Source organism: Pseudacidovorax sp. 1753 (assembly GCF_040544975.1).
Classification (GTDB): domain Bacteria; phylum Pseudomonadota; class Gammaproteobacteria; order Burkholderiales; family Burkholderiaceae_C; genus Xenophilus.
On sequence record NZ_JBEPKY010000032.1, the window covers coordinates 1 to 54,334 of the forward strand.

The following is a 54,334-nucleotide window of genomic DNA, read 5'->3' on the forward strand; positions in this document are numbered from 1 at the left end:
TCGCCCTCGTGCAGTTGCGCTTCACTTCGTTCGTCGTGATCAACTTACGGCGGGACTTGCACCCGCAAGAGTGCGCCCATGCTGGGCGCACAAAGAGAAACGGGCACCTAAGTGCCCGTGTTCTATACGTATTCGATGGGGTGGCTGATGGGACTCGAACCCACGACGACCAGAATCACAATCTAAAGGCACAACCCAATATCCACGCGGGTTCCAGCCAGAATTGCGGGAATATTTGCTTATAAGTTGAGCACGTCTCCATGACCCTTTGCGGCGCTTCGTTCCCGAAATAATTCACCGCTGCGCCGCTTCTTCAGAAGGGCGGTGCGGACCGCTGAGGACCGTCGCCGGAGGGGCGGGGCCGGCCGCAGTCAGGCTTAGACTCAACGCTCGACAAAGTCAAGGCTGACGACTTCGCCGGGTCGCACGCCGAGCACTTGATTCGCCGCCACCTGGGCGAGGGAATGCACATCCATCAAGCGCCGAGCGCCTTCGCTGGGGCGAAAGGCGTCATCACAGCCGCACTCCATCCACCGCACTTCCTCGGCCCACGCCAGCCAAGCGTCGTAGGGATCGACGCCAGCCGCCCCGTAGACCGCCAAGGCCGCCGCGCGCGCCGCATCCGACTGTGCAGGCGTGGCCACGGGATAGAAAACGTCAAGCTCAATGCGCATAGTGGTTCCTTGGTTGAACGGGCGCCGGCGCCAGGTTGCAGTCTACCGATTCACTGTATATTTGCACAGTGTTCTGTGAAGTCAGCACCCTCCGCTCCAAAGGCATGCGCCTGCGCCGGTCCGAGTACCCGCCGCCGGTGCGCGGGCGCGTGGAGGTGGCTGCCTGGCCGCACAACAACCTCCAACGGTTCATCCGACGCATCGAGGTTCGCGTCAGCGTCGGCATCCGCACATACCGCACGCCACTGGTAATGGCTGACCCGGTCTTGCTGCCATGCCCGGCCGACCTCGGCTTGCTGATCGCCGGCACAGAGATCGAGGCGATAGAGAACCGGGTGCATGAGTTCTCACAGCTATGGCTGCTGCGCCCCTGCCACGGAACCGAAGACCTAGATCCAGTGCATTGGACGCAACTCGCTCAGTTCATACCCACCCCATAGACCATGACTCTTGGCCATCCCACCCTGCTTCGCGTGCCGGCTTGGTACAGCGACCGCGTCAAGGACGAAATCGTGCTGCCGCTCGCGCCCGAGGAATACGACGTGGAGCCCGGCCAGGGCATCAACGGCCGATGGATCGTCACCAGCTCCAGCGGTGCAGTCGTCTATGACGGCATCGGCCCCGTCGACGTGGTCCGCTCGCCCGCCCCCTTCTGATCGGAGGTCTTATGCCCATCATTGCCCACCTCATCGACGCACCATCCGGCACACCGGCGGACATCTTGCGCCCCGCGGAGGCCCGTTTCCTGCGCAAGCTGGAGCGACTGCTGGGCGCTGACCTTGCACCAGCCTTGCGCGCGTTCGAGGCCGCCCAGGACAGCAGTGCGGAGGATCTCAGCAAGGACGAGATCCGCCTCGCCAGCCGCTGGGTAAGCGCCTACGACAAGGCTCGACAGGCGGGCATGCGCGACCTCGGTGAAACCGGCGAAGCCTATTTCGCCGTCCGACTCGACAGCTGACGACGGCACGCCCCGGCTGCGGTCGAACGCGCAAGCATCCGCGCAATCTGGTGCCGGTTCGCCTGCCACGGGCTCGCGAACCAAAGGGCACCGTGCTGCGGCGTTCAGTTTGCCCTCAATTCCTGTTTAGCCCCAACTAACGCGCATAGACTTTATGCGTTCATCATGCGCGACGACGAGTTCGGCTCTATAGCCGTCGAGCGGGAGCAATTCCGAATCCGCCAGGGAAATCCGGCGATCAACTGAAATGTCGATGCGAAAGGCTTCAACCAGCCATGAGAGCCGCTCCCGCACCCGCTCGCGACATTCAACGTGAACACGGACTCGCTCATGTCGAAGGGAGCAAGAGGCCCGTGTGCCTTTAAACTCCCTACCAATAATTCGTCAAACTTACAAAATTCGGCCTCGCCAGCGCGACATGCCTATTTTCACGCCACTGCTCCTTACGAAGTTCTGTACTTCATCGTACGTCAGCACCTTGCCGTCATAGCAATGTCCTGCAACCACCACCTCCAAGGGATGCAGTCGTTTTAGACTGCGCCTATGTAGAAACTGCTTGTGCAATTCGGATGCCTCGACATCTCCTCCATACTCTCGGAGCATCCAAAAAATCCATCGAAACCAAGTAAAGCTTTCGCCATTCTTAGGCCATGTTGTAGCATCTACAATCTTCAGTCCAAATTTCGCCGTAGCAGCGAGAATGAAGGTTGCGCAAGTCAGTCCGGTGCCGTTGTTTTGATTGATATAAAGTCCATCGTCATCAAAACTTTCGTCACCGCTGTAATGAGCACTATATGGAATTGGAGATGTTTTAGTCAAATCCGCCGAGTGAATGATTTCCAACCAGTCGACTAAATTTTCTTGCGTCTCCACGCTAACGTTCTTAAGATATGCCCAATGATAATCTTTATTTAACCAACTATCTTTTAAAAGTTTATTATGAAATGCAAGGTGCAGCAGAAACTCCGCGCCTTCTGATTCACTTAAATACAAGAAACCACAATGAGGCCTTCGGAGGGTCATCGATTCGTCAATAGTGCTTATGGCAAGCACTAGAGAGCAATCGTCTCCACTGAAACTCTTGCTAGGAGGATTGATCATCTGGGGTAGGAAGACCGATAAAGTATCGCTTAGGGTCGTCTCCCGATGAAATTACAGCGAGCCACGCAGCCTTATAGGCCCTATGCCAAGCCGGCAATCTGTCTCGCATGCGGTAGGAGGCGCGCAAAATTCCGCTTGCTGAGCGTCCGCTAAGCTTTGAAGCATCTAGTTCAAACAGCATCAAATTCGTATACGACAACTCCTTCGCTCTGGCAAATTTTTCTACTTGATACATTAAACTTCGTGAGGCTGCTCGGGATTCCTTGAGATGCTCCAAACGGTATGCAGTGCTCAGTAGCTCGCTTACGATTTTTTTCTGATGCTCTGACGTGGTTTGCGCTCTGCTACTGGCGGCAGCCCTCAAGTTAAAAAGAATTTCGTCGTACGCGCCCGCAGTGGAGGCAACATTGGCGATACAAACCCAATGAATTTCGGTGACTAGACTTGCGCTGGGCGCCAAAGATGGCTGGGTCAATGCCTTAGTCATATGCCAATTAGGGCCCCAGTCGATCTTTGCAGGCCGCTCGAATGAAGTTGCCACAGTTGCACTGATACTTGGACTTGTGACAGGGCCTGTCATTGCTAGATTCCCCTCAACAGCCAATCAACGCCACTCACACACTCTCTGAGAACCATGTCTAACTCATTTTGACTATAGACTTCAGCCCTCGCGCCGTCTGAGTTAACATCGAATCCAAGTATCGACGCAATATGATGGAACGATGTTGACGCAGAGGCTTGAGCCGCGCCACCAATGGCCACGGTTAGAAGCCCGTATATTCCGACCGTCCAAGTTCCCATCCTGTTAATTCGGATTCCAGCATTCTCCTGAGCTGCACAAGGAAAATTCATTTTTAATTCAAAATCTGCATGCTGCGCAGGATCCAGCGTCAAAAAACTTATATGTTCGTTGAGCCAGCGATACGCTTCATTAAGATCGGCTGCAGGCCAAAAAGCGTTTGCTCCCAATGCAACCCTAATAATCCCATTTTCCGTACGAAAAGCCTCACTTCTGCTCACCGCCGTTATCAACCTAGCAAGAGCTGACGCCCCATCATCAATCATGGGGGGTCTTTCACCGGTGGGATCCATCGGCGGCAACGCAAAAAAATCTAATCTCTGCCCCTGCTTTGCTAAGCGAACCGTGCCGCTAGAACTACGCGCCTCCAGAACTGTCTCTTGCAGTGCAACCCGTGAAGAGGTCGAGTCAGGAGATAATTCCCAGACGGCCTCGAACAGGCGCGTGAGGTCGAGGCTCCACGGCTGACTGGAGAACAACGACACCCGTGCATGGTCAGCGCGCCAACCGGTAACCTCGAACATTCTCAGCACTCCTCACTCACAGGCAGCTCCGCGACACCGCGTCTTGGTAGGCCGACCAGACTTTCCACAGTATCGCCTCCTCGCACGAGCGAATCCGCCTCCGGCAAAAGGTAGTCTAGGGCGGTAGCTGCGGTGGAGTTCGGATGTTTGTATGAGCCCCACTACCGTCTTGGCATCAGCGGCGCAGTGCAAGTTGCCAGCGCGGCCACCAACTCAGCTTCGTAGCCGTCGCGCAAGAGTAGTTCAGCCTGAGCAGCGCTGATCCAGCGATCCACATCAACGCCCAGGCGCAGCGATTCCGTGGGCATGACAGGCCGCTCCGGCTCTTTCGCGCGGCACTCGACCGGCACGGGCACATTGACCCGCACCGGTGGACCGGCAACACATCCCGCCAGCAGGGCCGCAGACAGGCCCAGGAACGCCGTTCGTCTCATGGCGCAACCCTCCCCCGCATCCAGCTGTCGACGCGCGCCTGTGCGCTTGCGCAGACGTCGCCCGGCACGGCGGCCGGCGTCGACAGGATGAGCTGCGCCATGGCCTCCTGCTGCCGGCGCCGCTCCGCCGCAGTGGCCTGCGCCGCCTTGACGCGCCGGCCGCGCTCGTCGGCCAGGCCGCGAAGGTCGGCGACCCCGTCGCTGCAGGCTGACGCATCAGCCCGCGCAGAGTCGCGTTCCCCCGTCGTGCGCGTGGCAGCGTCCCGCGCGTGCAGCCAGGCGGCGCCGAGGGCGCCATTCGCCGCCACGCTCACCGCCAGGGCCAAGCCGAGCGCCTGCAGCCCCGTCATCATGGAAAGGCCCTCTCACCGGCCGCAATCGCGTCCTGCAAGCCCCAGCCGAGGAACACCAGGCGCGTCGCATGCCGACGCCGCTGCAGGCCCTTGAGCACCTGGCCGCCTGCTCTCACCCACTTCGGCAGTTCGTCGGCCGCACCCGCATAGTCGCCGGCATTGAGCTTGCGGAGGAACGTGCTGGGCCGGCCGTCTGCCAGCCACAGGATGCCATCGCGCCCTCGGCCGCCCGGCCCGGTGTTGTAGACGGTCGAGACGATGGCATCCCACTGGGACTGGGAGAGCCGCACCGTCACGGCATCGCGCACCGGGGGCTCGAAGTCACGCACCAGGCGGCGCGCATAGCGGCCGTCCGCCTCGGCCTGGCTGATCACCAGCCCCGGCCGCACGTCGAGGGTGTCGCCCCAGCCAATCGTCCAAGGCGCACCACTCAGCCGCACGAACGGCGTCGGCACCGCCGGCATGTTGTATGGGTCGAAGCGGGCCCGGCGCAGCGCCGCAAAGAGCGGTGAGGCGGGATCGGGATACGCGAGCAGCCGGCAAGCCTCATAGTGATGATTCAGGGCGTGACATGCGTCGCCCGAGCGCATTTCAGACAGCACCATCTCACCCCTCCTTCACGCGCGTTCGCACGATGAGCACGGCAAAGCCGCCGATGACAAAGACGTCCTGCAGGTCGGGCGCGCGCAGCGGCAGGAGCAGGGTTGCGACTGCTCCGGCGCCGCCGATGGTGAGCAAGCCCCAAGCGAGCATCTTGAGCAGCTCGACGGCGCGGGCCCGTGCGCTGCGCGGCCACTGCAGCCACCCTCGGCAGCGCTCCAGCTTGTTGAGGCCCTCGGCAACAACGATGAGGCCGCATACGGCATAGACCCAGAGCATGAGCTTCATGGTTGCGCCTCCACACGATCAGCAACCCGCTTGATGGCCCGCTTGAGCACCTCGCGCGCGCCGCCACCAATGGCAAAGGCGATGCCAAGCATGACGGGCTCGGGGGCGTTGGTGGCCCACAGCACCGCGGGTGCCATGTAACCCGCCGCAAGGCTGCTGGCAAAGGCAACACCCATCCGCCGCAGGGACGTGCGCACCAGGTGCACGATGGTGTCGCCCGTGGTGGGCACCGTGTCCAGGATTGCAATCGCGACCACGGCTCCGGCGAAGCCGGCCACCAGGAAGTCCGGCCGCAGTCCGAGCGGGACCCCGAAAGCGGTGAGTACCGGCACCGTCGCCGTCGCAGCAGCGAACGTCATCGCTGCCGTAGTTGTAGGTTCTGCCATCAGAGGTCTCAGTGCGCAGCAGCTACGCTGATTAGGTGGGAGCCGGCACCCAGGCGAGCGATGCCGGGTCGGTGTAGGTATCGCCGTTGAACTTCCCGCCACTACCGAAGGCGGCCTGCCACAGCGCGTAGTCGATGGCATCGACGTCGGCATACGCCCGGCCGCTGGCGGTGAGGTCCTCCACATAGGCGCGATACAAGATGCGACTGGGCGCCTTGTCGAAGTTCAAGCCACCCCACGGACCTCCTGTCCCGACAAATGCGAGCGGGTTCACATCCGTGGCGGTCGCCAGTCCTGTGCCCACCTGGCCGTTGACGCCCACATTGGCGATCCGGTTCGAGCCCACCGGCGCAACCGTTTCTGTCGTCGCCGGCGCGGCCCGCGATCCAAGGTGCGAGGCAGCGCCGGCCGAGGGCCGGGGAATGCCAGATTCGGTATGGAAAAGATAGTTGCTAGTGGCACCTGTCTGGCCGGTCGCCCAAGCCACCGCCTGGCTACTTCCCTGCAAGCCCGGCCGCGTCGTCTTCCACCACACGCTGAAGAAGAACTTTCGCGTCGCCCGATTGGCGAAGATGTGGTTCCGAATGGCGGCGGGCAACAGGATCTGCCAGTTCAGATTGCCCGAGGCCGCTTGCGTGCCAGACTGCGTGATGATGCCGTGTACGCCCCCCCTCCCCGTCCTTTCGACCACGAACTTGTTCGCGAGGGCCACGGAGGACACGAAGCCGTGCGTGTCGATTTCGGGCACGGCCAGCAAAGCCGCGGCCTTGTTCGACAGGGCATTGGGGATCGTCGCGCCATTGCCTAGCGCTGTGAACGCGCCTTGGGCGAGGGTCGGATCGAACAGGAAAAGCGACCCATCGGACTCGATCTTGTCGCGCTCGATGATCTTGGGCGCGGTTGTGTCGGTGAGAGTCAGGCCGTCGAGACGGATGATCTTGCTCATTGCATGTACCCCAGTTCGAGGATTCGTTGGAAAACTTGTTGGGCAACCACGGCGTAGCCCGCGGCGTTCAGATGCACGCCGTCGACGCGCAGCGAGCTGGGCACGGCGCCCGCCGCCATATCGGCGGTGTCCTGGCTCGTGGGCGCAAGGCCGGCGTCGGCCAAGCCGTAGGCGACGAGGTAAGGCCGGATGGCGATGTGACGGCGGCCGAAGGTGGCCGCCCATTCAGCGTCATCGGGATCGGCCGCGGACGTGCCGCCGGGCTTGCTGATCCAGATCGTGCGGATCTTGAGCGCGCTCAGGTGGCGCTCGATGGCGAGCGCGTCCTGAATTGCGCGGGCGTTGCTGGGCCCGTTCTGGCCGATCCAGCCGCACACGATGTCGCCGCGCCTGGCCTCGGAGAAGTCGGTCCGATAAGGGGCCGGCCGATTGCAGGTCACCACGGCACCTGCGGTGCTGCGCGTAAAGACGTAGTAGTTCGCCGGGTCCCAGATGATGTTTGGACCATTCGGCTGCACCAGCTGCATCAGTCCGGGCACTCCGGCGAGCGACCCCACGAAGCTGCTACCTGGCGTGCCGGTCCCCTGCAACAGAGGCACCGGGGTTTGACCGTTGATCTTCTGGAGATCGACCCGCACCGGCTCGGCCGCTGCAGGAATGGCGCCGCCCTGAGGCAGCAGCAGGAAGGGATTGGCGCCGGTGCGCGCCGCGATGGTCACCGAGGACTCCCCTCCGACCCCACCGTTGCGCACCGCGACGTTGAAGCCCGCGGTCGTCAGTAGCGCTTGAAGAACGCCCGGGTAATTGGTCCCGCCTCCACCAGCGCCCGCTGTCAGCGAGTCCCCCCAACAGATGATGTTGGGCCCACTCACAATGGGGCGCTCGACATTGGACCAAGTGGGCCGATAGGCCCTGGCCGGCGCGTTGAGTTCGACGCCTCCAATGCCCACAGCGATGAGCTGCAGCGCACGCGCCGTGGGCCTGCCCGCCATGTCGCATTCGAGCCAGGTCCGGCGGTTCGCACCGTCGACCAGTGCAATGCCGATGTCGTTGAGCGCTTCGTCGGCGCCGAGGGCCGACAGCTTGTCGGCGAGATCCAGCGCCGTCATTCGGGCGCGAGTAAGTCCCGCGCCAATGAGATCCAGGGCGCGGGCTGTGGGCCCGCCCCGCATGTCCGCCTCCAGCCAGAGTCGCCGCTTGGCGCTGTCGACCATTGCAAAGCCGATGTCGTTGAGCGCCGGGTCGATCTCTTCGGGCTTCGTGAAGCCTTCCAGGCCAAGGCCAGGGACCCGGCTCGGCGTCAGGCCCGCACCGATGAGGTCGAGGACACGACCGGTCGGCTTGCCGTCCATGCCGGCCTCGATCCACAGGCGGCGGCCATCCGCATCCGTCACCGCGAAGGCCAGGCCTGTCAGCGCCGGATCGTTGTCGCGCAGCGTCTTCGACAGATCGGTGACGTTGACTTTGCCGGCAAGACCGGTGCCGTCGATCCGCTTCCACCCGCCGACCGTGGTGGCGAAGGCGGTATATCGGCCCGCGTTCGGGACGACGGCCGACGTGGACGGATCGATGTGCGTGCCGAGGTCACTGTCGAGCACTTCGGCCCCCTGGCCGACCGCCGTGGGCGTCAAGGCGGCGAGACCTTCCTCGCCGGCCCAGGTCGCCCGGGTACGAGACGACGATTGGGCACTTGCCGCAGCGGTCGTGGCAAGCTGGGCCTTGGCTGCCGCGACCTCAACAAGGCTCTGCGTCTGGCCCTTGAGCTCCTCGGCCGCTGCCGCCGACAGCGCGGCCTGCTCCTGTGCATCAAGGGCGGCCTGCTTGAGCGCGATCAGCTCGGGCGTAGTGATCATTTCACCGGCATAGGCCCACGCCATGCCGTTCCAGACATAGAGCTGGGAGCCAGCCACGACGTAGCCGTCGCCAGCCGTGTTGCCCTCTGCCGGCAGATCCTCGACGGCATCCTCGGCGCCCTTGAGCACCAGCCCCCGCCCCTGCAGGTCCCCCGCCTGCCAAGCCTGCCAGATGTCGCCGAACTCGCCGAGGATCTGCTGCATAGCCTGCAGGGCCTCGGGCACGTAACCCTGCGTCGGCACGAGCGCATAGCTCAGGCCCGCGCCGCCGGCGCCGGTGTAGGCTGTCGCGAGCTGCAGCTCGCCGTCACTGACGATGCGCTTGACCTCCAGCACCGCGCCGGGCACGGACAGGATGTCGCCCGGCAGCGCATTGCGCACCCACGCCGTGCCGGCGCCCAGGACCACGTCCGAGCCCGCGACGAGCGTGATGGTGCCCGTGCGATACCAGCCCATCAGGCCACCTCACGCACCGGCGTGGCGCCGGTCAGGATGTTGGCGTCCGAGGCCGAGGCGATGACCTGCTCATAGACCCATTGGTCGACGGCGCCGCTGGGCACACCCGGGAGCTTGACCTGAATGAGCGTGACGTGCTTTTTGCCGGCGTCCTTCGAGGCGCGGGACTGGTACGAGTAGAGGGTCGCGGCCGTGGATTGGAGCGGATACACGATCTGGCAGATCGCCAGCACGTGGAAGCTCGGTTGCGCGTCCGTGCGCGGGTCGACGACCTCCTTTTCGAGGCCGATGATGGGTGCGGTGTTGTCGTCCATGGTCATCACGTGGTGGGAGATTCGGGGGGCCACACGACAGCGAGCACTGCCGCGGGCGTGGTGGCTGCGTAGATGGCGTCGCGTAGGGCTTGGCGCGTGCCGACGAGGTACTGACTGGCGCCACGGAAGGCCAAGACCGCTTGCAGCGTCCTGGCGCGCATGTCCTCGGGCGCAATGCCGCGCGCGGTGGCGATGCCATCGAGGTAGGGCGTGGGCGTGGACGCGTCGGCCTGCCAGGCGAGCGCCTCGCGCTCCTGCGTGGGCCACGTCTGCCGCTCGAAGTCGGGATAGCCCGTGGTGAGCGCAGAGGCCTGCCGGCGCGCTTCGGCATTGATGGCGGCCACCTGCGCCGAACGGATGTCGTCCAGCGTGCGCGGATCAACCCAACTGTGCGAAGGCCAGTCGAAGACGCACGCGGGCGAAGGCGCCTCGCCCATGTCGACCCACACGTCGGCGCCGACGTCGCGCCAGTGGCGATCACTGGGCGGCAGGCCCTCGACGACATGGCAGCCGTCCAGCGGCACCGGCACTTCGAGCCCTTCGCCATGCATCAGCACGCGGCCCAGGCCATCAACGATGGAGAACGGCACCAGGGCCATCAGGCGCCCCGCTTTCCGATGAAGACGGCGAGGCGGGTCGTCTCGCCGCCCACCGCCCAGATCGTGTGGGAGCCAGCAGCGCACGTCACAACGCTGGTCATGACGCTGCCGGGGAAGCGGTACTGCGTCGCCCCGGACATGCCCATGTCCACCCATTGCGAGTCCGAGTAGACCGTCGTGGGCGAGACGCCCGTCAGGGTGCGCGTCTCGGCGCCGGGCCCGGACGAGCTCCACGTCGACTGCTGCCCAAACTCGGCCACGCAGAACGCTTCCCACACCTGCCCACCCGGCACCGTGAAGCTGACGGCGGCAGAGCCCGCGCCCGTCGAGAAGACCGGCACCACGATGGCATTGCCGGCGACCTTGAGCGTGTCGATGTCCGCATTGCGGATCATCGCCATGTCGATGAACGTCCGGCCATCCTGCACCTTGAATGGCGTCTCTGCGGAGCCCGAGCCGAGATCGTTGATGACCCGGAACAGGTTCGCCAGGATGACCACCTCCGACTGCACGTCGATGCCACCGTTGGTGCTGGAGACGCTGCTCTTGAGTCCGGCGATCACGCGCCGGCCAAGCGGCGTGGAGATCTCCGTCTTGAGCATCAGCTGCGCCGCGACGTTGCCGTCCAGGCTGGCAAGCGCGAGCTGCTGCTCGCTCACCGTGGCCGAGAGGCCACCCAGGGGACCCGTGGACGCGTTGAGATAGGAGTCGTACGACGCGAACGCCGAATTGAGCGTGGCCTCCAACTCCACATCCGACACGTAGGTCGACTCAATGTCATCGACGCGGGCACGCATGGTGAGGATGTCGCTGGCGAGGGCAGCGTCGGCCGTGGCCCGCACGGTCGACTCTTCGAGGATGTCGGCCTGCGCATCAGCCAGGCCAGCCGACAGCAGGGAGATCTCCTGCGCCATGGCCTCATCGGCCGTGACGAGGACCTCGATCTGGTGCGCATACAGCGCATAGTTGTAGTCGACCTTCGCCTCAAGGATCGTCGTGAGACGGCGCAGCGACCGGCCCATTTCACTCACGCTGACTTCGGCGCGAAGGATGCCCTTCATGTCGGCTGCGGCGGACTGGTCGCGGAACTGCTGCAGGCGCGCGTCTACGCGCCCGAGGTATTCGGCGATGTCGGGCACGTCATCGAAGTCCGGCAGCGTCATCGCCTCCGTCGTGCCCCAGCCGCCGGCATTGCCCGCCAGGTCGACAGCGCGCACCCAGTAGCGGTGCAGCCCGGCCTCTTCCTCGACGCGGGTGAACACACGCGACGTCGTCCGGCCGATCTCGACGGCGTCGAGCAGGGTGTCGCCCTTGCGGATCTGGTATTCGCGCAGCGGCTGCGTGGTGCGGCAATCGCTCCAGCTGATCGACACCGACCGGCCCTGCGTCGAATCGCTCACGTCGGGGGTCAGCGGCAGGAGCACATTGATCGATGCGCTGGACGGCTGCGAGCCCTGGCCGCTGCGGCTGTAGTGCACCGCCCACACCGTCTGCAGGCCCGAGGGGAACCATCCGATGTTCGCGCCGGTGGCATGGCCATCGAAGCGCACATCGCCCCCGGCGGCCTCGGCCGTGTCGCCGCGGCCGATGCGGGTGCGGTCCCACTCGATCAAGTCCACGCCCGCGGGCGGGCTCCAGCGCGCATAGATCCCGTCGCCCTCGACCGACAGCGTGAGGTCGCCCACCTCTGCCGGCGGCTCGGCACCGTTCAACAGGTGGCCGGCGTAGGCCCAGGCCGAGGCGTTGAACGCCGTCTGAAAGCGCAGACGCACCGTGTACTCGTCGCCGACGTCCAGGCCCAGGAGGAACGTCTCCACCGCGTCGCCTGGAAGGTCGACGGTCTTCCAGGGCGCCACGTCCGGCGGATCAGGCTCGTTCGGGTCCGTGGCCCCCTCGCGCCACTGCGCGCGGGTCACGCCGCCGTTCAGGACGAAGCTGCTCGTGGATCGGTTCCAGCTGACCCGCGCCCGCGCGATGACACTGCCGCCCTGCACTGCGAGCTGATCCGGGCCGCTCTCGACTTGCAGGTTCTGCGGAGCCGGCGGCACCTCATACGGATTGGGGAGGTTGCTGTTTGGCGCCGCGTCGGCCAGGACCTCGTCCGCCGTGTCGTAGTAGGCCGGGACATCCTCCAGCAGCTCCAGCGTGAGCGGCGCTCCCCGCGTGTAGCTCCAGTCCGTGACGATGAACGGCTTGTTCTCGATGCCGTAGAAGGCGCTCGAATACAGCACGCGGTCGCCGGGCTGCAGGTGCCAAGCGAGCATCTTGGGGCGGATCTTGAGCACCAGGCCGCCGCGGCTACGCTCGACCAGCACGCGGGCCAGCTGATGGCAGCGCACGTGCGAGCCAGTGAAGGCCAGCGCCAGATCCGTTGCCTTCTCGTGCGGGTCCAGGCCCAGGAACACCGCGTTCTGGTACGCGGTGAAGTCCTCGCTCACGCCGTTGCGCTCGGCGTTGATGTAGGTCCCGCGGGCGGTGTTGTAGACGCGCTCCCCGGGGTTGCACGTCTGCACGACGCTGGTGGGCGCGAGCATGTCGGTGTCGCCCAGCACCAGCACTGGCGTGCTCCAGGCGCCGGCCTGCATGCGCCAGACGCCCGCCGCCTGCAGCGTGAAGCCGGCCATGCTGTCTTCCAGCTGCTGCCGGGTGGAATCCCGGTCCTGATCGCTGCGGAACATCCCATCGCACACATAGCGGGCGCGGGACCATCCGTAGTTCTCGCCGTCGTCGTCGGCCTCGGAGCCGTAGACCTCGAAGTCGCAGGCGTTGGCCGCAGCGATGACCGAGCCCGTCTCGATCTGGCTGATGCTCGCGCCGTACCCCTCGCGGGACATGATGAAGTCCGCAAGGCACAGCGCGGGGTTGCGGGTATAGCCGCGCGTGCCGGTGCGGAAGTCATAGATCGTGTTCTTGCCGCGCACCCTGGCCGAGATCGAGGGCGGCCCCCCCTGGAAGCGCTCCATCACCTTGTTGACGGTGACCACGGCATAGGTGTAGCCCGAAAGCCGGTGCTCGGCCGTCCACATGCCGGGCGCGCCGCCAATCGCGCCGTTGCACTGGTCGATCAGCCACTGATCCGCGACGTCCACTCCGCCGGGGGATAGATGGATGCCGACGTGCACCATCGGCCCGTTGTCGTAGTCGAGAAAGCCGCTGGGCTTGCGACTCAAGGCCTCGTTCGTGGTCCAGCCATCCGGGCCGGCCTGGACGGGATCGTCCTCGATGTAGATCTCGTCGATGCCCTCGCACGGGTGCGCCGCGAAGATCACCACCAGATGGGTGAGCTGCGCCCCTGCGCCCGTGGTGACCATCGCGACGATGCTTCCGCCGATCCGCCCCGGCGAACCGTAGACCACGGCATTCGGCGAATCACTCTGCAGCAGCGTGACCCGTCGATCAGCAAGGTTCGCGATGTCCTGTGCGAGCTTTCGCGCCGCCTCCTGCCGTGCCTTGCGCTTCGCCTGGCTGTTGGCGTATGCCGTGGTCGCGAGGCTGACCACCGTCGTGACGATGGTGAGGCCGGCCGAAACGGCGGCGGCGCCTGTGGCACCCGTAATCGAGCCGATGGTCGCAAGAAATCCAGTGACGACATCGGCGTGTGCGGCCGTCGCCACCATCAAGCCGCCGAGCAGCAGCACCAGGCGGATCAAACGCGCCATGCGACCTCCGCGGCCGTGATCGGCAGGAACATCAACCGATCCGCTCCAGGCGCCACGACGTGGGTGCCCGTGCATACGCCAAAGCTGTACCCCGAGATACGGCCTACCCGCCCGCCACTGCGAACCAGCACCACGTCCCCGCGGCACGCTGCGAGCCCGGCCACTGACGGCCCGAGCAGGAACTCGCCGACCGCAATGAAGCATTCCCTCGCAGGCTGGCCGGCGCCAGCCTGCCGGACGAAGCGCAGCGCCCGGAGCAGACTCCCGCCCTGGAGCGGCCCGCCATCGCAGCGCAGCGGCGCAAGCGCATCGACGCCCGTTTCCTCCCGCACCCAGTCCGCCGCCACATGGGCGCAGTCATGGTTGAAGTAGGCGAAAGCCACGGCGCGCCGCGCGTCGATGAAAGCATCGAGGTCGGCCATCATCGATATCCCAACATCCCGCGGACGTACTGGTATGCCTGGAAGGCGACCGAGGCATACACGGTGGGATTACCCACCAGGCTCTGCAGGTACTCGAAGCCCCGCTCATCCGGGAAGCGCGCGATGTGCTGGACATGGTTCATGCGCAGCGCGGCCGGGTTGCTGCGCACGTCGTAGCTCACCGTGCGGCAGGTCACGCCGATGGAGCCTTCCCGATCCTTGCGGTCGATGTCCATCTGACCCATCACACCAGCGAAGCGCAGCACCGGTGCACCGCTGATCTGCATCGTGTGCGGGTTCACCATGGCGACCCAGATGCGGGCGGGCCGGTCGCGGTACTCGTGGGGGTCGCTCAGCGCGAAGGCGCGCATTTCGAGGGGCACGGGCGATAGTGACAGCGCGAGCTTCTCGGCGGCGCCATCGTCGCTCTCGTGGATCTCGCCGATCTTGCCGAGCCCGCCCACACCCGACCACGTGTAACCCATCACCTCCACGTCGAGCGGCCAATTGGTCAGGCGCAGCGTCCCCGTGGTCGCCTGCAACTCGACGAGGGTCAGCTCGCCGAAGACCTCCGAGCCCGCAAGCGTGGCGAAGTCCGTGTCGACGGCGACCGTCATTCCCAGCTCTCCATGAGATCCAGGCTGTACCCGCCCTGGAAGTTGCCGGGCGTGTCCTTCCAGCTCGTCTCATTGCTCGTTCGCCGCATGAGGCACGTGGGCCGGTCCCACACCACCACGGCGCCCGCAGGCAACAACACGCGCAGGGCAGGCTCGAACTGCAGCGTCACCGTGCCGTCCTGTGCCACGGCATCGGCCTGGACGTGCAGCAACTGGTGAGCAGCGCCCGTCGCGTCTTGATGCACGCCGACCCAATCCCCCATCAGCACAGTGCGGCCGTTCTGGCCAGCAACGGCTAGCGTGACGGAGGTGGCACCGGCCGCCGTCGCCGCGGCCACCGTCCACACGCCGCGGGCGGTACCACGTGGCTCCGGGCTGCGGACGTCCCACACGGCAATGCGGCCGACGCGTCCGCGCATGGCGTGCAGCAGCACCCGCCACCGGGCCATCATTTCCGGGTCTTCCTCGCGCTCGTTGCTTACGATGGCGCACGTCCGGCGCTGCGGCCCGAGCACGGCGACCTGCGTGCTGCCCGTGTCGCCATTGGTGTTGCCGAGGTCGAAGGACATCAGGCCCCATTCCATGCTGGCGATGTTGATGTCGTCGGGAAGTGCCACGATCACGCTCATGACGGAATGGCCCCGGTGCGCTTGAGCTGCTCGGCGAACTGGCGCAGCGACTCGCCCACGATCTGCTGCGTGATCTGGACGATGGACGCCTTGTCCGAGCGCGAATCGATGTTGTTGTGAAGGACGGGCGCGAAGACCATGCCGCCCCCGCCTGCCGCATCAGGGTCGGCGGCGCGGTTGTAGCGTGCGGGCGTGATCTTCTCGCCCTTGTGAATCACGGCGAGCATGTCCTCGGGCACGTAGTTGGTGCCGGTATCGAGCTTGGGCGCACCGCTCAGCAGGTTCATGAAGATGCCCAGGCCATCCCCACCCGCATCGGTCACGGCGTTGCCGGCGGCCAGCGCCTTGGTGACGGACGCAGACGACGAACTGAGGACGAGCAGGCCCCCCAGCCCCTTCAACGCAGAGCCGAGCACACCGCTACCGCTGCCGCCTTCGACAAGGTCGCCGAACAGGGCACGCGACAGCTTCGCGGCAGCGGCCTCGGCCACCATGCGCAGGAGCAGCTGGCCCCAGGCCTTGCCGATGCTGTCGAAGTCGCCCGTCATCGACTTGTAGAGGACGTCGCCAATCTGGTCCTGGATGTTGCCGGCCGCGCGTTTCGCGAAGTCGTCGACCTCGCTGTTCATGGCCTTGAGCGCCTTCTGTGCTTCCTGATAGCTGCCCCAAGCGCCGCCCACAGCTCGGGAATAGGTCTCTTGATCGAGCGCGCCGACTCTCAGGAGATCGTTGAGGCGCTGCACCTCTGCCGCATACGCCTCAGCAGGCGTGCGCATCTGTTCCATGATGCGGCGGCCCTCTTCATTCCGCTTGTCGGTGGCGCTCTGCCATTCCTCTTCCTCACGCGCCTCCTGTTTGCGCCGTTGCTTGCGCTCTTCGGCAATGTCCACCTCGGCCGCAGCGCGCAACATCTGTTGCTTGAGGTCCTCGGTCACGGTTCCGCCGCCGTTGCGGATGCGCTGGATCTCGGCGAGCGTCTGCTCGACCTGACTCAGATCCTTCGCCTTCTCGACCTGCTTGGAGAGCGTTTCAAGGTAGCGTTTCGCCGCGGCCTCCGGGTCCTTCGTCTTGTCGGTACCGGAGCCCGACCCGCCTCCCGTCGTGGCCTTCCTTCCCTTGCCGTCGTCCGCCTTGCGCATGCGGCGGTCAGCCTGATCGGGATAGCTGTCGACGAGGTCGAGCGCCTGATCGCGCTGTTGCCGCTGCCAGTACGCTCGCGCGGCAATCGACTCGTCCAGCAGCTTCTGCGCGCGGGCGCGCTGCTCGTCCGTCTTGGCCTCGGCCAGAAACCGCTGGGCGTTCGCGATCTCCTGATTGGCTGCGGCGATGTTCGTGCCCGCGAGTCGGTCGCCCTTCTGCCGGCCACCGATTCCGAATTCCGAGGCGATGTAGTCATAGACGATCCGCCCCTTGGCAGGGCTCGACGCAAACGCCACGATGTCGGTACCGGCCTGGATCGCCGCCTTGGATACCTGCGTGAGCCAGCCGAGCAGGGTCTGAAACGCCTGCTTCGTATCGTCTGATTCCAGCTGCTGATTGAGCCCCTCGATGGATTCCTTGAGCACCCGCATGCTGCCGGTGTCACCCGTCATGAGGCTGTCAATGTTGTTCTGCAGGGCACTGATGGCCCCGCCGAAGGTGTCGCGGGCGGCCTTGGCGGCGCGGCCGTAGCTGGACTCCAGAGCCTGCAGGACGATCCCCTGCGCCTCGGCCGTCTTGCCCGTGGCCTCCAGCTGCTTGACCAACTCTTTCTGATCGTCGGTGAAGCGAAAGCCCTGCTTCGACAGCGCGGTAAGCCCCTGGCTCGGCACGTCAAGCGCCTTGCCGATGGTCTCGGCTGACTGGTTCAGGTCCATGCCCAAGCGCGCAGCCATGTCGATGACCGCCTGCATGGCGCGGGGCACCTGTTCGCCCACGATACCGGTGTAGCTCAAGAGCCGCGTCTGCGCCTTGTTGATGTCGCCGTCGCTGAAGATGCTGTTCTTCTGCAGCTCGGTCGCCATGTCATTGAGCTGATCGAGCGACCACCCGGCGGCTTCGCCAGTCGAGCGAAGCACGGCGGCGAGCTGGGCCTGCTCCTGCTCGGCGTCGCGCGTCTCGTTCAAGAACTTCTGCATGACGCTGGAGATCGACAGGCCCGCGAAGGCGCCAGCGAGGACGCCCTGCAGCGAGCCCACGCCCGACAGCACGCTGTCGATCTCCCGGTTCAGCGAGTCGAACGCCCCCTTCGTGGCGTTCTTGGCCGTCAACAGGATCGAGATTTCTGCGGTCATCGCGCCCCCGCCCTCACCGGCGCCGCGCCGCCTGGCTGGCCCTGGCAATCGCAAGCACGTCGCGCCCCTTCCTGACGCGCCGGACGGACCCACCCTGACCCGCATCGGCCCCCCCCGACGCCCAGGGATTGGGCGCCGAGAAGTCCGATGCAACCCACGGCCGGCGCTGCCCGCGCCGGGTCGACGGCCCCTGATACACAGCCGCCAGCAGCTGCGCGTGGCGCAGCTGTGCCACGCGCGGATGCAACTGCTCCGCTTTGATCATGACTCGCCAATGCTCGAACTCCTGCGCGCTTAGGTTCTGCCGGGCCAGGCCGGCGACGGTGCACCCCAGCAGTTGCGCGAGCGTGAAGGCATCGCGCAGCGCGGGGTGCGCCCTCAGTTTTTTTCCGCGTCCTCCGCCGAGCTGTTCAGCCGGCTCGCGACGTTGAAGAGGTGGAGCGCTTCGTCGCGATGCCGGACGCCGAAGACCTGCCACTCGGCGTAGGTCTTGAGCGGCAAGCCATCCGCGCCGAGCACCTGGCGGGCCAGCGTGCGCACGGTCTTCTCCACGGTCGCGCGCACGGCAGCGGCCTGCTCGTCCTCGCCCTCCGCAGGCTTCACGCGAGCGGTCAGCACGTCGTCGGAGAGGACTTCGGTGAAGAGGGCGCCCCGCACCGTGACGGTTCCGAGGGATTGGGTCGGCACCTGCTCTGCCGGCACGCCCTCGGGCACGCCGGGCAATGCGGGGCCCGACACAGCTGCACCCAGCGAGGGCACCGCCGCCGCGGTGGGCGGGTTCGTTCGCCGCACCATCGCGTCAGGCCTCCGCGCCGGCCAGGGTCGCCAGCGGACCACGCACGTTGATCTTGAGCGGCGTGGTCACGGCCTGGCCCGAGCTGCCGCCCGGCGCCATCGACGCGCTGGGCGAGCCCGCGAAGAGCAGCTGCGTGCCGTCCGCCCACTGGAAGCGCACCGCGCACACCTCGCGCACCCCCGCCGCAGCCTTGAGCGCCACCAGTGCCGGATCGGTGGGCACCCACAGCGAGCCGAACGAGTACACGATGGGCGTGGGCTTGCCCGGCACCGAGTAGTTGGGATGCGGATGGATCGTCTCGATGTTGACGTCCGCTGCCTCACCACCACTGGGCGTGATCTCCTGCAGCGTCTCGGCCTCGGCGCCGAAGGTGACCAGGCGCACCGTGCTGCCCGCGATCAGCGAGCCCCGCATGCCGGTCGAGTCGATACCCAGCAGCTTGAAGCTGTCATCGTCGACCACGTCCACGATGCCCACAGCGTAGTCCAGTGCGCCGATGCCGCGCGCCCGCACCAGCACGGGCGCGCCATCGGCGAAACCGTGGTCCGCGCACTGCAGGATGGTCTCGGCGCCCTTCGTGACGCCTGCGAGCACCTTGGCGGCGCCCAGTTCGGTCTGTACGGCGACGCTCACGTCGGCCCAGATTTGCACGTCCATGTGCGGCTCCAGATTCAGGAAGGTTGATCCGGCGACTCGCGCCGGAGAAGAAAGTAGGTGGCGGTCCACAGCTGCTCACGCGCAGCCATGGGCGTTTCGCCGCCATCGAAGGGCATGTGCCGGCTCGCCAGCATCCGCATGCGCCCGGCCTTGACCGCCTTGAACTGGGGCGAGCCGAGCACACGCTCGATCTGCAGGCCCAGCTCGCGCCCCTTGGCAGGCGCGTCCTCGGCCTCGGCGACCACGGCCCGCAGCAGCACGCGCAGGCGCCGCTGTTCGGCACGGCCGGCGACGGGCGGGTCCACCTCTTCGCCCTGCTCGTGCTCCCGGATCAGGATCGCGGGCAGCTGGCTCGTGCCCAGCACGCGGACGCGATCGAGAAAGACGCGGTCGCCCGCATCGGTGGCGCCGACCAGGCCGGCGCGCACCGCTTCGAGGATCTGTTGTTGTGCGTGCACGTCAGGCCCCCTTGCTCAGACGGACCGTGACCCAGCCCGCGGCGTCGGGAGTCAGCCCGCCGGCAACGAACCATTCCTCGTCGTTGATGAGCATGGGCGCGTCCATGGCGATGCCCGGTGCGTGCGCGATGTCGAAGGCCGCCGTGGGCGCCACGGCCTCGGCCATGCCCTCGAAGACCGCGGGCGCCTGGACGAAGACGATGGCAAAGGGCTCGCCGCCGCCATAGACGGCCATGGCGTTGGCGTGGTGGCGCAACACGGCCGCATTGACCCGGCGCTCGCGATCTGCGTTGAGCATGACGCGCAGGTCAGGCGGCGACGGTGCCGGGGATGCCAGCCAGGCGCACGAGGCCCACGGTGGCAGCGGCAAGCGCCGGCTCCCACGCGGTCGCGCCCGCGCCCGTGACGTCGCCGGCCGAGGTCGCACCGACAGCCACGAAGGCACCGGCGGACGCGTCCCACATGAGCTGCTGGCCGCGGGTCCAGGCGGCGCCCGCGACCTTCGGCAGCTCGAACACGCCACTGAGCTTGGCATTGAAGGGCTCGCCGACCGCGGCGCCGTGGTTGGCGACGGCCAAGTGCGAACCGATGACGACGAGGTCACCGGAATCGACCGCGGCAGCAGCGGCGGACACCTCGATGGTGTCGCCGGGTTGAACGTAGTTCTTCATGAAAAGTGCTCCACAGGGAAGAGAGGGATGAGGCGCCGCAGGCATGGCCTGCGGCAGGCCGTCAGGCGCCGGCAGCCTTCTGCAGGCCCTTCCAGTCGATGGCTTTGGCCGCGAAATCGAGCGTGGCGCGCACCTTCACGCCATCGATGTCCTCGCTGGCAAAGGTCTCGGTGCGCACGCCTTCGGAGCCGTCGACGTAGGCGAACTCCACCGTGTCGATCTGGCCCGCGCTGGCGGCCATGTACCAGGCCGTTGCGCTCTTCTCGTCGAGCAGCGGCTCGACCACCGGCTCGACAGCAGTCCGGCCGCCGGCGGCGAACTCGTTGATGTCCGTCTGCTTGGCGGGCGTGTAGTTGGCGCTGGTGAGCTGGTAGGCCAGCGTTTCCAGATCCGAAGGCACGATGAGGAAGGCCGGGCGCAGGTTCAGCGTCGTCTTGCCGTCGAGGTCCTTCTGCTTGCGCATGGCCGCGCGCGAAGCGCGCAGCGAGTCCAGGGAAAGCGCGCTGCCGCCGCCGCCCTGCAGGTTGCCGTGGTCGGCGTGGAACAGGGCTTTGCCGTCCTGCATGGTCGGGTTGCCGGCCAGCTGGTCGTACACGAGGCGGTTCTCCAGGCGACGCGCCGACTCGCCGAAGCGGGTCAGCAGGCGGTCGAAGGCGCCCAGATCGTCATTGACGAACATCTGCCGCGTCATGGCGATGGCACGGCCGTAGCTGAAGGCGCGATAGCCGGTGGCGTCCTCGGTGATCGTGCCGTAGGTGTATTCGCCCGCCTCGTTGAGCTTCTTGAGCTCGGGTGCGCCCCCCACAGCCAACACGTTGACGATGCGGAAGTCGGGCAGGTTGGCGGCACGTCGGGCCCACAGCTGGAACGTGCTTGGGGCTTGGTCGTAGGCGCTGCGCAGGCGACGCGCGCCGACGCCACCCAGCAACGACGGGAAGTCGCCCGTGGTGTGGGTGCCGGCCGCACGCACGGCGAATGCGCGCGTGGCGATCTCGTTGCGGGAGAGGCCGCGCGTCGACACGCCCAGGCCGGTCAGGGCCTCGCGCGCCATCTCGACCAGCGACAGGCCACGGTACTGACGGCCCGCGTCGGTGAGCTGGGCCGCCGGGTCCATGCGATGAGAGATCGCCTCGGCCATCCCGGCCATGCGCACCTCGTGCTCGTCACGGACCGTAGTCACCACCGAGCTGCCGCCGCGGCGCTGCTGGTCGCGCGCATCCATGCGGTCGAGGATGGCGGCGCGCGCCTGATCGACCGTCGAGTTGTTGCGCACCAGCTGCTCGGCCAGCTCGGCCGCACCATGGCGCGTGCACAGCGCAATGATGTCGGCCGCGCGGGTCGCGTCCGTGTCGGGCGCAGGACCGCCAGCGGGCGCAGGGGCTGCGCCGCGGGACTGCGAAGAAGGGTCGTTGGGGCGCGGGGTGCCAGCGTCGCCGCCGGCGCCCTGCTCGTTCGATTGGGGCATGCGTTGCTCCTGAGTTGCGGGGGAATGGGCGGCTGCCCGGACGAATTCGCACGGCGTGCCCGTTTGGCTGGCCCGCTGCTGCGAAGACTGCTGATCGCCGCGCGTGCCGGCATTGGCATCGGCGGGCACGGTGACGAAAGAGATTTCCTTGGGGGTCCAGCGCGTGGCGCGGTACAGATCGACGTTGACGCCGTCCGTGCGGTCCTGCGCGCGGGTGATTTCGTAGCGCTCGACGCTGTAGCCGAAGCTGATCGCGCGGATGATTCCGGCGCGGATGTCGGCCACGATGCCGGCCAGCTCAGGGCGCTGGCTCAGGCGCAGGGTTGCGCGCCCCTCGCCGGCCTCGATCCATCCACGCGTGGCAACGCCGATGATGGACGCAATGCCGCCATAGGCACGATGGTTGTCCAGCACCTGGACCGTGCCGGCCTCGAAGCGGGCCATGTCGACAGCCTCGGGCGTGACGTCGAGCTGCTCGTCGTAGGGCCGGTCGTTCCAGTAGTCGTAGCGCCGCACCGACGCGCCCTGCGTCCAGACGACGTCGACCGTGTTCTCGGTCTCGTTGAAGGTCGCCGGCACCAGCTGCGCGGCCCGCGTCTGGACGGGCATGTCGCGGGTCTGCTGATCGCCTGCGGGCTGTTGGGGTGCAGTGGCTTGAGGCATGCGCGCAGTGTTCCGGGACTGCTGTGCCATTTCCCGGAAAACTGTCACAACTTTTGGGCCGGCTTCTCCGTCGTCGTCTTGTCGCCACCCAGGGCCGCGAGCAGCTCCAGCGGATTGGCCGCGCCCAGCAGTGCAGCCAACAGAGGCAGCGTGCCGTCATCCTTCAACCGCCGCAGGTCATCGCGCAGCTCCGTGAAGACCTGATCCGGGTCATAGCCGCGCTCACGGATCTTCTCGCTGATGGACTGCAGGCCGCCCTTGATCTCCGAGAGGTCGGCCGCCACGTCCTGCGCCGGATTGACGCTGGGCCACTTCGGCATCGTCCAGTCGGCGAACACCCCCCCCGGGAGCGGCCCGGCGACCAGCTCGTCGAGCTGGGCCCAGCGCCGCGCGATGGGCGCCAGGAACATGGGCACCAGCAGCGTCCATTGCTCGCGCTCGACCTCACGGCGATAGAGGTTCGTGCGCACGCGCGAGCTGGAGAAGTTCACCTCCACCATGTCGCCCGTCATGTACTCATAGGGCACGCCCAGCCCGGCCGCGATGATCTTCTGCCGGTGCTTGACGTACTCCACATGACCCGGCGCCGCTGTGGGCTGGATGAACTGGGGGTTACGCATGCCGGGCGGCAGCGCCACGATGCCGCCGCCGGCCAGCTCGCCGAGATCCAAGGTCGCGGGGCGAGCCCCACCGTCGGCGCTGATGCCAGGATCGGGCAGCTTTACGCCGTCGAGCAGGCTCTCGTCCCATTCGCCAATGGCGCCCATGCGGGCTTCGAGGTTCTTTCGGGCCTGCTCAGCGTCTTCATAGACCTGCAGGTCGCGCACGTTGGCGATGACCGGCGCAAGCACCGTGATGCCGGCCTGCTGCCCGGGCCGTGCCGGATTGAACAGGTGGATGATCTCGTCGGCCGGCACACACTGACTCTCCCGCAGCATGGCCCGAAAGCCGACGTCGCCAGGATGCCGGTCAAAGAGCCAGTACGCGACCCGTTCGCCGCGGCCGTTGTACTCGATGCCGGCGATGACCTCGTTATCCCCGCGAACCTCGCAGCGGTCGACGTCGAGCCAATCGATCTCCAGCAACTGCAGCTGCAGCGGCGCAGTCGTTGGACTGGTGCGCCGGTCGCGCAACCGCACCAGCACCTCGCCGTCGACCTTCATCGTGTGCCAGGCCTTGGCCATCAGCCCGCCGAAGTCAAGCAGTCCGTCGTAGTCGGCAAAGGCCGTCCAGGCCTTCCAGCGCTTGCCGGTCAGGCCTTCCCGATCTCCCACCCACCGCGCCAGTACGCCGACGCCGATGGTGCACGACACCATGACGCTCAGCGCCTGCGCCACATAGGGCACGTTGGCGCACAGGGCGCGGGCGCGATGCCGCAACTCGCGCGCGTCGGCCACGTAGTCGGCCCGCGCGCTCGCGCCGGGGCGCCGCGGGCGCCAGCCGTCCGCCTTGCTTGCGCCTTCGTAGGCGCGCACAAGCGCGTCACGGAACCATGCGCGCTTGAGCCCCTGCTTAGGGTTCGCCCATCCGATGGCCCGGTCGAGCCAAGTCGCCCGACCGATGGCCTTGGCGCGAGTGCTGACGGTGCCCATGTCAGCCGCCCCGGATCGTGCCGAAGGTAGCGCGAACGACGACGGCCCGCTGACGCGTCGCGCGCGGGGCGAGTTGCCCCTCCAGCTCGCGGCGCGCCTCGCGCATCTCGTCGAGGCTGCGATAGGTGACGGAGGCACCGTCACGCGTGGTGACCGTGCGTTCGCCGGATTGGATGGCCTCATTGAGCCGGGCCAGGCGCTGTTGGAGATCTTGCGTGCTCATGCCGGCACGCTATCGGGACAGCTGTGCCATTTCCCGGAAAAATGACACAGAATCTGTTGCCCGCCGGCTTCGTCACCGCCAAGACAACAACACGCACCTTGCAGCGCAAACATGTCCGCAGATCAGTTCCAGTTCTATTTCAAAAATTGGATTCGCGAGCTTGCCGTACTTTCTTACGTCCTTAATAGCAAGTTCGGAGTAATCAATGAATCTGCCCAACTTAATATATTAATACTTCAGCTGTCCGAAACCCTCTTCGATTGCGCCCAAGAACGTGCACCAACCACCCGCACATACCGAGCCAAAGAAGAATTGGATCAACAGACCTCAAGACTTCAAAATTTCATTGATCGCGTGGAGAAATTAGACAACAGCGTCTTCCCCGATCTGATTTCAGAATTGCAATTTATGAAGGATTATTGGAGGGCCTATGCAACGGAGAATATTCCCCTCTTCCAACACTGGGCAAAAGAACATGAAAAATTGGGATTCGTAACGGCACAGGAGCGCGCGGACCTCAATGGAAAAATTGAAAGAGCCGAAATCGCATTAGGTGCATTGAAATCTGAATTAGTTATTGCAAAAACTGAACTCGCAGATACTTACAAACAACTGAAAGATCCACTGTCGCGAGGAAGCTGGAAGGCTGCGGCGAAGGTTTTTCAGGATAATGCATGGTTCGCCCGAGGATCAAAAATTTTTTGGGCATTAACTTTTATTGGCTGCCTTGCGGCGACTGTCTGGATTGGATTATCGAATCCGCTAGAGGAACTGTTTTACTGCATAGATCCTAACGCAACCAATGCTACTGCATTGCAGTTTAGCTATGGCGAGGCACTAATTCGGGCGCTGAGGCTTGCTCCGTTCATTTGGCTTGCTTGGTTTGCGGTAAAACAGTTCGGTTACTCTGCAAAAGTCTTGGAAGACTATGTCTTTAAATCAGCGATAACCAAGGCATTTGAATCGCTAGTTGCAAACGAGCAGCTCGCAAAATCAAAAACTCGCATTCTTGATCGCGCTATCGCATCACTACTAGAAAATCCACTTAGAATCTATAAAATTCCTACGGGAGCTTCGACGCCGCTTCAGGAAATCGGTTCAGCGCTGCGTAGCGCTGTCGAAGATGCGAAGAAAGAAAAGAAGGATTAGTAGCAAACTGAATTCGCTATTTACCCGGCTGCTTCAGATAACGATATACCGTTCGTCTCGATATACCTAATCTTCGAGCGACCTCTGTGGCATTGCGCCCATTAAACAGGCGCAGCACCTCCGTTGCTATTTCTCGCGAGATTCTTTTAGGTATATAAACCTCTTCGCCCGCGAATTCAGCACGAACAGCAATGCGTGCGCGCGTCAAGCCAACAGGATCGTCTGCCAAATTTGGAAATTCTTCCACAAGGTACTGGAAGATGCGATCAACTAGATCAGGCGTGGCTTCGACCAGATGCTGAAGATCCGATCCGTCGCCGGTTGGCAAAGGTTGGTTCACCATGCACGTCCCGCTGTTCGGCGCTTGTGAATCGGATTTTGGCTTTGTATATTCGCCATTTGCACTGGCGCGGAGTCCTCAATTTCGGCTTCTGCTAGGCGCGCCTCCGCGATTGGCGCTGAAGACAGCGAGAAGAGATCCGCAGGGGGCTGGACAGCTATCTCAAGCGCAGCCCATCGCGCCTCGGTCCACTTGTGCAGCCCTAGGCCCATGGCCGCGTGCAGCGCATAGTTGCGGTTGTCCAGCTGCTCGTTGCGCGGGCGCCGCTTGACCCACTTGTAGGCGTCGCGGCCCTGGACCTTCGCCAACACTCGCTGCTCGGCGGTGAGCTGCTCATAGAACTCGCGGGGAAGCTCATTGGAGAAGTGGACATAGCCGGGCCCGGCCTGCTCGATGGCGAGCTGACCCAACAGCAGATCCTTTGCCGCGTCTGTGCCCACGCGCCAAAGCTTGATGCCGCGCGCGACCTTCTTCCCGCGCCAATCCACGTCCTGCAAGCCACTTGCCCCGAGGATGGGGCACGACTCGTTGCCATCGCCCTTTATGGCGCGCAGGTGGGGCAGCACGTGCTGTGCGGAGCGAACCCAGTTGTAGACGGCCTGTGTCTGGTCGGAGCTGTCGATGCTGGTCGCGCTGATGCCCAGGCTTCCACCATGCCAGTCCTGCCGATAGCGGCGCTGCAGCTGCACGGTGACGGCCGACCATTCCTCGTCGACCGCAGGGTTGCCTTCGATGACCACGACGTCGACCACCCATGACTCCATCCCGCGGCCCCAGCCGTAGACCGTGATTTCCCAGCGGTTGCGCTGGACGTCGACGCCAGCGGTGAGGACGAGACAGCCCTTGGGCACCGTGCACAGCTTGTAGGGCTCCGCGCGAGCCTGCAGGGCGTGGCCGTCCGTACGCTCGCCTGCCAGCTCCCACGTCTCGCCCAATGTCTCGTTGACGAAGAGCTGCATAGGGCCGGCGTCGCCCTTCTCCAGTGCCTTGAGCGCGTTCTCGAACTCCTCGACGATGTCGGACCACGCCCGCTGCGGGCTGTACGCCGTCCACACATGCACGCCCAGTGACCTGGGTGGCCGGCACGGCGTGCCGGCGTCATCGCGCCAAATGCGATCCCGCCCGTAGCGCCTGCCCGTACGCTCGCAGATCCATACGCCCTTCATGGGCACGCCGCCACGCAGGTAGTCAGCCTGCGTGATGGACTCCCGGCAGTGCGGGCAGACGTGCCGGACAGTCTTTGGGTGCCCCCTGTCCCACTTGAAACCATAGGGCTTGTCCTTGCCGCCCCACATGAGCGGATGGTCCAAGCCGCAGTGCGGGCACTCGATGTGGAAGCGCACGAAGCCCTCGGCCTCGGTCGCTGCATCCTCGATGTGGCACAGGCCCTTGAGCAGCGGCGTGGAGCCGCAAACGAGTTTGGGATACGGCGCACCCTCCAGGCGCCCGCGCGCCAGGCCGCGCGGCGGGCCGGCCTTCTCGATGCTGCGGTCGAACTTGCTGATCTCGTCGAGGATGGAGACCGCCACCGTGATCCGGCGGAAAGCGCGGGCGGCCTTGCCGCCGAGCAAGTGCAGGACGCTGTCCCGAAAGCTCTTGAGCTTGATGGTCTCGTCGTTGGCACCCTTGCCGCGCTTGCGGGCCTTGTTGACCGCGGCCACGCCGGTGAGCGGGTCAAGCAACGGATCGATCTCGCTCTTGACATAGCTGTCACGATCATCGTCCGTGGGCTGCCACAGCGCCTGCTTGCGACGACGGTGCGCGATGTTGTAGCAAACGAAGGCGGTGACCATCTTCGTGTAGCCGACCCGCTTGGCCTTCATCACGTCCAGCTCTTCGATCCGGTCGTCGCTCATGAAGTCGAGGATGCCGACCTGAAAGGCCCAGGCCACCCACGCCCCCTTCTGATGGCTGCTCTCGCCCGCGAGCTTGAACTCGTCCGCGGCCCAGTCACCGAGCCGCTGCGGCGGATCGGCGCGCAGGCTGTCCAGGCCGAGGCGCACAGCGGCCTTGATGGCGGCTGCAGTCTCCGGGTGCAGCACCGGCGGATTCATCGTCATTCCGCGAAGCCCTCCGCCTCACCAATGTCTATGGCGTCTTCCTCGCCCTCGTCGGCCATCATGGCGTCCACCTCGTCGGCGACCAGCCGCTCCGTTCCCTTGATCCACTCGTTGCGAGCCTGCGCGATGACCTGCAGGACTGCGACCTTTGCCTCGTCAGGCAGATCTGGCACAGCCTTGCGCAGCGTGCCCTCCAGCTGGTCGAAGCGGTCGACCACCGCACTGGCCGCCCGCGCCAGCACGTCGGCAAGCAGGCCCACGGCCGCGTATTCCTTGCGCGCGACTTGGTTCTTGATGGCCTGCCCGATGCGCTGCTCGCGGGCGAGCGCGGCGCGCTCCTGCACGAGGTCGAGCCCGCCCGCCTCGGCACCCGCCCTGCCCGCCGCCTGATCCCGCAGGCGCTCGCAGTAACCCAGGAGCCAGACCTGCGCCGTCTCACCGCGGGCAATCACGCCCTCGCTCACGAGCTGACTGACGCGGGCCTCGCTGACGCCGATCAACTGGGCGAACTCCGCTTGAGAGATCGACTGTTCCAGTAGAGGGATGACCTTCACTTAACCCCCTTAGGAGAGTCGATGAACAGTCCGAAGGCGCGGTGCGAATTACCCGCACTCGACCCACCCCGGAAGAACCTAACCCCCCGGGGGGGGTGGGCCGGGTCGGCCGCGTCCCCGCCGGGCCGGGCGCCCTGCGCTGGGCCGCGGTGGAACGCCGGCCGTGTTCCACGCGAAACGTGTCGAAGGCCGTCGACCATGAAACGACCGCGTGTGCTCCACGCGAAACGTACTGAGGGCAGCATCTCCGTCATCACACCCCCGCCGCCTGACGGATGCGGTAGCGCATGCGGCGCGCGAGGACTTCGCTTGCCTGGGCCTCGGCCGCGATGTCGTCCATGCTGATCCTCGGCGCGTAGCCAGGCGTCCGCACGAACAGCAGCACCGGCACGAGGTCCGCGTCGTGCGTGCCCCGCGCCGCCCACACGCCGGGCGCCAGATGCCGAGTGCGGCCACCGCGCAACCGGCCATAGGCCACGAAGTAGCGCACGCCGAGCGTGGTCATGTAGACCCTGCGCGCAGCAACCGAGCCGATGCCCTGTTGATTGCGCAGCTGCGCCTTGCGGCGGTCGGTCATGTTGGCGCGGTAGCCCTGCTCTCCGCTGGCCTGCAGGTAGCTGATGAGCTGCGAGAGGAAGGCGCCGCGCAGGTTGCCGCGTCCGTCATCACTGCCCGGGTACGGAGTGCGCGGGATAGCCGTCTGCATACCCACAGGCAGGATGCCAGCCCGCCGCAATGCAACCTCACTGCGTTTGTCAGCGCGCCGCCCGCCGAACTCCTGCGCCTGGAGCACATGCTGCGGATCAACGCCGATCTTGCCGCCGGGCGACCATGTGCCACGCGAATCGAGCGTGGGGATGATGCGCGCGGTGAGGTTCTCGGGCGTGGCCTGCACCACCTTGGGAGAGCGGGCAATGAACGGCGTGGGCCTGTCGAAGGCGCTGGTGAGCGCGGACACCATCACGCCGCGCACCTTGAAAGCGGTGTCGTTGATGGCCGCCGCCTGCACAGCGCGCATCTGCGGCCCCGTGAGCTTGTCGGCGAGGTGGCGCACCTTGTCGATGCCGGTGATGGTCGCGTCAATGCGCATGGCCTGTCTCCATCTTCCGCAGGGCATTGCGCACCCGCGCTGCGTACACCGGGAATTGCTCGCCCCGGCCTGCCTCGAATGCCTTGCGGTCCCAGGGCGGCAGACCGAGCTTGACGCCCATCGCGACGATGCCGTCTGCCGTCTCGTCCCATGCCCGTGCCGAGCCTGCCGAAGATGGCGCCGCGGTCACCTCGTCCGTCCAGCGGCGGCCATGCAGCCATGAGGACAGCATCGGAATCAGGTGCTCGCGCCCCTCGGCCTTGAGCCGCAGCCATTCCGGCCCGTGCGCCTGTGCCGTGGCCGCCGCGAGGATGCGCTGCTGCAGAGCGGGGTCCGGCGCCAGAGCCACCCACTGCCGCCGAGCCCGCTCCTGCGCCTTGCGGCGCGGATACACCGCGACAAGGGCCTCGAAGGCAGCCATGTCCGGCGCCGGGCATGGCCCGGGTTTCGGTGGGGGATCGGCTCGGCGGACGTGTTCGCCCCCCGCGACGGCGGGGGGTATGGGGGGCTTTGATTCCTTGACGATTAAATGACGATTAGTGTCCGCGTGGCGGACTGGTACCGGTCCGCGCGGCGGACTGGTGGGGTTCGCGTGGCGGACCGGTACGCCTGGCGGACCGGTCCGCGTGGCGGACTGGTCAGGCGCATGTGGTGACGGCTCGCCCGCTGCATCTGCAGCGAATTTCTCGGGTTCAACCCAGTACGTCGTCTTGCGCCCATTCGTTCGGTTGGCACGCACGATGCCCGCCGACTCCAGCCAGCCAATCGCCTCGATCACTGCCGTCCTGCCGTAGCACGTCCGCTCACAGATGCGGTCGATGCTGGGCCAGCAGAACCCCTCATCGTTCGCCATGTCCGCGAGCGCGATCAAGACCGCCTTCGCCGGCGGCCTCATGCTCAACGGCCAGCACAGGCCCATGATTCGCGTACTCACTGCGCCCCGCTCACAGATCCACCACCGGCGCCGGCCGCATCCGCCCACGGAGCATCGCAACGGCATGGCCCACGGATGCAATCAGCTCCTGGCCCATCGCCTCTGCCCGTCGAACCTGATTCCGGGTGACCTGCCCTTCGCCCACGAGAACGGCATCTGCCAGTGCTCGCACGAAGTCGGCCTGCGCCACCTCAAGGCGCATGACGGCCTCGACGGGCTCGCCGCCCGCCTGGTCGGGCGTGGCCCGCGTGCACACGTAGCCCAGCGCTGCGGCCATCGCATGCAGGACATGGGCCCGGCCGCTGAATAGCTGTGCAGCCACCAGCTCGGTAGGCCGCAGGAAGTGCGTCGTGTTGTTGGGGTTCGCCTTGTGGGTGAGCGTGCCGACCGGCAGGCCCATCCGAGGCGCCAGGCTCTCGACACCACCCGGCCCACCATGGACCACGTGATAGGCGGCGTCATCAATCGACATGGGGCCTGCCCTGTCGGGCGCGCCCTCATCGTCGACATGGCCGCCGCCGGTCGACATCGAGAAACTGCAGTGCACGGAAAGGACTCCCCCAAGTGAGCACGGAAACACCCCGACACGGCAACGACGCGCCTACGGTGCTGGATCGGCTTGACGCCCTGGAATTTGTGGTCGGCCAGCTCGCGCTGGCAATCGAAGCGGACAGCGCGGACATGCGCGCTCGCCTCCCCTCGCGCCCAACGGGCATCGGTTGCGAGGACGGCAATGCGGAGCCCTTCACGGTGGACGGGTTCCGGGAATGGCTGGAGTTGTGTGTCCAGCGTATGGAAGCGCACGAGAGCGCGCCGGCCGCACTGCGGGCCGCCATCGCGCGGGCGGCCCACGGCATCGCCGGAGCGCCAGCAGTAAAGCGCGAGCACTAGCCATGAGGACCTACGCGTCCGCCGGGCCGCTGCAAAATCGGCCACTCATACCACCCACCCCCTGGAGGAGAAGGCATGGCGACAGTCAGCATCAGCAGCACGAGCAGCGCCAGTGCACAGCTGAACATCGAGGGAAGTTTCTCTGCAATGGAACTGGAGGACCTCATCCATCGGCTCGCCGAAATGCGCGCCGAAATGACGCCAGAGGTTCCGAACACCAAAGCCGCCGCTGTAGACGCGGGCTGCTCCATGCTGCAGGAAGATCGACCATCAATCACGGCCGCCGTCCGCGTCGACGGCACGCTGCGTATTGCAATGCGAAACCGTGGCATTGGCTGGCTGGCAGCCATCGTCGACGAGCGCACTGCCCACGCGTTGGGGCAGTACATGGTCAACGCGACCACCGAAGCAGTGGACCTCTTCGCGAGCGGCGACGGCAAGCGGCACTGATCGCAACGAGCATCGCGCCGCCCCGTTCACGACGGGCATCACAGGCGGCGGCTCGGCGCCCCCGCGCGAGTAACCGGGACTAGGTATGGCTTTCATGTCTGCCGTCCTACAAACACTGGGGATGGGTTGCTTCCGTGCGCGCCGATCTCAGCAGGTCCAGCTGCGCAGGGACGTACAGCTCATCGCTCGGATCGGGAAGCGCTCTCATGCCGCCGTAACGCCATGCGTGCTCGCGGTGCAACGGGCTAGCGACATCCCCCGCCCTCGAAGGCACACAGTTGCCGAAGGCGTCTGCGCAACACAATGGGCGAGGTCAACCCCTCTACTCCGAAGGACATCCTCTCCGCCGGCGAGTTCGATCAGCGCACGCCCCACGCTGTACCTTGGCTCAGCAGCCCGTCCCTCTGCCAGTCGGCAGACAGTGGACTGGTCAACGCCTACGCCATCTGCGATGGCGCGCTGCGTCCATCCCTCAGCTAGGAGGTGACGAACGATGCAGGACCAAGGTTGGATGCGCTCATGCATAGGCTCGCATGATGCATCAACGCATCACCCAAGGCAAGCGGCTTCTGACAATGCAGCAATGCATGAGGTCACACGCAGGATCATTGCCGAGCAACTCAAGTCAAAGGGCCTCAGCCAGAGACAACTGGCCATCTTGGCGGGCATGAATCAGAGCACTCTGAACAGATTTCTAAATTCAGCAACCGACACGCTGGATTTTCCGCATGTCGTCGCAATTGCTCATGCGCTAAACATGACTGTTTCAGAACTCATTGGAGAAACGCCACTGCTTAGCGATCCGAAGATTCGAACGGTCGCCGCTGCAATGAAAGATATGCCGGAATACAAGAAAGACGCGATAGTTGCAGCCAGCAATTCGCTCGCTACGCCAGACGTGGGCACGAAGCTGCGCAAATGATGCGCTCTACCTCTATTGCGTCACAGGAGTGCCACTGCTGACGTACCGCATGAGCGCTATCTGCGTACTCATTTAATGCACGTCGCCGACCAAAGTTCTTCGAAGGCCTCGACGGACGATTTTCTAGCAGAGGGATTGATTGCTCTAGGTTCAAGCGCAATTGATTGCGCACCGCTTGAAAAGCGGGTTACAACGAACCTGCTAAACCCAACATAACCGCCAAAGCCGTTTTTCGAGTTGACCTCACCACAAACGGTTTGAGCGGAAACCGCACGCACCGCCCTGAACTGCGCTGAGGCCGGATCTCTCACCGATTGACGGACGCCGTCCACCGCAATTCCGACGAGCGCCGATTCATCCACCGCCCACGCGGCAGACCAACAAATCCACAGCCCTAGGCCGAGTGCAGCACAACACGGCGCCCTACTCGTCATGCCAACTGTATATCTCACGAGCACACGAAAAATGATGCACTGATGCATTGACAAGGGATGATGCGTCAATGCATTATGCGCCCCGTCATCACGACGGAGACCCCATGGCACTTGCCCACCCCGCGCCGGCGGAAACCGGCACCGCAGCACGCGCCGCAGCGCGTGCCGTCATCCAGATCCGCCAGCGTGGCGCACGCCGCCAAGCGTTCTACCGCGAGGTAGAAGGCACTCGGCGGTGCAACTGGATCACCCTCCCCGTCCCTGCCGCTGAAAAGGCGCTGAAACGCGGCCTGCTCGACATGGGGTTCGGGCATACGCTGCCCGCCGTCTCGCTGGAAGACGCGGAGGCCGAAGAGCGCCGCGACCAGATGGACCGCCGCGAGTTCGACAACATCGAGCGGGGGCTAAACGCCGAGCGGAACATGCCCGAACTGCCCTACTGCATTCCTGAGTCGTGGAGTGCGGCGGGGAGCTACTGGCTTGCGTATCCCCGCGCCCCCCTTGCAGCCGAGCTGTATGACGTCATGAACCCGGGCGCGTCGATCCGCAGCGGCTACCTGGCTACGGTCGATGACTTCGGCTTCCTCGTGCCGGTCCGTAGCACGGGAGCGCTGCTGTGAAGGTCCACACCGCAGATGGGCGCTGGTTTGCGCTGCAGGCTGAAACCGAGGTGGATCACGCGCTCCTTGATGCCATCGATACCGCTGCGCACCGGGTGCACGTGGTACGCCTGCTGCGCAAAGCTGGTCAAAACGATGCCGTGGTCCTGTCCGCGGACCACACCGACCCCCGTGCGCTAAAAGCCGAGGCGGACCGCAAGACTGCTCGCGCCATCGGCCAGCTGCTGCGCCTGGGCCTTCGTCAGTCTGCATTCGACGGGCATTCCAGCGCCGATGCCACCAATCCACAGTCGCAAGAAGAGCTCACCGCCCGTCTCGAACAGCTCCAGCTCATGCTGGACAGCCGGCCTTTCTCGGTCGGCGAGCAGAAACCCGTGCTCAAGGAAGTGAAGTGCGCCCATCGCTGCACTGTACCGAGCTGCGGCGGGAGCGGGAGCGCCAAATGATCAGCGCCGCACGGAAAGCCAGCATCAAGCGGCACGCCACCGACTGGGCGCTCGGCGCCATCGTCGCGACCTTCATCCTTGCGCTGACGGTGGGCAAGGACGAGGCTCCGCCGCCGCCCCCGCCCGCCGTGGCCGATGCCATCGAGGGCGCTCGCTTGGCCGCCCGCGAGCGCGACCTACCCGTGCCTTGGCCGCCCCGGTGACGCGTGGGAGCCCGCCATGCCGCAGCCCACCCCGCCCACGGACACCCGGCCCGCGCGCCGCACGCGCGCCGACCTGATCACGCTCATCACCGAGGCCCAGGCCGAAGCCGAAGAGGCCAAGGACCGGCGCAAATCCATCACGCCGATCCTGTCCGCCATCGCAGCCATATGCATGGTTGCGCTGCTGCTGGGCTTCTATCTCGGAGGCGCGTAGCCATGAAGACGTCCGGCATCTTCTTTCTGCGGCGCCCGCCGTACCGCGTGCAGCTGGCGTCTCCGCGCGATGGGCACGGCCACGGCTGGCAGCTGCTGCTCGGCGAGCGCCACTCGCAGCGGGGTATCCAGATGCTCGCCGCCATGTGGCTCGGCCCCGAGGCGGACGCTTTCATGCAGGCCCACCCGGAATTGAAGGCCGGCGACTGCCTGGACCTGCAGCTGGACCGGCTGCACGTCAGCCGGGACGAGATCGTCGGCTTTGTCGAGCGCGGCGACCTCGCTCCGCCGCGCTGGCCCGCCGCCACCGAGGACCCCTCGCCCTCCGCCCTTCCCACGCCTCCGCAGGTTGTCTCCTGCGGCGTGCACCCCCTCACTCCCTCATCCCCTCATATGCCTCATTCCATCGTGGCCCTCGCCACTGTGAAGAAGCGGGCCCAGGAAGCCGCGCGCGCACGAAAGTCCGCCGACGAAGCCTGCCCCTACCCCTTCGAGAGCGCTGCCGCCGGCAGCTTCAAGGCTTACTACGAAGCCGAGATCCAGCGCATGCAGGCCGAGCAGGCCGGCGCGGTGCAAGAAGCCTCGCAGGAGGGCCTCCCGTCATGAGCAGCTGGATGCTGACCCCCAGCGGCGCGGAGTACCACCTCTACGGCGCCGATTCCTTCACCGACGACGGAAGACCCGTCAACGTGCGCGATGTCGCGCACCAACTCGCCCTCATCAACCGCTTCCACGGCGCGACCTCTCGGCCGTACAGCGTGGCCGAGCACTCGCTGCTGTGCTGCGACATCGCGGAGCAGCTGGGCCGCTCGGTGCATGTGCAGATGGCCGCCCTGTGGCATGACGCGCACGAGTGCATCACCCAGGATCTGAGCAGCCCCGGCAAGGGCGCCGTGAACCGGGTCGCCTGCGCAGGCGGCGGGACGAGCGCATGGACGGTCTTCGAGTCGGTCCATGCGAAGCGCTTCCGCCGCGCCTTGGGGCTGGAAACCGTCTTCGTGAGCATGCGCGCGGTGCTGCACCAGATCGACCTGATCGCGCTGGCGACGGAGCGGCGGGACCTGACGGCCTGGAGCCCCGAGCGCAACACCCCGTGGCCCGTGTTGAACGACGAAGACCCTGCCGAGCGCATCGAGCCCGTGCAGTCGGTTCGCCTGAACACGTGGGAGCGAGGCCAGATGGCCTGGCAGGACTGGCGCCAAGCCTTCCTTGATCGCTTCGACGCGCTGGAGCACGCCCGCCAGCTGCAGCGGAGCCCGGCATGCTGACCCCGCAATTCCTGCTGCCGCTGGCGGCCAAGCTGGTCATCGACCTGTTCGCCGGCGGCGGCGGCGCATCGACCGGCATCGAGCAGGCCATCGGCCGCCCGGTGGACGTGGCGATCAACCACGATGCCGAGGCCATCGGCATGCACGAGGTCAACCACCCGCAAACGGCCCACTTCCGCGCGGACATCCGCGAGGTGGACCCGCTGGCCGTGACCCGCGGCCAGGCCGTGGGCCTGCTGCATGCCTCGCCGGACTGCACGCACCACTCGCAGGCGCTCGGCGGGCAGCCACGCAAGGCCGAGATCCGCTCGCTGGCCTGGCAAGTGCTGCGCTGGGCCGGCAAGACGCGGCCCGACGTCATCACGCTGGAGAACGTCGAGCAGATGCTGCTGTGGTCGCCGCTGATCGCGAAGCGCGACCCTGCGACCGGGCGCGTGCTCACACTGGAGCGCGTCCGCGATCCCGTGTGCGGCAAGCTCGTGCACCGCGTTGCCGAGCCAGGCGAACGGGTCGCGCGTGGCAATCAGTTCCTGATCCCCGACCCGAAGCACAAGGGCAAGAACTGGGACCACTTCGTCGCGGCGCTGAGGGCGCTGGGCTACAAGGTGGAATGGCGCGTGATCTGCAATGCAGATCTGGGCGCGCACAGCACGCGAACGCGGCTGTACATGGTCGCCCGCTGCGATGGCCTGCCCATCGTGTGGCCTGCACAGACGCATGCGAAGCGCCCCCACGCCGGTCTGCTGGCCCACCGGCCCGCGGCCGAGTGCATCGACTGGAGCATTGCCGGAACGAGCATCTTCGGGCGCAGGAAGCCGCTGGCCGAGGCGACCATGCGGCGCATCGCGCACGGCATGCAGAAGTACGTGCTGGACACGCCGACGCCGTTCATCGTCGAAGGCATTGCTCCGGCTCTTGTGCCGGTCACGCATACGCGGGACACCTCGTTTGACATCGGCAAGCCGTTGCGCACGATCACGACGGCCAAGGGCGGCGAGACGGCCCTCGCCGCGGCGCACCTGCTGCCGCTGACGCATCAGGGCGGCCATCGCAACTACGACCCGCGCGAGCCTCTGCCCACAGTCACGGCCGCCCGGCGCGGCGAGATTGCCGTGACGGCCGCGCACCTGGTGCAGATGGGCTATGGCGAGCGCCCCGGCCAGGAGCCGCGCTCACTCGATCCGACGAAGCCGCTGGGCACCATCACTGCCGGCGGGCAGAAGTTCGCAACCGCCTCCGCCTACCTCGTGCAGGCCGGCCACGGCGAAGGCAGCCAGGGCGGGAAGCGCTGGAGCCACGGCGCCAACGACGTGACCGGCCCCCTCGGCACCGTGACGGCCAGCGGCGGCGGCCAGAGCCTCGCCGCCGCGTTCATGGTCCAAGCGAACGGCGGTTTCAACACCAGCCACGCCCGCGACCTCCGCGAAGGTGTCTCCACCGTCACCACCTCGGGCAGTCAGCAGCAGCTCACGGCCGCGCACATGGTCACCCTACGCCGCAACTGCAACAGCCGGGCCATGGATGAGCCCGTGTCGACGGTCACGGCCGGCGCCGAGCATCACGCCCTCGTGCAGTACGCGTTGAGCAAGGAGCACGAGGCCGGCGCGCTGCGCTGCGCGGCATTCCTCATGCGCTACCACGCCAGCGGCGGCCAGTGGGCCGACCTGCGTGACCCCATGACCACGATCACCACGCACGACAGGCTCGCGCTGGTCACCGTGTGGCTGCAGGGCGAGCCCTGGGTGATCGTGGATATCACGCTGCGCATGCTGGTGCCGCGCGAGCTGTACAACGCGCAGGACTTCCCGGGCACCTACGTGATCGACCGCACCGCCAGCGGCAAGCCGCTGACCAAGACGGCGCAGGTGCGCATGGCCGGCAACAGCGTGAGCCCGCTTCCGATGCGCCTCATCGTGGCCGCAAACTATCGCGAGTTCGAGGCGGAAAGGCTGGCGGCATGAGCCCGCGCCGGCCCCTTATCCGCTACCACGGCGGCAAGTGGAAGTTGGCGCCATGGATCCTGCAGCACATGCCCGCGCACCGCGTCTACGTCGAGCCCTTCGGCGGCGGCGGGAGCGTGCTACTGCGCAAGCCTCGCAGTTATGCCGAGGTCTACAACGACCTTGATCGCGAAATCGTCAACCTCTTTGAGGTAGCCCGCGACCGGGGCGACGAGCTGGCGACCGCTGTCGCGCTAACGCCCTTCGCGCGGGCCGAATTCGACAACGCCTATGCACCCTCGGCCGATCCGCTGGAGCAGGCTTGCCGGACCGTAGTGCGCGCCTACATGGGCTTTGGCTCGGCGGGCGCGTCCGGCCAGGCGACGGGCTTCCGGGCCAACAGCAACCGCAGCGGAACCACCCCCGCACACGACTGGGCGAACTACCCCGCCGCGCTGCGCCCGGCGATTGAGCGGCTGCGGGGCGTGGTGATCGAGAACCGCGACGCCGTGGCTGTCATGCAGCAGCACGACAGCGTCGACACCGTCCATTACGTCGATCCGCCCTACGTCCATTGCACTCGCAGCCTCAGAGCCCGGGCGCCGGCCTATCGGCACGAGCTGGACGACGCACAGCACCGGGCGCTCGCCCGCGCGCTTGGCTCGCTTCGCGGCAAGGTCATCGTGAGCGGATACCGCTGCGATCTGTACGACGACCTTTTCGCCGGCTGGCACCGCATCGACCAGCACGCCCACGCTGACGGCGCCCGTGACCGCGTCGAAAGCCTCTGGCTGTCTCCGAACTGCCCGAGTGTTGGCTTATTCGCCGACGCCGCCCCTCTCCCTTCCCTGGAACCCGCATGAAGACTACAACCCTTCCCCCGGGCCGCGATACGCGCTGGCCGGCTGGTCGGCCTGCATCGCCGCTGTCCGCGTTCTGCCAGATCGCCGCATCGAGCGGCAGCGCTATCGGCGCCGCTTTGCAGGTGCACGCTTCCAAGCGCGCGACGAGCACGCGCTCGGTGGAACGCGCCCGCGCCGAAGGCCGCGACCGCAGCACGCTGCACGGCCTCGACAAATCGGGTCGGCATGGCGGCGCCTACACCATGGCGAAGGCCCCCTCGGCGAAGGGAAGGAAGGCATCGTGAGCGCCGACCACATCCCCGCTGCGGCCGGCACCGCCGACCCGTTTGCAGCCTTCGAGCAGACGCCCGCGTTGCTCGCCGCCTGCCAGGCCCTCACGCCCGCCCAGTTTCCGAACGACAGCGAACGCATGTTCGCCGCCTTCTCCACCTTGTATGACGCCGACCCTGCAGACCCCTCGATGATCGAGGACCTGGCGAAGTTCTGCGACGGCTGGCAGGCCGCCAAGAGCGACGAGCGCGCAGCATCGAACAGTGTGGCGCAGCCCTGCGCTGCACCTGCAGCCGTCCCCATCGCGTTTCAATCAAGCGCCGCCACCCCGCCACCGAGCTCATACGTCGCCGGCGCCGGGATCATCGCGGCGGACGGCCCGGGAGTCGTTGTTCAAAAGCTCGACGCTGCATTTCGCAAGGCGACGAAAGCCGGGCAAGCTGCCCCGGCCGAAGCGGCTCCCGATTGGCACAAGCAGGCCGAGTCCAGCAGTGAACCCGGGGAGCCATGATGGGCTACATCAATCCCCTCCTGCGACTGCCTGCAGCACAGAAGCTCCAAACCCTTCCAGCCGAACAGCGCGCATGCATCGAAGCCATGTTGCGCGCTCTGCGCGCCGACGCCGACAGAGAGGCTGAGAAGGCATGGAAGAAGCGCAAAGGGCCCATGGCAGCTTACTGGCGCGCTGTATCCACCTACGCTCGCCACACCGCCCACGCGCTGAGCCGGAGGGCAGGATGACCGTCTACGTGGACAACATGCGGGCCCAGCTCGGCCGGATGGTCATGTGTCACATGATCGCGGACACGGACGACGAGCTGCACGCGATGGCTGACCTCATCGGCGTGCAGCGCCGATGGCACCAGGCCCCACCGCGGCACGATAGCCACTACGACATCTCGCTGACCAAGCGTGCCGCAGCCGTGGCCGCCGGCGCCGTGGAAATCACCTGGCGACAGGCCGGTTTCATGACGATCCGGCGCCGCGCGACTGGCGGGCTCGGCCGGCCCGAGGAGGCTGAGGCCTGGGTGGAGGCTCACCGCCACCGAAATGCGGAGCCGAGACCATGAGCGACCGCCCCGACCTCTCCGACGAAGAGGTGAACGAAATCTGCGCCGGTCTCAAGCAGAACGCCGCGAAAGTCAATTACCTGCGGCAGCTGGGCTTGCGCGTGCTGCGCCGGCCAAACGGCCGTCCGCTTGTCGCGCGAGACGACTGGCAGCGGGTGTGGGCTTCCCACAACAGTCGGACCGCCCCAACCAGGTCCATTGCGAACGGGCCGCGCTGGCGTGTGGCCGCCGGAGGTTGATCATGGGAAGACATCGCGATCGCTCGTCTGGCATGGGCCTGCTTCCCCGCATGGAGGCCAGGCCGCACAAGGACGGCAAAACTATAACCTACCGCTACCACCCGGTCGGCGCCAAGCCGATCAACCTCGGGACCGATCTTCCGACGGCCCTGCGCAAGGTGATCGACATGAACGGGCTTCCCGGCGGCGAGAGCCATGGCTCTTTGCGCTGGGTCTGGAACAGCTTCCAGGAATCGCCTCGATGGAAGAAGCTAGCCGAAGCCACACGCGCCGACTACCTGGGAGCCTGGCGGCAGTTGGACCAACGCCTTGGGCACATGCACATGGGCGAGATCACGACGTTCATGGTGGCCAGGTACGTGCACACCGAGCGGGCCGACGCGCCCCGCCGAGCGGACATCGAGAAGTCCCTGCTGTCACGGCTCTTCGGACACGGCATCAAGCTGGGCGTCGCCACCGCGAACGCGACCATCGGCGTCGAGCCCCACGGGAGCGAGCCGCGGACAGAGGCGCCGCCGGCGGCTGTCCTGGCCAGCTTCCTGCAGTGGATTGGACGCCAGACGCCGCAGCGCCGCATCATCGGCATGGCAGCGGAATACGCCAGTCTGGCCGGCAACCGCAAGGTCGAATTCCTCACGCTCACATGGCCGCAGGTTGACCGCAAGGCGGGCGAGATCAGGGTCTTCCGGGCGAAACAGCGCGGCAAGAAACGCGAGCGACTGGTGGAGGTGATCGCGATCACGCCAGCCCTGAACGCCCTGCTGGATCGCCTATGGGCACTGCACCAGGAGCGCGGGGTGGACTGCCTCTACGTCTTCCCGACCCGGGACAACAACCCGTACACGGCCCGCGGTTTCAAGACGCTGTGGCAGCGGTGCGTGGTGGATGCAATCGCGGAGAAGGTGTTGTCTGAGAGCGACAGATTCACATTCCATGACCTGCGGGCCTACTACACCACACAGCACAAGACGCTGTACGGCGAACTGCCGGACCTGCACAGCAACCCGGCCACGACGGCTCGGGTGTACGACAGAAACAAGGAGGTGAAGCGCTCGGCGCTGTGACGAGTATTCCCACGTTGGGAATATCGGGGGAGCATTCGGGGGAGCGCGGAGCGTCCGGGCAACAAAAAAGCCCATGAGAACATGGGCTTAGATGGGGTGGCTGATGGGACTCGAACCCACGACGACCAGAATCACAATCTGGGACTCTACCAACTGAGCTACAGCCACCGAGAGAACTTCGAAGTATAGCGGAAAAATCCCGCCTCTCACGAAAATCAGTTCACGACCACTGAAGGAGCGCCGGAGGGATGCGGCACCTTGATCGTAGCCTTGAAGCGGTCCTTGAGCATCGCATAGTAGGCCTCGGCCTCCGCGCCCGCCATGGCTTGCGAAAGCTGCGTCCGCTCTTGCTGACGCTGGTCCGCGGGCACCTCGGCCGGCGGCAGCGTCTTGTTGACGCGCACCACGGCATACCCTTCGGCACCGAGATCCACGCCGACCCACGCGGGCAGCTTGGCGGGATCGGCACGCAGGGCCGCCTCGACCACAGCCGACGGCTGCGAGCTGGCGTTGTCGTTGCGTGACACGGCGATGGGCTGGCCCAGACCGGCAGGCACGGCACCGGCCGCAGCTCCCTCCCAGGCCTTGAGCTTGGCCTCACCCTCGGTCTTGGCGGCCGCTGCCGCGCGCTCGGCGACCAGTTCCTGGCGTACACGCGCCTTCACTTCGTCGAAGGTCTGCGTGCGCGCCGGAACGTGGCGCGTCACGCGACCGACTGCGAGCTGGTTGCCGCCCAGGTCGATGGCCTCGGTGTTGTGCTTGCGCTCCAGGGTGTCCGCCGCGAACAGTGCATTGATGAAGTTGCGGTTGCCCAGGGGACCCTGCGCGCCAGGCACGGGCGTGCGACCCACACCCTGTGCCTTCTGGATCTGCAGCTTGAGCGCATCCGCCGCGGGCTGCAGGCTGTCGGACTGCTGGTAGACCAAGTCGGACAGGACCTCGGCCTGCTTGGCAAAGGCCTGCGAGGCCTGCTGGCCGCGAATCTCGTCCTCGATACGGGCACGCACCTGCTCGAAGGGCGGCACCACGGCCGGCTTGATGTCGTCCAGGCGAATGATGTGGTAGCCGTATTCGGTTTCGACCACATTGCTGATCTCGCCCTTCTTGAGCGCGAACATCGCATCCTCGAAAGGCTTGACCATCGCACCGCGGGTCACGAAGTCGAGTGCACCGCCTTGCGCGGCAGACACCGGATCCTGCGAGTTCTTCTTGGCCAGGTCACCGAAGCTAGCCGGCGTCTTGCGGACCTCGGCCAGCAGTTCCTCCGCGCGGGCCTTGGCCTTGGCGCGTTCGGCGGCCGGTGCATCCTTGCCCGCGGCGATCAGGATGTGCGAGGCCTTGCGTTCTTCCTTGGTGCCGAAGCGATCCTTGTTCTGGTCGTAGTAGGCCTTGAGGTCGGCCTCGGGCACAGCGATGGTCTTCTTGACGGCATCCATGTTCAGCACGATGTACTCGACATCCGCCTGCTCGGGCAGTTGGTAGCGACTCGTGTGGCTCTTGTAATAGGACTCCAGGTCGGCATCGGACACGGACACCTTGCCGGCGAAGTCGGCGGGCCCGAAACGTGCCACCTGCACCTCGCGGCGCTCGCGCAGCGCATTGCTCAGCACGTCGAGCAGCGCAGGGTTCGGCGCGGCCGAGCCGGTCACGCCGCCGAGCAGTTGCTGCGTGGAGAGATCCGCGCGCACCGCAGCCTCGAATTGTTCGGGCGTGCGACCCGTGGCCATGATGAAACGCTGGCGGTCGAAGTTGCCCTTGTCGTCGCGGAAGCTGGCAAGCCCAGGATCCTCGGTGAAGACACGGGTGAGGCGGCCGTCGGACACGGTCATGTGGGTCTTGAGGGCCGCCGCCGTGAGCACACGATTGCGGACCATGCGTTCCAGCGTGGCATAGCGCGCAGCGTCGGAATCGAAGACCGAAGCGTCGAGGCTGGGCATCTGCTGGCGCAACCGGTCGGTCTCGTTGCGATGCTGCTGCTCCCATTCGGTACGAGTGATCGACTGCCCATCGACGGAGGCGACCACGTCGCCACGGTCGCCGTTGTTGGTGTAGTTCTGCACGCCGAACAACACGAACGAGGGAATGATCAGCAAGAACAGGACGATCATCACGATCTTGTTGTACTTGCGGAAGAAATCAAACATGCCTGCACACCTCTAGGATCGGACGCCACAGCGCCCGCGGAGACGACGAGAAACAAAGGCGAACATGACGTCCGCCACCGGTCACGGAGGGGGTGAATGCTCGGGGACGATCCCTGACCTTGGCTGGCAAGAGATGTTGTTGTACGACTGCTTGCAGCACCTGCCCTGACGCCGGCTGGTCGAACCGGCGGGCGGATTCTAGCTGCGGCGCCTGCGCGCATTGCCGCCGACAAACGCCAATGCGACGAGGCCGCACGAAGACGAGGTGCCACGCAAACCCAAGCGGGAGTGCGGTTTCGCGTTAACAATGCAAAAGGCCCGGATCGCTCCGGGCCTTCGCATCAATCGGGGTGGTGGGTGCTGAGGGGCTCGAACCCCCGACCTACGCCTTGTAAGGGCGCCGCTCTACCAACTGAGCTAAGCACCCCCGATGGTTCGATTCAGTTCAGTGCGTCCTTGAGCGCCTTGCCGGGACGGAACTTGGGAACCTTCGCGGCCTTGATCTTAATCGCAGTTCCGGTCCGCGGATTGCGCCCCGTGCGCGCCGCCCGCTTGCCCACCGCGAACGTGCCGAAGCCGACCAGCGACACCGAGCCGCCCTTCTTCAGCGTGGTGCGGATCGCACCCAGCGTCGACTCCAGCGCCCGCGTGGCCGCAGCCTTGGAGATGTCGGCGTTCTTGGCGATGTGTTCGATCAGTTCGGTCTTGTTCACAAGGGCCTCTTGGCGGAAGGTTGATCAGCAATCGGAAGCGCGAGCAGGCCCTCCGGGGGCATGCGCCGTGGTCGTCAAACAGGGAGGGAGGCGGTTCCGAGGACATCGGCCCTGGCGGCCGAGCGGCCGATTACAACCATGCGGTCAAGGAGTGTCAATAAGCCGTGGCCGCGCTGCCATCATCTGCAAACAGATTGCACAACAACTTCACAAAGTAGTTCAGCCACGGGCCTCGGTGCGCGCGCGGATCTCGGGGATCGCCTTGCGCAGGTAGTACACCATCGACCACACGGTGAGCACCGCGGCGGCCCAGATCAGCCAACGTCCCCACAGGCCCGTGTCGATGGTTCCGAACAGCATGCCCTGGTAGAGCAGGAAGGGAATGGCGACCATCTGCACGGTGGTCTTGACCTTGCCGATCATGTGCACGGCCACGCTCTTGCCAGCGCCCAGTTGGGCCATCCATTCACGCAATGCAGAGATGGCGATCTCGCGCCCGATGATGATCAGGGCCACGAACACATCGGCCCGGTTGAGGTGCACCAGCACCAGCAGCGAAGCGCACACCAGGAACTTGTCGGCGACCGGATCGAGAAAGGCGCCGAAGGCCGAGGTCTGGTTGAGGCGCCGTGCGAGGAAGCCGTCGAGCCAGTCGGTGGCTGCGAAGACGATGAACATCACCGTGGCGATGAGGTTGCGCATGCCCTCGGGCAACGGCAGGTAGAAGACGCCCACGATCAGGGGAATCGCGACGATGCGCGTCCAGGTCATGATGGTGGGCAGGGTCCAGAACATCGGGAGATTGTGGCATGAGGTCACCACCCGCTTGACGCTGCAGATGCAGTCATAAGGCCGCGTGCGCGCGGGGATCAGTGAAGCGCGCGATATATCTCCTCAGCCAGGTCACGCGCAATGCCGTCGACGGAGGCAAGGTCCTCCACGCTGGCCGCCGCCACGCCGCGGATGCCGCCGAAGCGCTGCAGCAACCGGGCCCGCCGCTTCGGGCCCACGCCCGGGATGTCCTCCAACTGGCTGCCACCCACACGCACCTTGGCGCGCTTGGCGCGCATGCCGGTGATGGCGAAGCGGTGCGCCTCGTCGCGGATCTGGGCGATGAGCATCAGGGCCGCCGAATCCCGTCCCAGGTACACCTTCTCGCGCCCATCGGCAAAGACCAGTTCCTCGAGGCCCACCTTGCGGCCTTCGCCCTTCTCCACGCCGACGATCAGAGACAGCGGCAGGCCCAGTTCGACGAAGACCTCGCGGGCCATCGACACCTGGCCCTTGCCGCCATCGACCAGGACCAGGTCGGGCATGCGCGCACCCGCCGTGCCGGGCGGTGCATCCGCGCCGCCGCCATCGCCCGGCGCAGGCGCCTGGGCCTCGGCAGCCATGGCCTCGGCGATCTTGCCGTAGCGCCGCATCAGCACCTGGCGCATGGCGGCGTAGTCGTCGCCGGGGGTGATGCCCTCGATGTTGTAGCGGCGGTACTCGCGGTTCTGCATCGCATGGGCTTCGAAGACCACACACGAGGCCTGCGTCGCCTCGCCCGCCGTGTGCGAGATGTCGAAGCACTCGATGCGGAACTGGGTCAGGTCGTCCGGCGCCAGCTCCAGCGCATCGACCAATGCGCGCGTGCGGGCCTGCTGCGAGCCCTCTTCGGCGAGCAGGCGGGCGAGCTGGATGTCGGCATTCTTCTGCGCCATCTCCAGCCACAGGCGCCGCTGCGACCGGGGCTGGAAGACGGCCGTGACACGCTGACTGGACTGCTGCGCGATGGCCTCGATCAGCTCGCGCCCGACCACCTCGCCCAGCACCAGCGTGGCGGGCGCCGGCGCCTCGATGTAGTGCTGGGCGATGAAGGCTTCGAGCACCTGACGCTCGACCGAAGGCACCTGCGCATCTTCGTCCACGCCTTCGGCCGGTCCGCCGTCGTCGTCGGCGGCGACGTCCTGTTGCAGCAGCGAGGCATCTTCCACATGCGCGGGGAAATAGGCCCGGTCGCCCAGATGCCGGCCGCCGCGCACCATGGCCAGGTTGACGCAAGCCTTGCCGCCCTGCACCTTCACGGCCAGGATGTCGACGTCCTTGTCGTCCACGATCTCCACCGACTGCTGGTGCAGCACGCGCGACAGGGCCGACATGCGGTTGCGAAGCTCCGCTGCCTGTTCGAACTCCAGCCGCTCGGCGTGCTGCATCATGCGGCCCTCCAGTTCAGCCAGCACCTGCTGCGTCTCGCCGCGCAGGAAGGCTTCAGCGTTGGCCACGTCATGCGCGTAGTCGGCCGGCGCCACATGCCCAACGCACGGACCGCTGCAGCGCTTGATCTGATAGAGCAGACAGGGCCGGGTACGGTTGCCGTAGACCGTGTCCTCGCAGGTGCGCAGCTTGAACACCTTCTGCAGCAGCTGGATCGACTCCTTCACCGCCCAGGCGCTGGGGTACGGGCCGTAGTAGCGGTGTCGCCGGTCGGTCGCGCCACGGTAATAGGCCAGGCGCGGGATGCTGGCCGGTGTCAGCCCGTCGCTGCCATCGCGATCGCGCACGCCGGTGATCTTGAGGTAGGGGTAGCTCTTGTCGTCGCGGAACAGGATGTTGTAGCGCGGCTTGAGCGTCTTGATCAGGTTGTTCTCGAGCAGCAGCGCCTCGGCCTCGGAGCGCACCACCGTGGTCTCCATGCGAGAGATCTTTCCGACCATGTGGCCGATGCGCGTGCCACCATGGTTCTTCTGGAAGTAGCTGGAGACGCGGCGCTTGAGGTTGCGCGCCTTGCCCACGTACAGGACGGCGCCGGCGGCGTCGAAGTAGCGATAGACCCCCGGCAGTGAAGGAAGCGCGGCCACCTCGGCCAATAGTTGTTCGGAATGCACCTCGGACATGGGCACCATTGTGGCCCGCGACCCCGGAACGAATCCTGCTACACAAACTTGCAATATCAAGGATGATTTGCGTTCCCGTTCAACTACAAGAGTCGGAATCCCCGTGAGAACTTCTGAAGACAAGCGAGGCCTGTGGGTCCTCGCTCCCCTTGCCATGGCCGTTTCGGTCGCCGCTTGCGGCGGCGGCTCGGACAACAACAACCAGCAGGCCGTGGCGGCGGCCCTGATCGCCGCCAACCTCAACACCCCAGCACCTGCGCCCGCGCCGGCTCCCGCCGCGCCCGACTACAGCTGCCAGACCACCAGCACCGGATCGCCGGTGGTGGTGGGCTCGGGCCTGCAGGGCGACCCGGCCGCGCCGGAGCCGGCGTCCGGCTATGTGCCGGGCAAGAAGGTCATCTATGCCAAGACCTACATGGTGGTCGCCAACCACCCGCTGGCCACCAAGGCCGGCTGCGACATCCTCAAGGCAGGCGGCAGCGCGGTCGACGCGGCCGTGGCCGTGCAGGCCGTGCTCGGCCTGGTGGAGCCGCAGTCGAGCAGCCTCGCCGGCGGGGCCTTCCTGCTGCACTTCGACGCCAAGACCAAGAAGGTCGAAGCCTATGACGGCCGCGAGACGGCCCCGGCCGCAGCCACGGCCGACTACCTGCGCTACATCAGCGACGCCGACAAGACCACGCCCAAGCCCAGTGCCCGCGCCAGCGGCCGTTCCATCGGCACCCCCGGCGTGATGCGGATGCTCGAACTCGCGCATGGCGACCACGGCAAGCTCGCGTGGAAGGACCTGTTCGGCGAAGGCACCAACCTCGCCACCAACGGCTTCAAGATCGGTGGACGCATGGCCGCAGCCATCGCGGGTTCGGCCTCCAACCTCAAGCGCGACGACGAGGCAGCCGCCTACTTTCTCGACGCCTCCGGCAATCCGAAGCCCCTGGGCGCCACGCTGACCAATCCGGCCTATGCCGGCGTGCTCAAGGCCATGGCCTCGCAGGGTGCCGATGCCATGTACACCGGCCCGATCGCCCAGGACATCGTCGCCAAGATCGGCATCACCGCCGGCATCGATGGCTCCGTGATCACCCCGGGTCTGACCACGCTGGACGACCTGAAGAACTACCGCCCCAAGCGCCGCGACCCGGTGTGCGTGACCTACCGCATCTACTACATCTGCAGCATGTCGCCGCCCTCCTCCGGTGGCATCGGCGTGCTGTCCACGCTGGGCATCCTCGAGAACTTCAACATGGCGCTGCATGCGCCCACCGCCGTCGACATTGAAGGCGGCAAGCCGACCGTGATGGGCGTGCACCTGGTCTCCGAAGCCGAACGCCTGGCCTATGCCGACCGCGACAAGTACGTGGCCGACACCGACTTCGTGCCCCTGCCCGGCAACAGCCCGGACACGCTGCTCAACAAGACCTACATGCGCACCCGCGCCAACCTGATCGACTTCACCAAGAGCATGGGCACGGCGCAGGCCGGCGACCTGGGCCCCGTGCCACTGGGTATCGACAAGACGCCCGAGAACGGCACCACGCACCTGACCATCGTCGACAAGGAAGGCAACGTGGTCACGATGACGACCACGGTGGAGTCGTCCATGGGCTCGTACCACATGGCGCGCGGCATCCTGCTGAACAACCAGTTGACCGACTTCTCGGCCTCGCCCACCGACAGCAACGGCCTGCCCGTGGCCAACCGCGTCGCACCGGGCAAGCGCCCGCGCAGCACGATGGCCCCGACCATGGTGTTCAACGGCAGTGCGCCCGGCGACTTCGTGATGGCCACCGGCTCGCCCGGCGGCGGCACGATCATCCAGTACGTGGTCAAGACGCTGGTCGGCGCCCTGGACTGGAAGCTGGACGCGCAGCAGGCCACGTCGATGGTGGACTTCGGCGCATCCAATTCCGCCACCACCAACGTGGGCGGCGAGCATCCCAACATCGACGCCACCAGCAACGGTGCCAACGATCCGCTGGTGACCGGCCTGCGCACCCTGGGTCACACGGTCTCGGTCAGCGCCCAGTCCAGCGGCATCAGCACGGTGGTCCGCACGCAGGTGAACGGCAAGACGGTGCTCAGCGGCGGCGCAGACCCCCGCCGCGAAGGCATCGTGCTCGGCGACACCTTCACGCCATGATGCGCGGGATGCGCACGAGGCGCCGGCGCTAGCCGGGCCTCTCCCCAGAACAAAGGGCGGTGCCGATGGCACCGCCCTTTTTTCCTTCAGCGGCGATTGCGCGCTTCCCTCGGCTTCAGTCCACCTCGATACGCGCCGTCTTCACCAGTTGCGACCAGCGCGCGAGGTCGGCCGTCACCCGCGCGGCCAGTTGCGCCGGATCCTGGAAGTCCGCCGTCGCGCCCTGGTCCTGCGCCAGCTTTCTGAAGGCGGGCGTGTTCACCACCCGCCCGATCTCGCCCGCGAGCTTCTGCACCACCGCATCCGGCGTGGCCGCGGGTGCGAAGACCGCAAACCATGAGCTGGCATCCAGCTTCGGAAAGCCCGCTTCCGCGGTGCTGGGCACGTCCGGCAGGCTGGGCAGGCGGCTGGCGCCGGTCACGGCGAGCACACGCAGCTTGCCGGCCTGGATGTGCGGCATGAAGGGGGGCGCGGTGCCGAAGGTCAGGTCCACCTGCCCGCCCAGCAGGTCCTGCAGGGCCGGGCCGGTGCCCTTATAGGGCACGTGCACCATCTGCACGCCGGCCTGCTGCTCCAGCATGGCGCCGGTCACGTGCTGCAGCGAGCCGTTGCCCGACGAGGCGTAGTTCAGCTTGCCCGGATGAGCCTTGGCGTAGGCCCCCAGATCGGCCAGCGTCTTCACGGGCAGGTCGGCCCGCACCACGATGATCTGCGGCGCGGACAGCACGTTGGCGACCGGCCGCAGGTCCTTCTGCGCCCAGGGCAGCGGCGTCTTGCTCACCACCGGCGTGATGACGTGGTAGCCGGAGTACTGCATCAGCAGCGTGTAGCCGTCCGGCTCCGCACGCTTGACGAAGGCGGCGGCAATGGCGCCGTTGCCGCCGCCCTTGTTCTCCACCACCAGCGACTGGCCCAGCGCCACGCCCAGCGGCTGCGCCAGCATGCGTGCCGACAGGTCGGTGGTGCCACCAGTGGCGGTGGGCACCACGAGCGAGATCGGCCGCGACGGATAGGCGCCCTGCGCCAGACTGGCGAGCGGCAAGGGCAGCAGGCAGGCGGCTGCAGCGGCAGCCAGGAAGCGTTGGCGGGTAAGGTGCATGCGTGTCTCCATGTTCTTGATTGGCTACTGGGCGGCCGGAACGCCCGGCCGCGGCATCAATCCACCGTCGCGCCCGTGTCCTTCACGATCTGCGCCCACTTGCGCAGGTCCGACTGCACCAGCGCGGCCAGTTGGGCCGAGCTGCCCTTGAAGGGCTCGCAGCCCACGCTGGCCAGTTTCTCCAGCACGTCCGGGCTTTCCAGTGCCTTGTTCACCTCGGCCTGCAGCCGGGTGACGATGGGCACGGGCGTGCCGGCCGGCGCGAAAAGCGCGTACCACGGTGCCTGGCCGAAGCCCGGCAGCGTCTCGCCGATGGTGGGCGAATCGGGCAGCGCCTTGATGCGCTGCGGGTTGACCACGCCCAGCACCTTGAGCTTGCCCGACTTGATGAAGGCGATGACCGAGGGCAGGCTCTGCACCGACAGCGGAACCTGCCCGCCGACCACGTCGGTCGCGGCCGCCGCCGAGCCCTTGTAGGGCACATGCTGCAGCTTGATGCCTGCGGCCTTCTGCACCATCTCGCCGATCAGGTGGTTGAGCGTGCCGTTGCCGGCCGACGCGTACGAATACGCGCCCGGCTGCGCCTTGGCCAGCCGGATCAGGTCGGCCATGTTCTGGCCCGGAAAGGATGGGTTGGCCACCAGCACATAGCCGGCGGTGGCAATGGGCGCGATGGGCTCGAAGTCCTTGACCGGATCGAAACCTGGGTTGCGGTAGAGCGCCGGGCTCGTCACCTGCGCGCTGTCGGCCGTGAGCAGCAGCGTGTAGCCGTCGCGCTTGGCACGGGCCGTCGCTGCCGTGGCCACGGTGCCACCTGCGCCGGGCTTGTTGTCCACCAGCACAGTCTGGCCCAGCTGCTGGGACAGGCGCTGCGCCACCACCCGGGCAATGACGTCGTTGGCGCCACCCGCGGCCTGGGGCACGACCACCGTGATGGGCTTGCTGGGGTAGGCGTCCTCGGCCCAGGCGGCCGGGACGGCAGCGCCGCAGAGCAGCGCGGCGCCGATTCCGACCGCGATGCGGCGGCGGGCGATGGCAGGGAAGGTGGTCGTCGTCATGGTCTTGTCTCCGTTGTCGTCAGGGTCGGGCAGGTCGTCAGGTGCGGGCCAGGGCGCGCTCGCGCACGGCCGCGAAATCGGCCGGCGACGGATGCAACTGCAGCCGGGGGCCGGCCTTGAGCAGCTGGCTGGGCACCTCGTGGCCGACCAGGGCGGGCAGGCGGGCTGCAGCGTGCATCACCATCGCAAGATCCACGGGCACATGGAAGTCCATGCACTGCAGCGCGTGCACGATCTCCTCGGTGCAGACATTGCCGGTGGCACCCGGCGCATAGGGGCAACCGCCGAGACCGCCGATGGAGGCATCGAAGCGGTCTGCGCCGGCGTCGATGGCGGCCAGCACATTGGCCAGGCCCATGCCGCGTGTGTTGTGGAAGTGCAGCGTGAAGGTCTGGCGGGGCCAGCGGAGCCGCGCCATCGCCACCACGCGCACCACCTGCGCCGGATGGGCCATCCCCGTGGTGTCGCACAGCGTGAGGCCGTGCACGCCCAACTGGTCGAAACGCTCGATGAGGTCGAACACCTCGTCGACCGCCACCTCGCCCTCCATGGGGCAGCCGAACACGCAGGACAGCGACACGTTCGCCGCCACCCGCGCCGAATGGCCCAGCGCCACCACCTCGGCCAGCGCGCGGAAGGACTGCGCCCGCGTCATGCGCAGGTTGGCCAGGTTGTGGGTTTCGCTGGCGGACATCACCAGGTTGAGTTCGTCCACTTTCGACTCGATGGCGCGCTCGGCGCCGCGCACATTGGGCACCAGCGCGGCATAGACGACGCCGGGGTGGCGCTCGATCTCGCGCAGCACCACCTCGGCGTCGCGCAACGCCGGCACCGCCGCGGGCGAGACGAAGGCGCTGACCTCGATCTTGTCCAGCCCCGCGGCCGACAGCTGGTTCACCAGCGCGACCTTGTCCGCGGTGGGCACGAAAGCGGCTTCCATCTGCAGGCCGTCGCGGGGGCCGACTTCCTGCATGTGGATGCGGCGGCCGGCGCCCTGCCAGGCACTGCGCACGGCCGTCATTGGATGATTCCCTTCTCGCGCAGTTGTGCGATCTGGCTGGCGCTCAGGCCCACCTCGGCCAGCACGGCGTCGGTGTCATCGCCCAGGCGCGGCGCGCTGCTGCGCACGCGGCCCGGCGTGGCCGAAAGCTTGGGCACGATGCCCGGCACCGTGAGCGTGTCGCCATCGCGCGTCTGCTGGGTCAGCAGCATGTCGCGGGCGCGGTAGTGCGGATCTTCGGCAATGTCGCGGGCGGTGTAGACCTTGCCGGCCGGCACGCGGGCGGCGGCCAGGCTTTGCTGCACCTCGCGCACCGTGCGGCCCGTGGTCCAGTGCGCGATGGCCGCGTCGATCTCCTGCACGCGGGCCACGCGGCCGGCGTTGTTGGCGAGGTCGGGCGCGGCGGCCAAGTCCGGGCGGCCGATGGCCTGCATCAGCCGCTTGAAGATGCTGTCGCCATTGCCGGCCACCAGCACCCAGCCGTCGGTGCACGGATAGGCATTGCTGGGCGCGATGCCCGGCAGTGCGCTGCCGGCGGCCTCGCGCACCACGCCGAAGGCGCTGTATTCGGGGATCAGGCTTTCCATCACGTTGTAGACCGCCTCGTGCAGCGCGACGTCGATCACCTGCCCGCGTCCGCCATGGGCCTGCCGGTGATAGAGCGCCGCCAGCACGCCGATGGCGCCATGCAGCGCCGCCAGGGTGTCGCCCAGCGAGACGCCAACTCGCACGGGCACCCGGCCCGGCTCGCCCGTCAGGTGGCGCAGGCCGCCCATGGCCTCGCCGATCACGCCGAAGCCCGGCTGGTCGCGGTAAGGCCCGGTCTGCCCGAAGCCGGAGATGCGCAGCACGATCAGTCCCGGGTTCGCGGCCTGCAGCGACTCGGGGTCGAGGCCCCATTCCTCCAGCATGCCGGGGCGGAAGTTCTCGATCAGCACGTCGGCCTCGGCAATCAGGCGCCGCGCCACCTCCTGGCCCTCGGGCGCGCGCAGGTCGAGCGCCACCGAACGCTTGTTGCGCGACTGCACCTGCCACCACACCGAGGTGCCCTTCTGCAGCAGCCGCCAGTTGCGCAGCGGGTCACCGGTGACCGGCGGTTCGATCTTGATGACCTCTGCGCCGAATTCGCCCAACGTCTTGCCGCAGAAGGGCCCGGCGATGAGCTGGCCCATCTCGACGATGCGGACGCCCTGCAGCGCGTCGCCGCCGATGAGGGAGAGGGATGGAGGGCCGCTGTCCACGTGATGTCTCCTGGCAAGGCCCGGCGGGCCGATCGGGTGCGGATCATGGCGGCTGGACATCCGCCCGCAAAGCGCCGGTGCGCGAGGCCACCATCGCAATCCGGCATGGCAGGTAGCATCGCCCCTCCCATGAACCTCGACCCCGTCTCCCTGCGCGTGTTCGTGGCCGTGATGGAGCACGGCACCATCGCCGCCGCCGGCGCGCAGCACCACATTGCGCCTTCGGCCGTGAGCCGCCGCCTGGCCGAGCTGGAAGACGTGCTGCGCGTGCCCCTGTTCGCCCGCAGCAACAAGGGCATGGCGCCCACGCCGGCGGCCTTCGCGCTGCGCGACCTGGCGCGCGGGCTGATCAACGAGATGGAAGGCATCGCCCAGCAGATGCGCGACTACGGCCGCGGCACGCGCGGCCAGGTGCGGGTGGTGGCCAACATCTCGGCCATCACCCAGTTTCTGCCGCGCGAGCTGCAGACCTTCCTGGCTCGGCATCCGCAGGTGGACGTGCGGCTGCAGGAGCAGATCAGCAGTGCCGTCGCGCGCAGCGTGGCCGAGAACGCGGCCGACCTGGGTATCCTGAACGACGGCGACTACGGCGATGCCGTGCGCCTGCTGCCCTACCGCGAGGATGAACTCGTG

61 protein-coding genes, 2 tRNA genes and 1 pseudogene (1 of these 64 cut by a window edge) are annotated in these 54,334 nt (G+C 66.4%); 22 read left to right on the forward strand and 42 right to left on the reverse strand.

Annotated features, from left to right (window positions below):
* Positions 1-383: 383 nt before the first annotated feature.
* The gene (locus ABIC63_RS27810) at positions 384-674 is read right to left on the reverse strand and encodes a hypothetical protein (protein WP_354322143.1); all 291 of its coding nucleotides are present in this window, start codon (positions 672-674) and stop codon (positions 384-386) included.
* Between the two features lie 104 nt (positions 675-778).
* Between ABIC63_RS27810 and ABIC63_RS27815 the strand changes: the two genes are divergently transcribed.
* The 3 genes from ABIC63_RS27815 to ABIC63_RS27825 are packed head-to-tail and all read left to right on the forward strand — an operon-like array spanning position 779 to position 1,632.
* On the forward strand, positions 779-1,114 hold the full coding sequence (locus tag ABIC63_RS27815) for a hypothetical protein (RefSeq protein WP_234196315.1): 336 nt from the start codon (positions 779-781) through the stop codon (positions 1,112-1,114).
* Positions 1,115-1,117: 3 nt separating this feature from the next.
* Positions 1,118-1,330 (forward strand): hypothetical protein, encoded by a 213-nt coding sequence (locus tag ABIC63_RS27820; RefSeq protein ID WP_354322144.1) that lies wholly within the window; start codon positions 1,118-1,120, stop codon positions 1,328-1,330.
* Positions 1,331-1,341: 11 nt separating this feature from the next.
* Entirely contained in the window at positions 1,342-1,632 is a 291-nt protein-coding gene (locus ABIC63_RS27825; protein WP_354322145.1) for a hypothetical protein, read from the forward strand.
* Between the two features lie 390 nt (positions 1,633-2,022).
* On the opposite strand, the gene ABIC63_RS27830 is transcribed toward ABIC63_RS27825, so the two are convergent.
* From ABIC63_RS27830 to ABIC63_RS27945, 24 genes are all read right to left on the reverse strand, one after another.
* Positions 2,023-2,733: a hypothetical protein gene (locus tag ABIC63_RS27830; RefSeq protein WP_354322146.1), complete on the reverse strand. Its 711-nt coding sequence runs from the start codon at positions 2,731-2,733 to the stop codon at positions 2,023-2,025.
* 582 nt (positions 2,734-3,315) lie between these two features.
* Complete coding sequence (locus tag ABIC63_RS27835; protein ID WP_354322147.1) at positions 3,316-4,056, reverse strand: hypothetical protein; 741 nt, start codon at positions 4,054-4,056, stop codon at positions 3,316-3,318.
* Positions 4,057-4,217: 161 nt separating this feature from the next.
* Positions 4,218-4,490 (reverse strand): hypothetical protein, encoded by a 273-nt coding sequence (locus tag ABIC63_RS27840; RefSeq protein ID WP_354322148.1) that lies wholly within the window; start codon positions 4,488-4,490, stop codon positions 4,218-4,220.
* Positions 4,487-4,843, reverse strand: a complete 357-nt coding sequence (locus tag ABIC63_RS27845) for a hypothetical protein (protein ID WP_354322149.1) — start codon at positions 4,841-4,843, stop codon at positions 4,487-4,489. The genes ABIC63_RS27840 and ABIC63_RS27845 overlap by 4 nt, the downstream gene beginning before the upstream one ends.
* Positions 4,840-5,448, reverse strand: a complete 609-nt coding sequence (locus ABIC63_RS27850) for a lysozyme (protein ID WP_354322150.1) — start codon at positions 5,446-5,448, stop codon at positions 4,840-4,842. The genes ABIC63_RS27845 and ABIC63_RS27850 overlap by 4 nt, the downstream gene beginning before the upstream one ends.
* Before the next feature lies 1 nt (position 5,449).
* Positions 5,450-5,731 (reverse strand): hypothetical protein, encoded by a 282-nt coding sequence (locus ABIC63_RS27855; protein ID WP_354322151.1) that lies wholly within the window; start codon positions 5,729-5,731, stop codon positions 5,450-5,452.
* The gene (locus tag ABIC63_RS27860) at positions 5,728-6,090 is read right to left on the reverse strand and encodes a hypothetical protein (RefSeq protein WP_354318729.1); all 363 of its coding nucleotides are present in this window, start codon (positions 6,088-6,090) and stop codon (positions 5,728-5,730) included. The genes ABIC63_RS27855 and ABIC63_RS27860 overlap by 4 nt, the downstream gene beginning before the upstream one ends.
* A gap of 58 nt (positions 6,091-6,148) precedes the next feature.
* Entirely contained in the window at positions 6,149-7,063 is a 915-nt protein-coding gene (locus ABIC63_RS27865) for a hypothetical protein (RefSeq protein ID WP_354322152.1), read from the reverse strand.
* Complete coding sequence (locus ABIC63_RS27870) at positions 7,060-9,372, reverse strand: hypothetical protein (protein ID WP_354322153.1); 2,313 nt, start codon at positions 9,370-9,372, stop codon at positions 7,060-7,062. The genes ABIC63_RS27865 and ABIC63_RS27870 overlap by 4 nt, the downstream gene beginning before the upstream one ends.
* On the reverse strand, positions 9,372-9,686 hold the full coding sequence (locus ABIC63_RS27875) for a hypothetical protein (RefSeq protein WP_354318734.1): 315 nt from the start codon (positions 9,684-9,686) through the stop codon (positions 9,372-9,374). Before ABIC63_RS27875 ends, ABIC63_RS27870 begins: the two co-directional genes overlap by 1 nt.
* 5 nt (positions 9,687-9,691) lie before the next feature.
* Positions 9,692-10,285, reverse strand: coding sequence for a hypothetical protein (locus tag ABIC63_RS27880; RefSeq protein WP_354322154.1), 594 nt, complete (start codon positions 10,283-10,285; stop codon positions 9,692-9,694).
* Positions 10,285-13,944 (reverse strand): phage tail tip fiber protein, encoded by a 3,660-nt coding sequence (locus ABIC63_RS27885; RefSeq protein ID WP_354322155.1) that lies wholly within the window; start codon positions 13,942-13,944, stop codon positions 10,285-10,287. Before ABIC63_RS27885 ends, ABIC63_RS27880 begins: the two co-directional genes overlap by 1 nt.
* Positions 13,932-14,366: a DUF6950 family protein gene (locus tag ABIC63_RS27890; protein WP_354322156.1), complete on the reverse strand. Its 435-nt coding sequence runs from the start codon at positions 14,364-14,366 to the stop codon at positions 13,932-13,934. The genes ABIC63_RS27885 and ABIC63_RS27890 overlap by 13 nt, the downstream gene beginning before the upstream one ends.
* Positions 14,366-14,983 carry a hypothetical protein gene (locus ABIC63_RS27895; RefSeq protein WP_354322157.1) on the reverse strand — a complete coding sequence of 206 codons (618 nt, stop codon included), beginning with the start codon at positions 14,981-14,983 and terminating at the stop codon, positions 14,366-14,368. The genes ABIC63_RS27890 and ABIC63_RS27895 overlap by 1 nt, the downstream gene beginning before the upstream one ends.
* Positions 14,980-15,612 (reverse strand): hypothetical protein, encoded by a 633-nt coding sequence (locus ABIC63_RS27900; RefSeq protein WP_354322158.1) that lies wholly within the window; start codon positions 15,610-15,612, stop codon positions 14,980-14,982. The genes ABIC63_RS27895 and ABIC63_RS27900 overlap by 4 nt, the downstream gene beginning before the upstream one ends.
* Positions 15,609-17,885, reverse strand: a complete 2,277-nt coding sequence (locus ABIC63_RS27905) for a phage tail length tape measure family protein (RefSeq protein WP_354322159.1) — start codon at positions 17,883-17,885, stop codon at positions 15,609-15,611. The genes ABIC63_RS27900 and ABIC63_RS27905 overlap by 4 nt, the downstream gene beginning before the upstream one ends.
* 378 nt (positions 17,886-18,263) lie before the next feature.
* On the reverse strand, positions 18,264-18,680 hold the full coding sequence (locus ABIC63_RS27910; RefSeq protein WP_354322160.1) for a hypothetical protein: 417 nt from the start codon (positions 18,678-18,680) through the stop codon (positions 18,264-18,266).
* A gap of 4 nt (positions 18,681-18,684) precedes the next feature.
* Positions 18,685-19,338: a phage tail tube protein gene (locus ABIC63_RS27915; protein ID WP_354322161.1), complete on the reverse strand. Its 654-nt coding sequence runs from the start codon at positions 19,336-19,338 to the stop codon at positions 18,685-18,687.
* A gap of 14 nt (positions 19,339-19,352) precedes the next feature.
* Positions 19,353-19,796 carry a hypothetical protein gene (locus tag ABIC63_RS27920; RefSeq protein ID WP_354322162.1) on the reverse strand — a complete coding sequence of 148 codons (444 nt, stop codon included), beginning with the start codon at positions 19,794-19,796 and terminating at the stop codon, positions 19,353-19,355.
* Position 19,797: 1 nt separating this feature from the next.
* Positions 19,798-20,094 (reverse strand): hypothetical protein, encoded by a 297-nt coding sequence (locus ABIC63_RS27925; RefSeq protein WP_354322163.1) that lies wholly within the window; start codon positions 20,092-20,094, stop codon positions 19,798-19,800.
* A gap of 10 nt (positions 20,095-20,104) precedes the next feature.
* Positions 20,105-20,467: a DUF2190 family protein gene (locus ABIC63_RS27930; protein WP_234196270.1), complete on the reverse strand. Its 363-nt coding sequence runs from the start codon at positions 20,465-20,467 to the stop codon at positions 20,105-20,107.
* A 61-nt stretch (positions 20,468-20,528) separates the two neighbouring features.
* Positions 20,529-22,595 (reverse strand): prohead protease/major capsid protein fusion protein, encoded by a 2,067-nt coding sequence (locus tag ABIC63_RS27935; RefSeq protein WP_354322164.1) that lies wholly within the window; start codon positions 22,593-22,595, stop codon positions 20,529-20,531.
* 44 nt (positions 22,596-22,639) lie between these two features.
* Positions 22,640-24,187: a phage portal protein gene (locus tag ABIC63_RS27940; RefSeq protein ID WP_354322165.1), complete on the reverse strand. Its 1,548-nt coding sequence runs from the start codon at positions 24,185-24,187 to the stop codon at positions 22,640-22,642.
* Between the two features lies 1 nt (position 24,188).
* The gene (locus ABIC63_RS27945; protein WP_234196262.1) at positions 24,189-24,410 is read right to left on the reverse strand and encodes a phage head-tail joining protein; all 222 of its coding nucleotides are present in this window, start codon (positions 24,408-24,410) and stop codon (positions 24,189-24,191) included.
* 111 nt (positions 24,411-24,521) lie between these two features.
* On the opposite strand from ABIC63_RS27945, the gene ABIC63_RS27950 reads away from it, so the two are divergent.
* Positions 24,522-25,559: a hypothetical protein gene (locus tag ABIC63_RS27950; protein WP_354322166.1), complete on the forward strand. Its 1,038-nt coding sequence runs from the start codon at positions 24,522-24,524 to the stop codon at positions 25,557-25,559.
* Between the two features lie 16 nt (positions 25,560-25,575).
* On the opposite strand, the gene ABIC63_RS27955 is transcribed toward ABIC63_RS27950, so the two are convergent.
* The 7 genes and pseudogenes from ABIC63_RS27955 to ABIC63_RS27985 all read right to left on the reverse strand — a co-directional run bounded on the left by ABIC63_RS27955 (position 25,576) and on the right by ABIC63_RS27985 (position 31,066).
* Positions 25,576-25,902: a helix-turn-helix domain-containing protein gene (locus ABIC63_RS27955; protein ID WP_354322167.1), complete on the reverse strand. Its 327-nt coding sequence runs from the start codon at positions 25,900-25,902 to the stop codon at positions 25,576-25,578.
* Positions 25,896-27,959 carry a phage terminase large subunit family protein gene (locus ABIC63_RS27960; protein ID WP_354322168.1) on the reverse strand — a complete coding sequence of 688 codons (2,064 nt, stop codon included), beginning with the start codon at positions 27,957-27,959 and terminating at the stop codon, positions 25,896-25,898. Before ABIC63_RS27960 ends, ABIC63_RS27955 begins: the two co-directional genes overlap by 7 nt.
* A complete protein-coding gene (locus ABIC63_RS27965; RefSeq protein ID WP_354322169.1) occupies positions 27,956-28,513 on the reverse strand; it encodes a hypothetical protein in 558 nt (185 codons plus the stop codon). The genes ABIC63_RS27960 and ABIC63_RS27965 overlap by 4 nt, the downstream gene beginning before the upstream one ends.
* A 253-nt stretch (positions 28,514-28,766) precedes the next feature.
* Positions 28,767-29,603, reverse strand: coding sequence for a hypothetical protein (locus ABIC63_RS27970; RefSeq protein ID WP_354322170.1), 837 nt, complete (start codon positions 29,601-29,603; stop codon positions 28,767-28,769).
* The gene (locus ABIC63_RS27975; RefSeq protein ID WP_234196254.1) at positions 29,593-30,024 is read right to left on the reverse strand and encodes a hypothetical protein; all 432 of its coding nucleotides are present in this window, start codon (positions 30,022-30,024) and stop codon (positions 29,593-29,595) included. Before ABIC63_RS27975 ends, ABIC63_RS27970 begins: the two co-directional genes overlap by 11 nt.
* Positions 30,025-30,351: 327 nt before the next feature.
* A pseudogene (locus tag ABIC63_RS27980) lies at positions 30,352-30,603 on the reverse strand (helix-turn-helix domain-containing protein); the annotation flags it as partial.
* Positions 30,548-31,066: a phage regulatory CII family protein gene (locus ABIC63_RS27985; RefSeq protein ID WP_234196252.1), complete on the reverse strand. Its 519-nt coding sequence runs from the start codon at positions 31,064-31,066 to the stop codon at positions 30,548-30,550. The pseudogene ABIC63_RS27980 and the gene ABIC63_RS27985, both read right to left, overlap by 56 nt.
* A gap of 35 nt (positions 31,067-31,101) precedes the next feature.
* On the opposite strand from ABIC63_RS27985, the gene ABIC63_RS27990 reads away from it, so the two are divergent.
* From ABIC63_RS27990 to ABIC63_RS28065, 16 genes are all read left to right on the forward strand, one after another.
* Positions 31,102-31,428, forward strand: coding sequence for a hypothetical protein (locus ABIC63_RS27990; RefSeq protein WP_354322171.1), 327 nt, complete (start codon positions 31,102-31,104; stop codon positions 31,426-31,428).
* Between the two features lie 75 nt (positions 31,429-31,503).
* Positions 31,504-31,878: a hypothetical protein gene (locus ABIC63_RS27995; protein WP_354322172.1), complete on the forward strand. Its 375-nt coding sequence runs from the start codon at positions 31,504-31,506 to the stop codon at positions 31,876-31,878.
* Positions 31,879-32,461: 583 nt separating this feature from the next.
* Positions 32,462-32,800 carry a helix-turn-helix domain-containing protein gene (locus ABIC63_RS28000; RefSeq protein ID WP_354322173.1) on the forward strand — a complete coding sequence of 113 codons (339 nt, stop codon included), beginning with the start codon at positions 32,462-32,464 and terminating at the stop codon, positions 32,798-32,800.
* A 538-nt stretch (positions 32,801-33,338) separates the two neighbouring features.
* Entirely contained in the window at positions 33,339-33,854 is a 516-nt protein-coding gene (locus ABIC63_RS28005) for a hypothetical protein (protein ID WP_354322174.1), read from the forward strand.
* Positions 33,851-34,300: a hypothetical protein gene (locus ABIC63_RS28010; RefSeq protein WP_354322175.1), complete on the forward strand. Its 450-nt coding sequence runs from the start codon at positions 33,851-33,853 to the stop codon at positions 34,298-34,300. The genes ABIC63_RS28005 and ABIC63_RS28010 overlap by 4 nt, the downstream gene beginning before the upstream one ends.
* Positions 34,297-34,503, forward strand: coding sequence for a hypothetical protein (locus ABIC63_RS28015; RefSeq protein WP_354322176.1), 207 nt, complete (start codon positions 34,297-34,299; stop codon positions 34,501-34,503). Before ABIC63_RS28010 ends, ABIC63_RS28015 begins: the two co-directional genes overlap by 4 nt.
* A gap of 16 nt (positions 34,504-34,519) precedes the next feature.
* On the forward strand, positions 34,520-34,717 hold the full coding sequence (locus ABIC63_RS28020; RefSeq protein WP_354322177.1) for a hypothetical protein: 198 nt from the start codon (positions 34,520-34,522) through the stop codon (positions 34,715-34,717).
* A 2-nt stretch (positions 34,718-34,719) separates the two neighbouring features.
* The gene (locus tag ABIC63_RS28025; RefSeq protein WP_354322178.1) at positions 34,720-35,322 is read left to right on the forward strand and encodes a hypothetical protein; all 603 of its coding nucleotides are present in this window, start codon (positions 34,720-34,722) and stop codon (positions 35,320-35,322) included.
* Positions 35,319-35,984 (forward strand): HD domain-containing protein, encoded by a 666-nt coding sequence (locus ABIC63_RS28030; RefSeq protein ID WP_354322179.1) that lies wholly within the window; start codon positions 35,319-35,321, stop codon positions 35,982-35,984. The genes ABIC63_RS28025 and ABIC63_RS28030 overlap by 4 nt, the downstream gene beginning before the upstream one ends.
* A complete protein-coding gene (locus ABIC63_RS28035; protein ID WP_354322180.1) occupies positions 35,978-37,945 on the forward strand; it encodes a DNA cytosine methyltransferase in 1,968 nt (655 codons plus the stop codon). The genes ABIC63_RS28030 and ABIC63_RS28035 overlap by 7 nt, the downstream gene beginning before the upstream one ends.
* The gene (locus ABIC63_RS28040) at positions 37,942-38,787 is read left to right on the forward strand and encodes a DNA adenine methylase (RefSeq protein ID WP_354322181.1); all 846 of its coding nucleotides are present in this window, start codon (positions 37,942-37,944) and stop codon (positions 38,785-38,787) included. The genes ABIC63_RS28035 and ABIC63_RS28040 overlap by 4 nt, the downstream gene beginning before the upstream one ends.
* Positions 38,784-39,071 carry a hypothetical protein gene (locus ABIC63_RS28045; protein WP_354322182.1) on the forward strand — a complete coding sequence of 96 codons (288 nt, stop codon included), beginning with the start codon at positions 38,784-38,786 and terminating at the stop codon, positions 39,069-39,071. Before ABIC63_RS28040 ends, ABIC63_RS28045 begins: the two co-directional genes overlap by 4 nt.
* Positions 39,068-39,568, forward strand: coding sequence for a hypothetical protein (locus ABIC63_RS28050; RefSeq protein WP_354322183.1), 501 nt, complete (start codon positions 39,068-39,070; stop codon positions 39,566-39,568). Before ABIC63_RS28045 ends, ABIC63_RS28050 begins: the two co-directional genes overlap by 4 nt.
* A gap of 226 nt (positions 39,569-39,794) precedes the next feature.
* Positions 39,795-40,127 (forward strand): DUF4031 domain-containing protein, encoded by a 333-nt coding sequence (locus ABIC63_RS28055; protein WP_354322184.1) that lies wholly within the window; start codon positions 39,795-39,797, stop codon positions 40,125-40,127.
* A complete protein-coding gene (locus ABIC63_RS28060; RefSeq protein ID WP_354322185.1) occupies positions 40,124-40,366 on the forward strand; it encodes a DUF4224 domain-containing protein in 243 nt (80 codons plus the stop codon). The genes ABIC63_RS28055 and ABIC63_RS28060 overlap by 4 nt, the downstream gene beginning before the upstream one ends.
* A gap of 32 nt (positions 40,367-40,398) precedes the next feature.
* Entirely contained in the window at positions 40,399-41,430 is a 1,032-nt protein-coding gene (locus ABIC63_RS28065; RefSeq protein WP_354322186.1) for a tyrosine-type recombinase/integrase, read from the forward strand.
* A 92-nt stretch (positions 41,431-41,522) separates the two neighbouring features.
* Here ABIC63_RS28065 and ABIC63_RS28070 read toward each other — a convergent pair.
* The 6 genes from ABIC63_RS28070 to uvrC form a co-directional block, all read right to left on the reverse strand.
* A tRNA-His gene (locus ABIC63_RS28070) sits at positions 41,523-41,598 on the reverse strand.
* 47 nt (positions 41,599-41,645) lie between these two features.
* Complete coding sequence (locus ABIC63_RS28075; RefSeq protein WP_354322187.1) at positions 41,646-43,574, reverse strand: SurA N-terminal domain-containing protein; 1,929 nt, start codon at positions 43,572-43,574, stop codon at positions 41,646-41,648.
* Between the two features lie 351 nt (positions 43,575-43,925).
* Positions 43,926-44,001, reverse strand: a tRNA-Val gene (locus tag ABIC63_RS28080).
* Positions 44,002-44,014: 13 nt separating this feature from the next.
* A complete protein-coding gene (locus ABIC63_RS28085) occupies positions 44,015-44,287 on the reverse strand; it encodes an HU family DNA-binding protein (RefSeq protein ID WP_017757574.1) in 273 nt (90 codons plus the stop codon).
* A gap of 219 nt (positions 44,288-44,506) precedes the next feature.
* Positions 44,507-45,082, reverse strand: coding sequence for a CDP-diacylglycerol--glycerol-3-phosphate 3-phosphatidyltransferase (pgsA, locus tag ABIC63_RS28090; protein WP_017757575.1), 576 nt, complete (start codon positions 45,080-45,082; stop codon positions 44,507-44,509).
* A 74-nt stretch (positions 45,083-45,156) separates the two neighbouring features.
* The gene (gene uvrC / locus ABIC63_RS28095; protein WP_294369084.1) at positions 45,157-47,166 is read right to left on the reverse strand and encodes an excinuclease ABC subunit UvrC; all 2,010 of its coding nucleotides are present in this window, start codon (positions 47,164-47,166) and stop codon (positions 45,157-45,159) included.
* A 154-nt stretch (positions 47,167-47,320) separates the two neighbouring features.
* Here uvrC and ABIC63_RS28100 point away from each other — a divergent pair, with 154 nt between their 5' ends.
* Positions 47,321-49,303 carry a gamma-glutamyltransferase family protein gene (locus tag ABIC63_RS28100; protein WP_354322188.1) on the forward strand — a complete coding sequence of 661 codons (1,983 nt, stop codon included), beginning with the start codon at positions 47,321-47,323 and terminating at the stop codon, positions 49,301-49,303.
* 115 nt (positions 49,304-49,418) lie between these two features.
* Here ABIC63_RS28100 and ABIC63_RS28105 read toward each other — a convergent pair whose 3' ends face one another.
* From ABIC63_RS28105 to ABIC63_RS28120, 4 genes are read right to left on the reverse strand one after another with little or no spacing between them, the layout of a single operon-like run.
* Positions 49,419-50,402, reverse strand: coding sequence for a Bug family tripartite tricarboxylate transporter substrate binding protein (locus ABIC63_RS28105; RefSeq protein ID WP_354322189.1), 984 nt, complete (start codon positions 50,400-50,402; stop codon positions 49,419-49,421).
* Between the two features lie 56 nt (positions 50,403-50,458).
* Entirely contained in the window at positions 50,459-51,460 is a 1,002-nt protein-coding gene (locus tag ABIC63_RS28110) for a Bug family tripartite tricarboxylate transporter substrate binding protein (protein ID WP_354322190.1), read from the reverse strand.
* Between the two features lie 37 nt (positions 51,461-51,497).
* A complete protein-coding gene (locus ABIC63_RS28115) occupies positions 51,498-52,481 on the reverse strand; it encodes a hydroxymethylglutaryl-CoA lyase (RefSeq protein ID WP_354322191.1) in 984 nt (327 codons plus the stop codon).
* Positions 52,478-53,701 carry a CaiB/BaiF CoA transferase family protein gene (locus ABIC63_RS28120; protein ID WP_354322192.1) on the reverse strand — a complete coding sequence of 408 codons (1,224 nt, stop codon included), beginning with the start codon at positions 53,699-53,701 and terminating at the stop codon, positions 52,478-52,480. Before ABIC63_RS28120 ends, ABIC63_RS28115 begins: the two co-directional genes overlap by 4 nt.
* Positions 53,702-53,830: 129 nt before the next feature.
* On the opposite strand from ABIC63_RS28120, the gene ABIC63_RS28125 reads away from it, so the two are divergent.
* On the forward strand, positions 53,831-54,334 hold the 5' portion of the coding sequence (locus tag ABIC63_RS28125) for a LysR family transcriptional regulator (protein ID WP_354322193.1). The gene runs 390 nt beyond the window's last position; the window shows 504 of its 894 coding nt (coding positions 1-504); the start codon lies at positions 53,831-53,833; its stop codon lies beyond the right edge, outside the window.

Bases quoted from the DNA above. Each gene is read 5' to 3' on its own strand.
- ABIC63_RS27810 (WP_354322143.1), bottom strand. From the start codon at position 674: ATGCGCATTGAGCTTGACGTTTTCTATCCCGTGGCCACGCCTGCACAG.
- ABIC63_RS27815 (WP_234196315.1), top strand. From the start codon at position 779: ATGCGCCTGCGCCGGTCCGAGTACCCGCCGCCGGTGCGCGGGCGCGTG.
- ABIC63_RS27820 (WP_354322144.1), top strand. From the start codon at position 1,118: ATGACTCTTGGCCATCCCACCCTGCTTCGCGTGCCGGCTTGGTACAGC.
- ABIC63_RS27825 (WP_354322145.1), top strand. From the start codon at position 1,342: ATGCCCATCATTGCCCACCTCATCGACGCACCATCCGGCACACCGGCG.
- ABIC63_RS27830 (WP_354322146.1), bottom strand. From the start codon at position 2,733: ATGATCAATCCTCCTAGCAAGAGTTTCAGTGGAGACGATTGCTCTCTA.
- ABIC63_RS27835 (WP_354322147.1), bottom strand. From the start codon at position 4,056: ATGTTCGAGGTTACCGGTTGGCGCGCTGACCATGCACGGGTGTCGTTG.
- ABIC63_RS27840 (WP_354322148.1), bottom strand. From the start codon at position 4,490: ATGAGACGAACGGCGTTCCTGGGCCTGTCTGCGGCCCTGCTGGCGGGA.
- ABIC63_RS27845 (WP_354322149.1), bottom strand. From the start codon at position 4,843: ATGATGACGGGGCTGCAGGCGCTCGGCTTGGCCCTGGCGGTGAGCGTG.
- ABIC63_RS27850 (WP_354322150.1), bottom strand. From the start codon at position 5,448: ATGGTGCTGTCTGAAATGCGCTCGGGCGACGCATGTCACGCCCTGAAT.
- ABIC63_RS27855 (WP_354322151.1), bottom strand. From the start codon at position 5,731: ATGAAGCTCATGCTCTGGGTCTATGCCGTATGCGGCCTCATCGTTGTT.
- ABIC63_RS27860 (WP_354318729.1), bottom strand. From the start codon at position 6,090: ATGACGTTCGCTGCTGCGACGGCGACGGTGCCGGTACTCACCGCTTTC.
- ABIC63_RS27865 (WP_354322152.1), bottom strand. From the start codon at position 7,063: ATGAGCAAGATCATCCGTCTCGACGGCCTGACTCTCACCGACACAACC.
- ABIC63_RS27870 (WP_354322153.1), bottom strand. From the start codon at position 9,372: ATGGGCTGGTATCGCACGGGCACCATCACGCTCGTCGCGGGCTCGGAC.
- ABIC63_RS27875 (WP_354318734.1), bottom strand. From the start codon at position 9,686: ATGGACGACAACACCGCACCCATCATCGGCCTCGAAAAGGAGGTCGTC.
- ABIC63_RS27880 (WP_354322154.1), bottom strand. From the start codon at position 10,285: ATGGCCCTGGTGCCGTTCTCCATCGTTGATGGCCTGGGCCGCGTGCTG.
- ABIC63_RS27885 (WP_354322155.1), bottom strand. From the start codon at position 13,944: ATGGCGCGTTTGATCCGCCTGGTGCTGCTGCTCGGCGGCTTGATGGTG.
- ABIC63_RS27890 (WP_354322156.1), bottom strand. From the start codon at position 14,366: ATGGCCGACCTCGATGCTTTCATCGACGCGCGGCGCGCCGTGGCTTTC.
- ABIC63_RS27895 (WP_354322157.1), bottom strand. From the start codon at position 14,983: ATGACGGTCGCCGTCGACACGGACTTCGCCACGCTTGCGGGCTCGGAG.
- ABIC63_RS27900 (WP_354322158.1), bottom strand. From the start codon at position 15,612: ATGAGCGTGATCGTGGCACTTCCCGACGACATCAACATCGCCAGCATG.
- ABIC63_RS27905 (WP_354322159.1), bottom strand. From the start codon at position 17,885: ATGACCGCAGAAATCTCGATCCTGTTGACGGCCAAGAACGCCACGAAG.
- ABIC63_RS27910 (WP_354322160.1), bottom strand. From the start codon at position 18,680: ATGGTGCGGCGAACGAACCCGCCCACCGCGGCGGCGGTGCCCTCGCTG.
- ABIC63_RS27915 (WP_354322161.1), bottom strand. From the start codon at position 19,338: ATGGACGTGCAAATCTGGGCCGACGTGAGCGTCGCCGTACAGACCGAA.
- ABIC63_RS27925 (WP_354322163.1), bottom strand. From the start codon at position 20,094: ATGCTCAACGCAGATCGCGAGCGCCGGGTCAATGCGGCCGTGTTGCGC.
- ABIC63_RS27930 (WP_234196270.1), bottom strand. From the start codon at position 20,467: ATGAAGAACTACGTTCAACCCGGCGACACCATCGAGGTGTCCGCCGCT.
- ABIC63_RS27935 (WP_354322164.1), bottom strand. From the start codon at position 22,595: ATGCCTCAAGCCACTGCACCCCAACAGCCCGCAGGCGATCAGCAGACC.
- ABIC63_RS27940 (WP_354322165.1), bottom strand. From the start codon at position 24,187: ATGGGCACCGTCAGCACTCGCGCCAAGGCCATCGGTCGGGCGACTTGG.
- ABIC63_RS27945 (WP_234196262.1), bottom strand. From the start codon at position 24,410: ATGAGCACGCAAGATCTCCAACAGCGCCTGGCCCGGCTCAATGAGGCC.
- ABIC63_RS27950 (WP_354322166.1), top strand. From the start codon at position 24,522: ATGTCCGCAGATCAGTTCCAGTTCTATTTCAAAAATTGGATTCGCGAG.
- ABIC63_RS27955 (WP_354322167.1), bottom strand. From the start codon at position 25,902: ATGGTGAACCAACCTTTGCCAACCGGCGACGGATCGGATCTTCAGCAT.
- ABIC63_RS27960 (WP_354322168.1), bottom strand. From the start codon at position 27,959: ATGACGATGAATCCGCCGGTGCTGCACCCGGAGACTGCAGCCGCCATC.
- ABIC63_RS27970 (WP_354322170.1), bottom strand. From the start codon at position 29,603: ATGCGCATTGACGCGACCATCACCGGCATCGACAAGGTGCGCCACCTC.
- ABIC63_RS27975 (WP_234196254.1), bottom strand. From the start codon at position 30,024: ATGGCTGCCTTCGAGGCCCTTGTCGCGGTGTATCCGCGCCGCAAGGCG.
- ABIC63_RS27985 (WP_234196252.1), bottom strand. From the start codon at position 31,066: ATGTCGACCGGCGGCGGCCATGTCGACGATGAGGGCGCGCCCGACAGG.
- ABIC63_RS27995 (WP_354322172.1), top strand. From the start codon at position 31,504: ATGGCGACAGTCAGCATCAGCAGCACGAGCAGCGCCAGTGCACAGCTG.
- ABIC63_RS28000 (WP_354322173.1), top strand. From the start codon at position 32,462: ATGCATGAGGTCACACGCAGGATCATTGCCGAGCAACTCAAGTCAAAG.
- ABIC63_RS28005 (WP_354322174.1), top strand. From the start codon at position 33,339: ATGGCACTTGCCCACCCCGCGCCGGCGGAAACCGGCACCGCAGCACGC.
- ABIC63_RS28015 (WP_354322176.1), top strand. From the start codon at position 34,297: ATGATCAGCGCCGCACGGAAAGCCAGCATCAAGCGGCACGCCACCGAC.
- ABIC63_RS28020 (WP_354322177.1), top strand. From the start codon at position 34,520: ATGCCGCAGCCCACCCCGCCCACGGACACCCGGCCCGCGCGCCGCACG.
- ABIC63_RS28025 (WP_354322178.1), top strand. From the start codon at position 34,720: ATGAAGACGTCCGGCATCTTCTTTCTGCGGCGCCCGCCGTACCGCGTG.
- ABIC63_RS28030 (WP_354322179.1), top strand. From the start codon at position 35,319: ATGAGCAGCTGGATGCTGACCCCCAGCGGCGCGGAGTACCACCTCTAC.
- ABIC63_RS28035 (WP_354322180.1), top strand. From the start codon at position 35,978: ATGCTGACCCCGCAATTCCTGCTGCCGCTGGCGGCCAAGCTGGTCATC.
- ABIC63_RS28040 (WP_354322181.1), top strand. From the start codon at position 37,942: ATGAGCCCGCGCCGGCCCCTTATCCGCTACCACGGCGGCAAGTGGAAG.
- ABIC63_RS28045 (WP_354322182.1), top strand. From the start codon at position 38,784: ATGAAGACTACAACCCTTCCCCCGGGCCGCGATACGCGCTGGCCGGCT.
- ABIC63_RS28055 (WP_354322184.1), top strand. From the start codon at position 39,795: ATGACCGTCTACGTGGACAACATGCGGGCCCAGCTCGGCCGGATGGTC.
- ABIC63_RS28060 (WP_354322185.1), top strand. From the start codon at position 40,124: ATGAGCGACCGCCCCGACCTCTCCGACGAAGAGGTGAACGAAATCTGC.
- ABIC63_RS28065 (WP_354322186.1), top strand. From the start codon at position 40,399: ATGGGCCTGCTTCCCCGCATGGAGGCCAGGCCGCACAAGGACGGCAAA.
- ABIC63_RS28075 (WP_354322187.1), bottom strand. From the start codon at position 43,574: ATGTTTGATTTCTTCCGCAAGTACAACAAGATCGTGATGATCGTCCTG.
- pgsA (WP_017757575.1), bottom strand. From the start codon at position 45,082: ATGTTCTGGACCCTGCCCACCATCATGACCTGGACGCGCATCGTCGCG.
- uvrC (WP_294369084.1), bottom strand. From the start codon at position 47,166: ATGTCCGAGGTGCATTCCGAACAACTATTGGCCGAGGTGGCCGCGCTT.
- ABIC63_RS28100 (WP_354322188.1), top strand. From the start codon at position 47,321: ATGGCCGTTTCGGTCGCCGCTTGCGGCGGCGGCTCGGACAACAACAAC.
- ABIC63_RS28105 (WP_354322189.1), bottom strand. From the start codon at position 50,402: ATGCACCTTACCCGCCAACGCTTCCTGGCTGCCGCTGCAGCCGCCTGC.
- ABIC63_RS28110 (WP_354322190.1), bottom strand. From the start codon at position 51,460: ATGACGACGACCACCTTCCCTGCCATCGCCCGCCGCCGCATCGCGGTC.
- ABIC63_RS28115 (WP_354322191.1), bottom strand. From the start codon at position 52,481: ATGACGGCCGTGCGCAGTGCCTGGCAGGGCGCCGGCCGCCGCATCCAC.